Here is a 57,671-nt window from a genome sequence, read left to right as displayed (position 1 = left end):
AACGACTCTATCTCAAAAGCCATAGATACTAGTGGGTCTGTTAGTAAGTAAGAAAGAAATATCGCTAACGAGATCCACATCAACGTCTTATCTTTACTAACAATTGAGGAACGACTGACCATATTAAATAAAAAAGTCATCAAAAAACCCCACATAATTAATGTGGCTAGATATGTGCCTAATGTTTGCTGAATAGTTATTATTAAATTACTAATATTCATAATTAGATTAAGACCACAACTAGAAATTAAATCGACGGTAGGGAATAGGTGAAACGTAAAAATATTTATGAATAGCTTTTTGTTATCTAGTATCCAAGGTTACTTTTTCTTTGCTTTTTAAATAAGTAGTTCTTAATTTTACCAACAAATAAAAAGTCTTTATTAGTAATTAAGGCAACAATCATTAAAAAATCTACAACATTGACACCAATAGAATAAAAGGTCCAAAACCACCAAACCTCTCGATTCCAAAGTACAATTAAATCAATATGAATGAGCGCGTACAAAACGCTATTAATAATTAACCCAACGTAAATATACTTAGCAGCAATAGAAGTTTTTGATAAGAATCGATGTGAAACAACTATAAAAATAAGAGTGACAAGATCATACACAAACCATTCTATGTATAAATTTGTATTTGAGCTTTCAAGTTCAATGAAATGGTTGCTGCTAAAGTATGAAACAGCCATGAAGAAAGAAGTTATTACCAAAGACTTATCTTGATTAAGCTCACTTACATAGAAAAACAAATTAAGTAAGAACGCCATCAGCATTCCCAAAACTATAATCGTGTCGAAATGTAAACCGAGCGAGCTTAAATCAAAATACATCTAACTTATTTTTCCAAAAATTATGTCTCTTTTTTATCTGGGAAAACTAGGCCGCCGCCACCACGTTGGATCTCAGCACCACCAGATAAAGCCAAGGCTTCACTTGATAAAGTTACTGTATCAGATTGCAGGGTTTTATTACTAGTAGTTTGTTCCAAAGCAGGCTTTGTTTGTTGCATTTGGCTGTATGCTTGCATTTGCAACTGGCTATTGTTTGAAATTTGCATGAGTTAATTCCTTTAAGTTAATTGTTTTTTCAGTACAGCTTACAATAGCTTGCAAGCTGAGTTAAGCGTTCTCATTTTTTTGACGCTTTTTTATACTTTAACGCGACATTGTCGCCGCGTCGATAATAAAAGCAATTAACGATCCAACTTTTCTAAAAGTGATCTTTTTTGATCATAAAAGTTAATAAACCAAAATTTCAGGCATAAAAAAACGCACAGGGGTAACCGTGCGTTTTTCTTATCCAGGGAAATTAAGCCAGGTGTTTACACGGGATCACCGCGCTATTACTTGGCTTTAAAATATATTCCATCGCTACTTCATCGCAATTATCTTTGCGAAGACAAAGCTCGCAATCTTTGATCACTTTTTCTGGCAAACTATCTTTACTACAAAAGATAAAGCCTTGGCTTGCAAAGAATTCTGGCACCCGCGTCAGAACAATTACGCGACTAAGCGCCAAGCTTTTAGCTTTTTTAAGCAAATGTTCAACAAGTCGACGCCCCTGCCCAGCAATACGTGATTCAGGGCTCACACCAAGCGAACGAATTTCAGCAAGACCTGTATCGTAAATATATAGCGAGGCACAGCCAGCCACTTGGTTTTCAACTTCAGTGACAGCAAACTCATTAATTGAGTGAATCATATCGCTCTTAGCCCGTGGTAGATTTTCACCTACCGTTGCCCAATGCTGAATTAGCTTAGCAATAGACTCAACATCATTTAAGGTTGCGTCACGTACCGCTATTTGCTGTTTTTTTTTGCGTATTTAATGGCACTCGTTACTTGCTCGATAGAGGTGCCACCCTGTGCTTGTCTTGCTTTAATGCAGGCGTCTATTTCTAATACAGCATATACATCTGACTCGAAAATGCTATGCACAGACTTAAATTGCTCTAAACTTAAATCTTCTAAGTTATTCCCTTGTGCAATAGCCATTTGCACGAGCGTACCAACAATATGATGACCTTCTCTAAATGGAATACCTTTAGCCACTAAATAGTCAGCAAGTTCAGTCGCATTTGAGTGACCACCTTTTGCTGCTGCTAATGTTTTATCAGCATTAACTTTGATGCCTTTGATACACGCCTGTGCCATATGAATACATGCCAACCAGGTCGGCATTGCATCAAATAAGCCTTCTTTGTCCTCTTGCATATCTTTGTTATAAGCAAGTGGTAGCGCTTTAAGTGTCATCATCATGGCACTGAATGCACCAAAAACACGGCCTGTTTTACCACGGATTAACTCAAGAGCATCTGGGTTTTTCTTCTGCGGCATAAGTGAAGAGCCTGATGTTACCCCATCAGAAAGCTCAATAAAGCCTGCTTCACCAGAGTTATAGAAAATTAAGTCTTCTGCCATACGCGATAAGTGAATCATTGAAATTGATGCGCAGCTTAGTAGCTCAACCACAAAGTCACGATCAGATACTGCATCAAGGCTATTACGTGTTGCACCGGTAAAACCTAACCCTTCAGCAAGAATTTGCCTATCAATTGGGTACGCCGTTCCAGCTAAAGCACCACTACCAAGAGGGCAATAATTCATACGATTTTTAGCATCGGTTAAACGGCTTTCATCACGTTCAAGCATTTCAACATAGGCCATGCACCAGTGGCTAAATAATACAGGTTGTGCACGCTGTAGGTGTGTGTAACCTGGTAAGATAGTGCCTAGTTCACGCTCAGCCAAGGCAATAAACTCACCTTTCAGCTCTGCGATTGCTTCAAGAATATGCTCAGCTGTATCACGACACCATAAGCGGAAATCGGTCGCGACTTGGTCATTACGACTACGACCTGTATGTAACTTTTTAGCTAGGTCGCCCACTTTATCAATTAGCGCAGACTCAACATAAGAATGAATGTCTTCATGCCCTGCGACAGCTACTGCTTGTGGATTTGCTTTAACCTCATCTAGCAGCTTATTAAGTGCTGCAACTAGGTCATCGTATTCTTGCTGATTAAGTACGTTAACTTGTTTTAACGCTCCAGCCCAAGCAACTGAACCAATAATGTCTTGCTCTGCAAGTTGATAATCAAAAGGAAGTGAATCGTTGAATTGTTTAAACGCTTCATCTGGACCCGTAGAAAAACGTCCGCCCCATAGTGCCATTGAACTGTCTCCAAATTCGGCTATTGCCCTGCCGTGCAGGGCAATAATTAAATTACTTTTTCGTTAGTGCTGAGATTCTGCTTGATAGCGAGAATAAACGAATGAAGCCTTCTGCATGTGATTGGTCATATACATCATCTTCACCGAAGGTTGCGAAATCTTCACTGTATAAGCTATTCGGTGATTTTTTCTGTACCGCAGTTACTTGGCCTTTATAAAGCTTAAGCACCACTTCACCGGTTGCTAACTTAGACAGTGATTCAGCACCAGCTAGAATCGAGTCTTTTAATGGTGTAAACCAACGACCGTCGTAGACTAAGTGAGAGAACTCACCACCAAGTACTTCTTTCCACTTACGGCTTGATTTGTCTAATACTAGCTCGTCAATCGCTTGAAGAGCAGCCATGATCACTGTGCCCCCTGGTGTTTCATAACAGCCACGAGACTTCATACCGACTAAACGGTTTTCTACAATATCAACACGACCTACACCATGTGGCGCAGCAATGTCGTTTAATTTAACTAAGCAGTCATATGGTTTAAGTGACTCGCCATTTACAGCAACCACTTCACCTTCAACAACATTTAATGTCACATATTCTGCTTCATTAGGCGCTTGCTCAGGTGAGTTTGTCCAAGTCCATACTTGCTCACTTGGTTGACACCATGGATCTTCAAGCTCTCCACCTTCGTGAGAAATGTGCCATGCGTTAGCATCACGACTATAGATTTTTGTCGCAGATGCAGAGCACGGAATATTACGCTCTGCTAAGTAATCAAGTAATGATTCACGACTTGATAAGTCCCACTCACGCCATGGTGCAATGACTTTTAGATCTGGTGCAAGGGCAGCGAAACATGATTCAAAACGTACCTGATCATTACCTTTACCTGTACAACCATGCGAAAGCGCATCAGCACCTACTTTACGGGCAATTTCAACCTGTGCTTTAGCAATAATCGGACGTGCCATAGACGTACCTAGTAAATAAGTGCCTTCGTAAATAGAACCCGTTTTTAATGTTGGGTAAATATAATCACTTACCATTTCGTCTTTTAAGTCAACGATGTGGCACTCTGAGGCACCCGAAGCAATTGCTTTTTCTTCAACGCCTTCAAGCTCTTCAGCACCTTGGCCTACATCAGCAACAAACGCGATTACTTCACAGCCGTAGTTTTCTTTTAACCATGGCACAATTGCCGATGTATCAAGACCACCAGAATAGGCTAATACGACTTTTTTAATTGAACTCATTGGTGTTCCTTAAACAAAATTTGGATTTAATAATGTGACAAGTAGAGCATTTTGCGCGTGCATACGATTCTCTGCTTGTTGAATAATTTTTGATGCTGGGCCATCCATTACCTCAGAGGTAATTTCAAACTCACGATGCGCTGGCTGACAATGCAGTACAGTTTGCGCACCCGTTTTCTCTAATAGGGCTTGATTGAGCTGATAAGGCATATATTTAGCTTTCACCTGCTCAAGCGGTGTTTTATCACCCATTGAAACCCAGGTATCAGCATAGACTGCATTTGCTCCGACTGCCGCCTCAATTCTGTCACTGACCATTACCGAAGCACCATTCATCGCTGCAATTTGCTCTGCTTGCTTAAGAATTTGTGAATCCGGTGAGCTACCTTTAGGACAAACAGCTACAAAATCAGTGCCTAACGTGGCAGCTAATAACATGAGAGAGTGTGTTACGTTGTTACCTTCACCTAAGTAAGCAAGCTTAAGCTTACTTACGTCGCCATGTACTTCTTGTAGCGTCAAAAAGTCTGCAAGTGCTTGGCATGGGTGATATAAATCACATAAGCTATTCACTACAGGCACAGATGAATACTCAGCAAGCGTAGTCAATGTTTTGTGTGCATACACGCGAGCAACAATGCCATCAGCCCAAGCTGACATATTGAGAGCAAAGTCTTTAACCGATTCACGACCACCCATAGCACCGTTTTGTGAATCTAGATAAACCGCGTGACCACCCAGTTTATTAATACCTATATCAAATGATAAACGTGTACGTAAACTTGGCTTTTCAAAAAGTGTAACGACAGATTTGCCTGCTAATGCTTGGCTAAAGTCTGCTGGATTTGCTTTAATTTTTTGCGCTAAATTAAGTAATTTAAGAGCGCCCTTTTGATCTAATTCAAGACCGTTTAAGAAATTTTTTAACATGAAATACCTATGGTGTAATTTTTGTTCCTACATGCTCGCCTTTTAATAAGGCGACTAAATTTTCTGGCTTTAGCCAGCTGGAGATATACACACCACGTCGTAAATGTTGGGCAGCAAGAAGGCTGGTCTTTACTTTGACCTCCATCCCGCCCTGAATAACTCCTTCAAGGATTAGTGTTTCGATTTGCTGCGTATTAAGGTGATGTAGTGGCTGCTTATTTGCATCAAGCACAGCTTCTACGTCAGTCATAAAAATAAGTTCTGCATCGAGTTCTTTAGCAATAGCCGCCGCGGCTTCATCCGCATTGACGTTGTACCATTGACCATCTTCGCCAAAGCCAATAGAGCTCACCAGTGGTAAACGACCTTGCCCAAGTAAGCTTGGCAATACGCTGTCACAACTACCTGAACACTGGCCAACTTGCGCCAATACTTTAAGTTTTTCAGATACCAGTACACCCGCTTCATAAAGGCTTAAACCCACAGGTTTGTGGCCAGCGCTGATTGCTTGACTCATCAATTGTTTATTGGCACAACCTGCCAGGGCGCCAACAATATAAGGCATTTGCTCATTTGGGCTAATACGTAAGCCTTGATGTTTTGCTGTTACAAAGCCTGCGTCTTTAAGCCAAGCATCAACCAAGGCTCCACCACCATGCACAATGACAAAGTTATCTTGTTGCTCAGTGGCTAAAACATCAAAAAGAGCTTTTGCAGCATCAGCGCTATTTAGCACAGCACCACCGACTTTAATGATCCAAGTTTTCATTACAGCGCTCCTACTAAACCAGTGTGGTGAGGTTCACCCATAGCTAAATTAATACACTGTAATGCTTGCCCAGCCGCGCCTTTTAATAGGTTATCAATTGCTGACATAACAATGAGTTGTTCACCTTTTTGTTGCCATGCAATATCAACAAATGGTTGTTTAGCCACGCCTTTAATACTCGGAACTTTATTTCCAAGTAAACGGATTAAAGGCTCATTAGCTAACACTTGATATGCTGCATCCACTTGCTCTGCTGTCACACCTGGCTTTAATTGCACATAAATAGTTTCTAAAATTCCACGGGGGAAATTACCTAAATGAGGGGTGAATAACACAGGGTGACCAAGGTGCTGCTCAATCTCAGGTGTGTGTCTGTGATTAAATAAACCATAAGGGGCAAGTGATACTTCACAAAAATGCGTATTAACACTGGCTTTTCTACCTGCGCCAGTAACTCCAGACACAGCATTAACAATAATGGCTTGCTCAGCTAATAAACCAGCTTCTTTAAGTGGTTTTAAAGAATTGAGTGCTGCTGTTGGGTAACAACCTGCTACAGCAACAAGCTTTGCTGTACTTATAGCATCGCTATTCCATTCAGCTAAGCCATAAGCCGCTTGCTCTAAAAGCTCAGGGTGTTCATGTGCGAAACCGTAATAAGTTAGGTAATCCTCATTCCCAGCTAAACGGAAACCACCAGACAGGTCGAATACTTTTTTACCCATGGCTAAAAATTGTGGTGCAAGGTCAACGCTTACCTTGTGATCTGTACATAGACATACATAGTCCGCATTACTTTCGATATCCTTATACGCTTGGGCAGTCAGAGGCTGTAGTGGATACTCTAACAATCCAAGGTGCTCTGGATATAAATCGCTTAATAATTTGCCTTTATCTAAGCTTCCTTCAGATACATAACATGCTTTCAGGGTCAGTTTTGGGTGCTTAGCAACTAAACTTGCTAGCTCTGCGCCGCTATAACCACTTGCGCCAATAATCACTACATTCATTGCTTACTTTTACCTATTCAATCTATTTATCGATACGCCTAAAAATACTCGCTCAAATGCGAATAAAAACACTGTCTAAAGTAATGAAATCAGGTTATCGTCGTTTCGTGTTCATCGTAAAGCTTTACTAATATTTATGCTTAAAAAGTGAATTGATATTCATCATAAATACTTTTATATTGTTATGCAATTAGATTGAATAATTATTTTTGGATTTTTTTATGTCGCTACCCTCTTTTTTATCTATGTATCAGCAGCTAATTGCTGCTCCTTCAATTAGCGCGATTGAAGATTCTTTGTGCATGAGCAATAAAGGGGTTATTACCTTGCTCGCACAGTGGTGCGAAAGCCTTGGGTTTACATGTGAAATCACAGAGCTTGAAAACGGTAAAGGGCGTTACAACTTATTAGCTAGACGTGGTGAAGGAGACGGCGGTTTAATGCTTGCCGGCCATACTGACACTGTACCATTTGATGATAGTCGTTGGAATTATGATCCGTTCAAACTCAGCGAAGATAACAATAAACTTTATGGTTTAGGTAGTATTGATATGAAAGGCTTTTTTTCTTTCGTACTGCAAGCTATTAGCGAACTTGATGCAAGCAAGCAAACTGAGCCTCTATTAATTCTAGCCACAGCCGACGAAGAAACTACAATGGCGGGTGCACAGCAAATCTGCCGTCACCCGAACTTAAAACCTGCACGCTGTATTATTGGTGAGCCAACAGATATGACTCCGGTATTTACACATAAAGGTCATATGAGTACAGCTATTCGCGTAATTGGTCGCTCGGGCCATAGCTCAGATCCTGAACGAGGTTTGAACGCCATCGAAGTCATGCATAAAATGATTACAAAATTGTTAATCATAAAAGAAGAATTAAAGAATAAATATTCAGTAGAACACTTTGAAATTCCGTACCCTACTTTGAACCTTGGCCATATTCATGGCGGTGATAATGCCAACCGCATTTGCGGCTGCTGTGAAATGCATATTGATATGCGACCGTTACCCGGTTTAAGTGTACAAGAACTACAAGCGATTTTGCTTAGTGCCGCAGAGGAAATTAATACTCAATACCCCAACGCAGTGAGTGTTATCGATATGCATGAACCAATCCCTGCGTTTAGCGGAAGTACAGATACTGCACTTGTGAAACTGGCCGAAAAAGTCTCCGGTCAGCCAGCTGTCGCTGTAAACTATTGTACAGAAGCCCCTTTTATTCAACAACTTGGCTGCGAAACAATTGTCATGGGGCCAGGCTCAATTAACCAAGCTCACCAACCAGATGAGTTTTTAGCGATGGAAAAAATCAAACCTTCGCAAGCGATTATCAGTAACATGATCAAAGCTAGCTGCTTTAACGACTAATTAAAAAAGGAGCATCATGCTCCTTTTTTATCACTAACTCATATATTTACTTAAGTACTTTTTAAATACTGGGTCAGTTTTCGCTAGCTCTTTTTGCTCCGCTAAAATATCTTTTAGAATAGCTTTTGAGGTTAATGGATTGGCTAATACGACACGAAAAACTACGGTGGGTTGATGGTCATATTTTGCTGGTGTTAAACGAGTACGAGATACAAAAGAGCGTCCAGCTTCACGCTGGCGCTTTTGCATACTTGCAGTGAAGCGATTCAACGAAGCGTAAATATCTAATTTAGTTTCTTCGTTAGCACCTTTGAGCTTAGCTTGAATTTCTTTTGGAACGTAACGATATGTTAATAGGCACAGCTCAGGTTCAGAGATTAACTCAAAATCTTCATCTTGTTTGATCATTTCGGCAAAAGTGCGCGCTTTAACAATACTACGGTCAATCAACATCTCGTAGCCTTTACGGCCAATAACACGTAAGCAAGCATGCACTAACATTGCCATACCTGGGCGGCTTCCCTCTAATGTATGACTACCTAAATCTTTAGAGCCTTTACGAAGAATATATTCAGCATGATGCTCAATAGCATCTGTCGCAGCGGGGTCTTTAAATAACACAAGACCCGCGCCCATTGGCACATACATTTGTTTATGCGCATCAATAGTAATTGAGTCAGCACGTTCAATACCGCTTAAAAGATGGCGATAGTTTGAAGAAAGTAAGGTTGACCCACCCCATGCGGCGTCCACATGAAAATGACAGCCAAGCTCTTCGCTTAAATCAGCCATTTCATTTAGCGGGTCTATGCTGCCAGTTTCTGTCGTCCCAGCAACACCAACGAGTGCCATTACCTTTATACCAGACGCTTCCAGTTCATGGGCTTTTTTGCGCATAGCATCGACATCAACTTTATTATTTTCGCCTGTCGCAATTGCGACAATGTTATCGCGACCAATACCTAGCAAATCAACAGTCTTGCCTAATGAATAGTGACCTCGCTCAGAAACCAGTACCGCTAAGCCTTTGTAACCATAGTGCAGCATCCCAGCGATTAATCCCTGTGCTGCAATACCTTTATAATCGCCATCGGCTTTCAATAAGCGGTTGCGAGCAATCCATAACGCAGTAATGTTAGCTACGGTTCCGCCTGAGCAAAATGCGCCTAAAGAGGTTTTTGCACTGTGCATCCACTTGCTATAAAAACTCTCAGCTTCGCCATAAGCAAGGTGATGCATCATCCCTAAGACTTGTCTTTCAAGTGGGGTGAATGCCTTTGAGGTTTCAATTTTTACTAAATTTTGGTTAAGACCTACCATTAACTTAGAAAGCGGTAATACAAAATGCGGTAACGCTGAGGTCATATGACCAATGAAGCTTGGTGCAGCCGTATGAACAGAATGAGCAACTAACTGCTCCATAATGTCTTGAGCATAATCAGAAACAAAAGTTGGCTCTTCTGGAATAGTGGCCGTTTGAAAGTCTTTTTCAATTTCGTGCAAAGGCTTTTCAATTGCAGCTATGTTCTCATTCAAGAACCCAGCTAAATTACTAGAAATTTCAGATTCGATTTTACTTAATGTCGAGTCTGGTGCTTCTGGCACCGTAAAAATACGAATCAAGCTTTCTTTAGAGGCGACGGCACAACGCTTTTGATCCATCCTAATACCCATAATTAGCAGCTAAAAATGCACCCGATGATGGAACACCTAAGAGAGCACTTTTGCGGCACTGTTTCTACGAAATTGGCTAACTTTACTGGAATATCACGAAAATGTCTCGTATAAAGCAAAAAAGCCCTAATTTCGATGACAAAAAAGTGAACCGTTAATGAAATTTACGGTTATTTTCTACTATCAGACAAATGTTTTTTTAGTATAATCAAGTGATAACTGCTAAGGGAACGTCTATGCCCAAAGGATTGCAAAAAACCAGTTGGCTACTATATGGCTTCGCCGCATTTTTTATTAGCTTATTTGGCTATATCTATTACACCTATGAAACTTCGCGTAGCGAGATCATGGCGAATATCGATAGTAAATTGTTCAATGCCGCGGTCAGTGTCAGACATATCCTCGGTGATGACTACCACAATATAGTCAATGCAGGTTTACCTATCTCCGCATCAATGTATAAAGAAAAAAGTCGTGCCCTTTCTGAATATGCAAAACAAATGCAACTTGCCTATGTTTACGCTATGGTACTTCGTGATGACAAAGTGTACTTTAGTGCATCTAGTTACACACAAAAAGATCAAAATAATGGTCGTGTTACACAATTTTTAGATGCCTATCCTGAAGCGACTGAACTTAACAAAGAGGCATTTTTTTCTACTGAGCCTGTATTCGAAATTTCAAAAGATCAATGGGGCTATTTTAAAAGTATCTTTGTGACTTTTGTCGATAATAATGGTCACACCTATATCACCGGGGCCGATATAACTATTAGCGATTTAAACCAGCAACTGCAGCAAAGTGTTTCACGAGCGATGATTACCGGCTGCTTTTTTTTCTTTATTGCAGCATTAATTGCAGGGCTCTACTTTTTACAGTTAAAACGCTCGCTCTCAACTGATGCGCGTACAGGTTTTGCAAATCATGTAGCACTTGAATACTACATAAAAAGAACCACCAAGCATCGCATGGAACTGGCAGTAATTGTTATTAACGAACTAGAAGATATTAGCAGTTTTTATGGCAGTGAAGTTAGCGACAAAGTGATGGCTAACTTGCTTGGCTATTTTCAATTAAGGATACCTAGCGAAGGAGTTGTCTATCGTTTAGCAACCAATAAAATTGCGTTATTGCAAACTCATAGTGATGAACGCAATATAGATGATGTAATTAATGCCTTTAACTATGCTATTCCAGCGTTAAAAGAGCCTTATATCTACGTGAGCTTGTATGCGGGAATTGCCACAGGTAATAAATCAATGCTTATAGAGAACGCCCACGTTGCATTACAGCAAGCAAAACTAAATAATCAACGTATTGTGCGTTATGAAAATATCTTTAAACAAGTTGAAGAGCAATTTAGAAATAACGTTACGCTTGCCAAAGAAGTGAAAGAAGCCTTCGATAACAATCGCATCGTGCCTTATTTTCAAGCAGTCTATGACAGCCAAAGGAAACATATTAATCATTACCAGTGCCTAGCCAGAATGGCCAGTGCTACAGGTCGTATCCATACACCTGATTACTTTATGATGGTGCTGAAACGCTCACGTATGGATGGTCTTTTAAGGCGTACTATGTTTACCCGATGCATTGAGCAGTTTAGAAAAACCAATGTGTGCTGGAGTATCAATATTACCGCACAAGATATTCTTGATCCAAGTTTAAGCGAGTTTTTAGAACTTCAGCTAAGGCGCTACCCGCAGCCCCACAATATTATTTTTCAGTTTTATGAGCGTGATGCCATTGCTTACTTTAGTGAAGTAAAAACCTTTATTAATATTCTAAAAAATAAAGGGGCTCAGGTTATTATCAATGAATTCGGCACGGGCTTTTCAAGCTTGCCACACATCAGAAAGCTCGAAATTGATGGTTTAAAACTTGATAAAGGGTTAGTGAGCCAAATTCATACTAATACAGATAACTATCTGTTTATTGAGAACTTGGTAAAATATGCTCAGCAACTAAAGTTAGATGTGATTGCTGAGCAAGTTGATAACGAGCAAATAGCACAGGCACTTGCTCGAGCAGGTGTTACTTTAATGCAAGGGAGCCACTTTGCACCGCCGACTCCTTACATTCATTAAAGATTAATCACTAAACGATGACTTTGTTGACCACTAGCCCAATATTTACGTTCAAACGGAGTAATTGCAGTATCGCTTTCATACTGCTGGACATCGCACTTATGCCCTGCAAGTTCAAGTGAGCGAGCAAACTCCTTTACGTAAATATCCCAGTTACTCCTAAGCTCTAAACGACCACCTAGTTTAATGATAAACGGGAAGATAGCAGCGCCGTGCCATCTTCTTTGCAAGTGTTTTGCTTTCGGCCATGGATTTGGATACAACAGGTAATGATGGCTTGGTTGCCAGTTTGCAGCGACCGCTAAACGCCAAAAGTCGTTTAAGTCAGCTTGCACTAAAATATACTGCCCTGCATCAGTTTGCTTATATTCGATATCATGTTTATCTAAACGATGTGATGATTTATCAATTCCAATCACTAACGCATCAGGGTGATGTTTTGCTAAGTTAGCGGTACTTTCACCAACACCACAACACGAGTCAAGAATGATAGGTCCGCTAAACGCTTGCACCTTTTCATTGACCTGATCAAAAGCCGCTTGCGTATGCTCTGCAATCGGCTTTTTAAATTCAGCACTTAAGTGCTTTAAAACTATTTCGTCTAGCTTTTCATGTAAGCCAGGTTGATTCGATACAATACTTCTCGAATTTGCATCCGTCATTAGTGTCTAAGCCCCACACCACGTTTAATAAGGGTTAATGCTAAAGTAAATAAACCCACAATAAATAAAGCAAGTACACCAAATGCTACCGATAAGTCGACATCCGACACACCTAAGAAGCCATATCTAAATGCATTTACCATGTAAATAATTGGGTTTACTTGCGATACACCTTGCCAAAATTCTGGCAACAGGCTGATAGAGTAAAACACCCCACCTAGATAGGTCAGCGGCGTTAAAATGAAGGTCGGGATAATACTAATATCATCGAAGCTATTAGCATAAATTGCGTTAATAAGTCCGCCTAACGCAAACACAGCCGACGTTAAAATAACCGTAGCCATAATCACAAAAATATTATGAATTTGAATATCAACAAATAGCAAAGAGACACAGCTAACAATTAAACCAACCAGCATGCCACGCGTCATACCACCACCCATGTAGCCTAGTACGATAATGTAATTCGGCACTGGCGCAACTAATAGCTCTTCAATGCTTTTTTGGAATTTAGTAGAATAAAAACTCGAGGCAACATTTGAGTACGAATTGGTGATCACCGACATCATTATCAGACCCGGTACAATAAACTCCATATAAGTAAAGCCACCCATATCCCCAATACGAGAACCGATCAGATTACCAAAAATCACAAAATACAGGCTCATCGTGATTGCAGGCGGAACTAAGGTTTGCACCCAAATACGTAAAAAGCGAATACACTCTTTGATCCAAATACTTTTTAGCGCTACTCCATATTTAAACATTATTCGCCTCGCCCTTGTTCTAATAGTCCTACAAACAACTCTTCTAAACGGTTTGCTTTATTTCGCATACTAAGCACTGTGTTACCTTGCTCACTCAGTGCACTAAATACATGGTTTAAGCCCTGAGACTTCGCCACTTCAACTTCTAAAGTGTGGTCATCAGTCAGTGTATATTTGTAACCTGCAATGCTAATTGGCTGCACAGGCTGCTTTAAGTCAAGTACAAAGGTTTCTTTATCAAGCTTGGCAAGTAAGGCTTTAATGGTGGTGTTTTCAACAATCACGCCGCTGTCGATAATCGCGATGTTTCTACATAACAGCTCAGCTTCTTCTAGATAGTGGGTAGTCAAGATGATGGTGACACCTTGCTTATTAATCTCGCGAAGAAAATCCCACATAGAGCGGCGTAGCTCAATATCAACACCTGCTGTTGGTTCATCTAAAATAAGTAATTTAGGTTCATGCATCAGTGCACGAGCAATCATTAAACGGCGTTTCATACCACCTGAAAGGGTGCGCGCTTGCTTATCTTTTTTCTCAAATAAACCTAGCTGCTTTAAGTACTTTTCAGCTCGCTCATGGGCCAGCTTTCTTGGTACACCGTAATAACCTGCTTGGTTAACCAAAATTTGGTTAAGTGTTTCAAATTGACTAAAGTTAAACTCTTGCGGCACTAAGCCAAGTTCAGACTTAGCGGCTTCCAAATCTGTATCAATGTCGTGACCAAACACCTGTACACGACCGGCACTTTTGTTCACTAAAGATGAGATAACACCAATGGTGGTTGATTTACCGGCACCGTTTGGGCCAAGTAAGGCAAAGAAATCACCTTGCTGAACTTGTAAATCAATACCTTTTACAGCTTCAACACCATTTTTATAAACCTTTTTTAGGCCTTCAATATTTAATGCGATCGTTTTTTCGCTCACTGTTTGCCCTCTCCATAACCCCAACGCTTCGTCAAAGTATGTTCAATGTTTAAATGATCTAAAATTCGCGCCACCATAAAATCGACCAAATCTGAAATCTGCTCAGGTTGGTGATAAAAACCAGGTGCCGCCGGCATAATCGTTACGCCTAGTCGCGCTAGCTTCAACATATTTTCAAGATGAATTTCGCTAAATGGTGTTTCGCGCGGGACTAAAATTAGCTGACCACGCTCTTTAATAACTACATCTGCCGCACGTTCAAGTAAGTTATCTGATGCTCCCACTGCAATTGCAGAGACAGACCCTGCGCTACAAGGGCAAACCACCATTTTTTTCGGCGCTGCTGAGCCAGACGCAACAGGACTAAACCAATTATCTTTGCCAAATACTTTAAGTTGCTCAGGGGCTGCATTAAAAAGCGTGCTGAGTTGTTCTGTCGCTTTCTCTTCGTTACCCGAAAGTTTGATATTTGACTCTGTATCAAGCACTACTCGTGCTGCACTTGAGATCAGTACATATACCTGAAACTGCTGTTCAAGTAATACTTCTAACAACCTTAAGCCATAGGGAGCACCTGAAGCACCACTAAAAGCTAATGTTATTTTATCTTTAAATTGCATACAGTTAAGCTCCTGATACTGATTAGTTTTGTTCAAGTGCTGTGATTAAACGCTGATGAATACCTTCAAAACCACCATTACTCATAATTAACACATGTTGTGAAGGCGCGATACTAGCGATGACTTGAGCAATTATATCCTCAGTGCTTGAGCTACAATGCATCCCAGCTTTATCTGCGTATTCTTTTAGCGACCAGCTTAAATTTTCTGGCTCAAATAAATACACTTCATCGGCCGCTTTCAGTGAATCAATCAAGGTTTGTTGATGCACGCCCATTTTCATGGTGTTTGAGCGAGGCTCTAAAATAGCAATGATCTTCTCTGTGCCCACTTTTGCACGAAGCCCTGCTAAGGTTGTTTCAATTGCCGTTGGGTGATGGGCAAAATCGTCGTACACTTTAATCGAGTTGATGTCAGCTTTGAGCTCCATGCGGCGCTTAGGAGAAATGAACTCAGCTAGGCCTGCAATGCTGACAGATACGGCAATGCCTACATGCCTTGCAGCTGCTATCGCCATAATGGCATTTTTCACATTGTGCTCACCCATGGCTTGCCAGCTGACAACGCCTTGAACTTGTGAATTTAATAACACTTCAAATTCACTACCATCTGCTTTAAGTAAACGGTAATCCCAATCGCCAAAGAGTGTTTCACTCTCGCTCCAAAGGCCTCGTTCAATCACATCTTGTAGAGCTTCGTCTTGGCTAGGCCAAATAACTTTGCCACTACTAGGTAGTGTACGCATCAAGTGGTGAAATTGTTTTTTAATCGCGTTTAAATCTTCAAAAATATCAGCATGATCAAATTCGAGATTATTTAGAATTAATGTGCGCGGTAAGTAGTGCACAAACTTACTACGTTTATCGAAAAAAGCAGTGTCGTATTCGTCGGCTTCAATAACAAAAAATGGCGTTTCGCCCACACGAGCAGACACACCAAAGTTTTGAACGATACCACCAATCAAAAATCCCGGCTTCATTCCCGCATATTCTAATAACCATGCCAGCATACTGGCTGTGGTTGTTTTGCCATGGGTACCCGCTACGGCTAAGACCCAGGAGTTTTGCAATAAATTATGTTTTAACCATTCAGGACCTGACGTGTAAGGCAAGCCTTTATCAAGCACGTATTCAACACAAGGGTTGCCACGGCTCATAGCATTACCAATTACTACCATATCGGGCGCGGGATCTAGTTGGCTAATGTCATAACCTTGGGTTAGGGTGATACCTAGCTCTTCTAATTGTGTACTCATCGGCGGGTACACATTTTGATCAGAGCCTGTCACGGTATGACCTAACGATTTAGCGATTGCGGCAATACCACCCATAAAGGTGCCACAAATTCCAAGAATATGAATATGCATCTACTGTCCTGAGCAAAATGAATGAGAGTTAAAATAAAGCGTTATAATGCCAAATATAAGCTTTACTTACCATTACTACACGGCAATAGACTTTTGCCAAATAGCCAACATAAAAAACACCTCAATTTGAGGTGTTTTTTAATTGAAGTGAGCGCCTATTTTACAGCATTAAGAATGCAAACAAACCAACGCCTAATAGTAAGCGGTAGATAACAAATGGCATCATGCCCATGCGCTCAATTACTTTTAAGAAAAAGAAAATACATGCATACGCTGATACAAATGATAATGCAGCGCCTAATAAAATAGCATGCCAATCAATCGCTTCACCCGCTGTTGCCAATTGATACACATAATATGAACCTGCAGCTGCAATAACCGGAATCGACATTAAAAACGAGAAACGCGCAGCACTTTGCTTGTTAAGACCCAGCATTAAACCCACTGTAATGGTAATACCAGAACGCGATGTCCCCGGAAATACCATCGCTAGCACTTGCGAAAAACCCAGTAATAACGCACTAAAAAAGTTTACTTGGTAAATATTCTTAACTTGTTTTGCTTTAGCATCGGCATACCAAAGCAGTAAACCAAATACGATAGTCGAGGTTGCAATAACCCAGGCATTACGTGAGTAGCTTTCTACAAAGTCTTTAAATAGGTAACCGATTAATAATGCAGGAATAGTCGCAACAATAATCCACCAACCTAAACGGCTGTCATCAGTCGCGCCTTGTGATCCAAACGATTTAAACCAAGCGCCAAGAATATCCACTACTTCTTTACGAAAATACAGTACCACGGCACCTAAAGTACCAACGTGAACCGCCACATCAAATGCTAAGCCTTGGTCGTGCCAGCCTAAAACTTGTGAGGGTAAAATTAAATGTGCTGAGCTCGAAATAGGTAAAAACTCAGTTAATCCTTGAATTAAGGCTAGAACAATTATCTCAATAATACTCATGGGTTAGAAAACTCCACCTTCCATAGTTTTTGTTGCGGATTGTTATAATTATTCCATAGTTCAGCTAAAGTTAGCTTAGCTACGGGATGAAAAAAGTTAGGGGCTACTTCAGCTAATGGCTGTAGTACAAACGCATTTTTGGTAATTTCGTCACGAGGTAACTGCGCAGGCGAGTCGCAGATAATGTCATCATAAAACAATAAATCTAGATCTAAAGTGCGCGGGCTAAATTTTTTATCCTCGCGGGTGCGACCGTTATCAAGTTCAATCTTCTTCAGAAGTTTACACAGTTCGGTTAATGGCATATCTGTTTGAGCAGCAATCACAGAGTTATAAAAATTGTTCCCTGCAAAGCCAACTGCCTCACTCTCATAAACTGACGAGTGTTTATAGTCAGGAAAGTAAGGCTTTAGGGCAATAAGCGCCTGTCTCAGGTAGTGCTCTTTATTAACATTAGAGCCAAGACTTATAAAAATTTGCGCCATAATCAGTTAGCCTTACGACGGGTGATTTCGACTCCCACCGTTTTAGCTTGTGGTACCGCAGCCGGCTTACTCACACGAATAGTCACTTGACTGGTCGCAAACTCACTAAGGATCATTGCAGCCAATTGCTCAACTAAGGTCTCAAGTAACTCAACAGGCTTTGCCGTAGTATGCTCAATAACTCGCTCGCTCACTTTGGCATAATCAAGTGCTAAATTTATATCATCCGTCGCCGCAGCGGCTGAAATATCACATAACATTTCGATATCAAAATACAGGCTTTGTTTACTTTCTTTTTCAAAATCATACACGCCAATGATGGTGTCTACATGTAGTTGTGATATATATACCTTGTCCATTGATACTCCAAGTGACATAAATATTTTAAAACAATACTCATCCTAAACGCTTATTGATTTCAATAATGCGCTATATAAGCTGTCATACTGTTTTAATATATAAAAATTACCCCTACAATAACGGATAGATGCATTGCAATATGGTGCGTACATTCTACTCGATGAGAGCGGCAGATGGTTTTGCCGCCAATGATAGCCCAAAAGTGCAGATTAAAAAATAAGGAAGCGCGTGTTAGAAGTTTTAATGTTAGTTTTAGCTTACATACTGGGATCGGTCTCTTCCGCTATCCTTGTATCACGGCTGTTTAAACTACCAGACCCACGCAGTCATGGATCGAATAACCCTGGTGCAACAAATGTTTATCGCCTAGGCGGAAAAGTCCCCGCAGTTTTAGTTCTTGTCTTTGATATTTTAAAAGGGACGATCCCAGTTTGGGGTGCCTACTTTTTAAAAATAGATCCTCTAATGTTAGGTCTAATTGGGGTAGCAGCCTGTCTAGGGCATATGTACCCACTGTTTTTTAGTTTTAAAGGCGGTAAAGCGGTTGCAACTGCCTTTGGTACTTTATTACCTATTGGTTTATCGCTAGGTGGGATGTTAATTGCAACCTGGATCTTAATTGTTGCTATCACGCGTTACTCATCACTTGCGGCACTGGTAACAGTTTCATTAGCGCCTCTTTATACTTGGTGGATAAAGCCCTTGTATACTTTGCCTGTTACCTTTCTAACCGTACTGATAATTTTCCGCCACAGAGCAAATATTACTCGCTTGATGGCTGGGGAAGAACCTAAAATAGGGGCTAAGAAAAAAGCCCCTGAACAAGAGTAGTGCTATAAATTAAAGCGCTTCGAGTGAATCAATAGGCCAGCGTGGCTTAGTTTTCATATCGAGGCTCGCGAATTGACCTGCTTTCAAACGCTGCATACCTGCATAAGCAATCATTGCACCGTTATCTGTACAAAACTCTGTGCGCGGGTAATACACTCGCCCTTTCATACCTTGCATAACTCGTTCTAGTTGAGCACGTAATTGCACGTTAGCACTCACGCCACCAGCAATAACTAAACGTTTGATACCTGTTTGTTTTAAAGCTCGTTTACATTTAATAATTAGGGTATCAATAACAGCTGTTTGAAATGCATGGGCAATATCTGCTTTAGTTTGCTCATCGTCATCGCTATCACGAATAGCGAGCGACGCTGCTGTTTTTAAACCACTAAAACTAAAATCTAAGCCAGGTTTATCGGTCATCGGACGCGGGAACACAAAACGCTCTGGTGTGCCTTGCTCAGCAAGCTTTGCTAAACGTGGACCACCTGGATAATCAAGGCCTAACAACTTCGCTGTTTTATCGAATGCTTCACCTGCAGCGTCATCAACTGACTCACCTAATACTTCATACTCACCAATACCAGATACTTTAACCATCATGGTATGACCACCAGACACTAAAAGCGCGATAAACGGAAACTCTGGTTTGTCTTCTTCTAGCATTGGCGCAAGTAGGTGGCCTTCCATATGATGCACAGCGACTGCTGGAATATTCCAGCCATAGGCCAGTGAGCGACCAATTGAGGTTCCCACCAAGAGTGCACCAACAAGTCCGGGCCCTGCGGTGTAAGCAATACCATCTAAGTCTTCTGGACCACAGCCAGCTTGCGCAAATGCCGCATCAATTAAAGGTAAAGTTTTACGTACGTGATCGCGTGAAGCTAGTTCAGGGACCACGCCGCCGTAATCGGCATGCACTTTTACTTGGCTATACAGTTGATGTGCTAATAAGCCTTGTTCATCATCATAAATGGCAATACCCGTTTCATCACATGATGATTCAATACCTAAAATTCGCATCAATTACTCCGCCAAGAAAAAACAAATGCGCATTTTACAGTGAAAATACGCATTACTGAATATTAAATTGCAATACCAATGTTGGTTTGGCCATCAGAAACCGCTAGTTGTTTAAGCTCTTTTACGTTCTCTGAAGTAATTCGGCCCATTTGCTCTACAAAATCAATAAGCTCTGCAAGCACATCAATTTCATATTGCATTAAAGGGTGTTCACGGACAGCTTTGTTGTCTGCCACTTCACCATCTACTGTTAGTTGGTACTCAATAAAGCGAGCCACTGAAGCCTGTGAAATTTTACTAATATTCAAAAACTCTTGTTCATCTTTAGCTATTAAACCGTGCAGCATACCAAGCAGAGCTGTAGCAGTATCAATTGCCGGATAAGCCCCAAACATATCAAAGTCAGTGAGCTCTGGCACATTCGGTTCTATTTTTTCAATTTGCTTTTCAAGGCTGATTTTACTTTTTGGCAGTAATATTTTTTCCCAGCAGACACTAAGTGCGCTTCGAAAAACCGCTGCATCACCAAACCCTGTTGCTTCACTAAATAAGCTGTAATTAGGCAGCATACGCTCAAGTAAAGCTCCACCTAACACTGCTTTTTGCAAATAGTTTAATTCTCTAATACGTTGAAAATTATTCGCTTTCGTCATTCTTTACAGTCCCACAAGACCAACATATTTCAAATGTTGCTCCGTTAAGCTCAAGACACTTAGGGCATACCCAGTCAGGAGCCGATTGTTTTAATTGTCGGTAGTTTAGCAATATTTCTTGCGCCTGGCGCTCTTTTAATGCGTAAACAAGTATATCAACCCCCGTTTGTTCAAATGGGATCTCCCCAAGCGCTCCTTGTAAAAGCTCACCTTGTAATTGAGATTCTATCCCCTTACTTTGTAAAAGCCCTTTAATAATATTTGCTTCTAAGCCATTTTCAGCTTGAAATACTTTCACCCAAGAAAATGGGTCCGGCTTGTTTGGTTGATTTAAATTCTTGTTTTGCAAATCACTTCTCTTTTACTTTTTTATCTTTAAATCCTAAACTACGCTAGCAATTGACTTCGCTGCAACGCTTATTTCAAGGTAACCACATGACTTTAACAACACCGGGATTGTTATTCCCTGCAATTTCTTTACTGTTACTTGCTTATACCAACCGCTTTTTGGTGCTTGCTCAGCTTATTAGAGAACTCAATGCACGTGAAGGGGAAAGTATCCGCCCACTGGTTGTTGCACAAATTACCAACTTAAGAAAACGTATCAAACTCATTCGGGTGATGCAGGTCTATGGCGTTGCCTCTTTTCTCATGTGTACTTTATCGATGTTTGCATTATTTATAGAGTTTAATACCACTGGAATCATTTTATTTGGGAGCAGCCTCGCTTGCTTAGCCTTGTCTCTTCTAACCTCTTTGTATGAGATCCACATTTCCTGCCACGCTATCGAAATCGAATTGAAGAATATCGAAAAAAAACCAGTTTCAGATAAGGCAGAGTAAATTTCTGCCTCTATACTTATTGTATGAGATACAACAATAAGTGGTGTTTTTGTGGATGATTTCTTATTTTCTGAAGAACAGTTAGAAGAAAATAATGTAGAAACTGAAGAACCTGAATACTGGCATATTCTTGTTGTTGATGATGAAGAAGATATTCACCAAGTTACGAAACTAGTATTAGCTGGGTTCAGTTTTGAAAATAAAGGTCTGCGCTTTTATGACGCCTATTCTGCGGCCGAAGCAAAAGAGTTTTTAAAAAAAGATATTCCCTTTTCTGTTGCCCTAGTTGATGTGGTAATGGAAACCAACCATGCTGGTCTTGAGCTTATTCAATTCATTCGCGATGAAATAGAAAACCACGATATTCGTTTAATACTGCGCACAGGCCAGCCCGGTGAAGCCCCTGAAGAAGCCATTATCCGCGATTACGACATCAACGATTACAAAAATAAAACAGAGCTCACCGCGATTAAAATTAAAACCCTGCTCTACTCAGCCTTAAGGGCACATCGTGATATTCAAATTATTGACCGCCATAAGCATGGTCTTGAACAAATAATTAATGCTTCAGCAAATTTTTTAAAATGTGACAGTGTTCATGAGTTCGCCTCAACAATTTTAAGCCATGTCACTAACGTGATGGGAATTAATGATGCGCAAATCTATTGTGCTGCGGCTGTTAACTTACAATCGTCTCCAGCAAAAGATTTCCAGCTTCTTGCTGCCTCAGGCGTAGGTCCTACACCACAGCAAAATACCATTCCAGATGAGGTAAAAAACTTATTTATAGATGCACATGAGCGTAAGTCATCACTAAAAACAAGCAATGATTACATTGGTTACTTTCCTACCAAAGCTGGCCTAGAAACCATGCTTTATGTACATAAAGGTAGTAAGTTGCAAGCAACAGAGCATCAACTGTTAGAGTTTTATGCCAATAATATCGCGCTTGCTTACGATAATTTAAAACTCAGAGAAATGGTAAAAGAATCACAAAAAGAATTGTCGTACATTCTCGGTGAGGCTGTAGAAAAACGCTCTAAAGAAACTGGTTCCCACGTTAAACGTGTTGCCTTATATAGTGAACTGCTTGCTCAGCTTTCAGAACTAAACCCATTTCAATGCGAAATCATTAAACTTGCCTCACCTTTACATGACATAGGTAAGATCAGCATTCCCGATAACATTTTAAACAAGCCTGGTAAACTCACTGATGATGAGTGGGAAGTAATGAAAACCCATGCAGAAATCGGCTACGAAATATTAAAAAATTCAAGTAACGAGATATTGACATGTGGTGCTTTAATTTCCTACCAGCATCATGAAAAGTGGGATGGTTCAGGATATCCGCAAGGTTTAATAGCAGACGATATCAATATAGTTGGCCGTATCACCGCCCTAGCAGATGTATTTGACGCGCTTTGCAGCGACCGTTGTTATAAGAAAGCATGGCCATTGGATGAGGCTTTAACGCTTATAAAAGATCAACGCGGGAAACATTTTGATCCAATTCTTGTCGACTTATTACTTGAAAATTTACCACTTTTCTTAGAGATTAAAGATCGTTACCCTGATTAGATGTAACTTTTCTGTAAAACACTTCCCAAAAAAGGTACAATAATTTACTATGCCTTCCGTGAAGTATAATAATACCGCCTATATGTAAAAAGGCTTACTTATAACAAGGGACTATTAAAGTGAGATTTGAACAACTTGAACAATTTGTGGCACTAGGCGTGCTGAGGCATTTTCGCCAAGCTGCAGAAAAAACCCAAATCAGCACTTCAGCGTTAACTCGCAGTATTCAGACGCTTGAAGATGAAATTGGCTATGAGCTAGTTACCCGCTCTACACGCTCAGTTAAGCTAACCAAAGAAGGTGAACTTTTCCTTGAGTACGCTAAACAAACCCTCGACAACCTTGAAGAGACCAAAAAACGTTTATTCGAATCTTTAAACGGTTGCACTAACGAAAAATTAGTTATCGGTTATACCAATAAAGCTAGCACGGTTGTTCCTGTTTCTTGCGGCCAATTTTTAGCGCAGTATCCACATGTAAAAATCGAGATGCAGTTACAAGAACAAAGCGAGCTTGTACGTAAACTGCAGTTAGGTGAAATTGATATCAGCGTATGCTCGCAAGCAATGAACAGCATTGGCAGCGATATTCATTTACCCGATCAACTCATTATTTTTGTGGCTAAGAACCACCCACTTGCCAATAAAAGCGATATCAGTAAACGCGACTTTGCTGACTACCCAATGTACAGCTGCTTTTCTCAATCAAAACAGGTTCAATCTATGCTGAATGATGCAATTGAATCTTTTGATAAAACATCAAGTATAAAAGTAGGTAGCATTGAGCAAGTAATGGATGGCCTTAAAAAGTCAAACCACATCGCAATAGCCAGTATTGAACACACAAGTATTGTCTCTTCAGACCCAGATTTACTGTTATTGAAAACCAATAAAGGTATCGCACACGAGCAGCTGGTGATCCAAACTAACCAACAAATCAATGAAAATTCTCATGTTAGTCATTTACTTGACCTCATTGAAAAAACGGCGTTAGCAAGCCAAAGCTAAAAGCTATTTTATATGCTGTTAGCCTGTAATGAATCAGGCTAGCCCCCCCCCTTTTTTTTATTGCATAAAAAGCGTGCATCGCACATTTTTTCATATACACTTACTCACCTTTTTTTGATTGTGCATATGAATGACCGCACCACTAATTTCCGACTCTTATTTAGATGCCATCGAACAGGCTGGCTATGCTGTTGTTGAAAACGCCATTGATGAAAACCTAATCGCTGATTTAATTGCTGATTGCTATCGAATTAACCCACATTTTCATACTGCTGGTATTGGCCGTTTAACCGACCAACAAATAGATAAAACCGTGCGAAAAGATAAAACTTTTTGGTTCGATAGTTCAAGCCAAGCACAAATTACCTATCTGGCGACCATGGAAGCGATAAAAACACAGTTAAACCGTAGCTTTTATTTAGGGTTATTCGACTATGAATGCCACTATGCAAAGTATCAGCAAGGTGACTTTTATAAAAAGCATTTTGATGCTTTCAAAGGCCGTTCGAATCGAATTTTCACAACGGTTTGTTACTTGAACACGCCAGAATCAGGTGGTGAATTGGTAATTTACAAGCCAAAAAGTAAAGACATTGAAATTGTCATAAAGCCTCAAGCTGGTTTGCTGGTTATGTTTGAAAGTGAGCGCTTTATGCATGAAGTATTACCGGCACACGATGTTCGCTATTCCATTGCTGGTTGGTTCAGGAAAAATGCCTCAATCAGCGGTATTATCGACCCACCAAGGTAATTAAAATGGCAGTGGCAAGGATGCTGCTAAACCAATAAAAACCACCAACCCCACATAGTGGTTATTCAAAAATGCTTTAAAGCAAGGGTCTCTCTCTCGATTATGAATAAGCGTTTGTTGATAGAGTAAAAAACCAATCGCTGCAATTAACCCTAGCCAATAAGGCAAAGCAAGGTTGTTACTCTTACCAATGTAAGCAAGAATCATAATAAACAAAACATTGAGTAAAAAGATGATATGTCTGTCATAGCTGGCAAACAATATTGCCGTTGATTTAACACCAATTTTTAAATCATCATCTCTATCAACCATGGCATACATGGTGTCATAAGCCACAGTCCATACAAGATTAGCTGTAAATAATAACCAAGCTTCTAATGGTACAGAGCCAATTGATGCCATATAGGCCATTGGAATAGCCCAGCTGAATGCAGCACCAAGCACAACTTGCGGTAATTGGGTGTAACGCTTCATAAATGGATAACAAAACGCCAGAGCTAAAGCACCAAACGACAGTAAAATGGTTGGCAATCCGAGTGTTAACACTAAACCAAACGCTACCAAGATAAGCAATACAAACAAGCTCAAAGCTTCACCACTTGATACCAAACCTGCTGCCAGCGGTCGCTGGGCTGTGCGCTTAACTGAGCCATCTATTTTACGATCGGCAAAGTCATTAATTACACAGCCGGCACTGCGCATCACAAAGACACCCAAACTAAATACCACAAAATTTAATAAGCTCGGCGTGCCAAGCTCAGCAAGCCACAGCGCCCAATAAGTTGGCCACAACAATAGTAAAGTGCCAATTGGCTTATCGGTACGCATTAACTGTTTATAGTAAGGTATATGTGCGACCTTAAGTGCAGCTAGCTTCATAGGTAAATATACGCTCCAGGTAAGAATACTTCAGCCACGAGAAAATGAGCATTAGATAAGCTAAATACACTGCGTCTTCCCCACAATGGTTGTGAAGAGTAGCCGATTTCAGCTGTTAAAGCTTGAATAGCGTGCTGCTGTGAAAACTCAGCAACTTCGATTTCAGTTCGCGATAAGCTTGGGTCTTGAAAAATAACATCGCCAAGCGGTCTTGTTCCCATACTTAGCAACTGTTGCTTTTTTAATGTATCATCCGCTGGCAACCAGCTTTGAGCATAAACCATTGGTTTACCATCACACAGAAGTAAAACTTCACGGTTTAATGCCTGACTTAAAGAAGTATTTAATAACGCTTGTTGCTCGCAGGTTAAGTCAAAAGGTGCTTCGTTTAAAACTTCAACTGAAAAAGCCTGACAATGACTTTTAAGCTTAGCCGTTAATGACCCGGCTTCAAGCAGCCAACCTTGCTGTTGTTGCGTCAAATCTGGAAATGCTGAAGCAGGCTGCCAATTTGCAGCTAGTGAAACTGGGAATGTGATCACAACGACTCATTATTTAAAAAAAACATGCAAATGATATCATCGCTGCACGTTTCGAAAAAGTCATGATTTAATCTCAAGCAAGGTTAAAAAACACAGAACAGCCTGTATCTTAGGTGAATTTGGGTATAGACTAAAAGTCATTGAAAGGGTGGAATATTCTTAACTATGAAAAAGTCATTGTTATCAATTTACTTGATAAGCATGCTGCTTGTTAGTGCAATAACAAGTTGCTCTGTGCGGGCTGAATCAAATGTTGGCTACTTTGGTTTTGAGCCTGACATCATCACCAACTACATAGGCCAAGGTAATAAAAAGCTTGGATATGTACGTATTACGGTGGATCTGATGCTTAATGATATGTCAGATATTGCTGTGGTAGAACACCACACTCCGCTATTGCGTGATGCGATTGTTGAAATACTCTCTAAAGAGCCAGAAGAAAATATTAAATCGCTTACCGGCCGCGAAGAAATCAGAAAGCGCTGTACCGAGAAGCTAAAATCACTACTAAAACAAGAAACAGGACAAGAGATTGTCCGAGAAGTGTTATTTACTAAGTATTTATATCATTAATTGTAAAATGGCGGCATTAGCCGCCATTTTTATATCAATCCGCTTAATTAAGTAGTCTATTTTGAGGCAATAAAACCTCGTTGATAACAAGGCAAAAATTTCGTTATTTAGTTGTTCTAAATGAGAAATTTTTAACGCAGTTAGCGACAGGTTTAATCCCTCAAAATGATTAAGTATTATTGCGGGTTGGTATTATTTACGCGATAGCAGCTTGTCAGACACGGCGTAAGCCATTCCAGCTAATAACCCCGCCAAATGTGCCCAATTAGCCATACTCACGGGCAACAATTCAACAAAGCCTAAAATAAGCCAAACCAGCATAAAACCGACGATGCTATTACTTACTAATGACGGCTCTGATGGCCTCATTACGCTGTAAATCCAACAAAAACCCAGTAAGCCATAAACAACGCCACTTAAACCACCAAAGTTCGGCCCTACAACTAAAAACTGTGCCCAGTTACTAATGAATGCAGTAACTAAAAATAAACCAACTAAAGTTAACTTACCGCTACGTTTTTCTATATCGTTACCCAGTGTCATCCACCAGATCAAATTAAAAATAAGATGGATAGCGCTAAAATGCACAATGGCAGGTGTAAACCAAGTTAGGGGCTGTGCAGGATTAAACTGCAACATACTATAAATAGTTTCAAAACCACCTAATAAGAAGGCTACAAATATAACAATCGACACTAATGTAACAGTACGATTTAGCCAACTTAATGCTTTAAAGCGAGCTTTTAAGTTAAGTGACTGACCTTGATATAATAGTGGCGATTGAGTGCTTCCTACCTGCCATGAAGCTTGCTGGTATTTTTCGTCATGTGGATTAGCAGCAAACTCCTGCCAAAGTGGTTGAGCTTGATGAAAGTGCTCTGGGGCAACACAAATAATCACGGTTTGACCATCTTGTGAGCGCAACTCGCCATGTAACCCCTTACTTTTGATGTAATCTATAAAGCCTTGTGCGGCGCGAGGATTATTTATGCTGCCCAACTCAATCATCGTTCAATATGCTCCGGAAGTTGTGTCTGCCAAGCAGTAAAACCACCATCCATACTGTAAACGTCTTCAAACCCCTGCTCTACTAAGTAGCTCGCAGCACCTTGAGAGCTCACACCATGATAACAAACGATGATAATTGGCTGATCAAACTCTTTATGCATCATAAAATCACTGATGTTGGCATTTGATAAATGCTCAGCGCCTGGAATATGCCCAGTTTGAAATGAGTTAGGATCGCGAATATCAGCAATCACAACATATTCTTTATCTAACAGGGCAAAAGTTTCGCTCACTGAAATATGTTTATACGACATAGTACTCTCTAAACTAAAAAGGCGGCCAAAGCCGCCTTATCAAACAACTTGGTATCAATCCCAGTTAAGGATCACTTTACCTGATTGGCCTGAAATCATTGTATCAAAGCCAGCTTGGAAGTCATCCACAGAGAACTGGTGAGTGATAATTGGCTTCAGATCAAGACCTGATTGGATTAAGCTCGCCATCTTGTACCAAGTTTCAAACATTTCACGGCCGTAAATACCTTTAATGATTAGACCTTTGAAAATAACTTGGTTCCAATCAACCGCCATATCTGAAGGTGGAATACCTAGCATAGCGATTTTACCACCGTGATTCATGTTGTTTAACATGCTGTTAAATGCAACTGGCACACCCGACATTTCAAGGCCAATATCAAAACCTTCTGTCATTCCTAGCTCTTTCATAACATCTTCAAGGTTATCAGTAGCCACGTTTACAGCACGGGTAGCACCCATTTTACGCGCTAAATCTAGGCGGTATTCATTTACATCAGTGATAACCACATGACGCGCACCAACATGTTTAGCAACAGCTGCAGCCATGATGCCAATTGGGCCTGCACCTGTGATTAATACGTCTTCACCCACTAAATCAAACGACAGCGCAGTGTGTACAGCATTACCGAATGGGTCAAAGATAGATGCTAACTCATCAGAAATGTTATCTGGAATTTTAAATGCGTTGAAAGCTGGGATCACAAGGTATTCAGCAAATGCGCCTTCGCGGTTAACACCCACACCAGTAGTGTTACGACATAAATGTACGCGTCCGGCACGACAGTTACGACAGTGACCACATGTGATATGTCCTTCACCAGAAACACGGTCACCTACTTGGAAACCACGTACCTCCTGGCCCATATCAACCACTTCACCTACATATTCGTGGCCAACAACCATTGGCGTAGGAATTGTATTTTGTGCCCACTCATCCCATTTATAAATATGGACATCAGTTCCACAAATTGCTGTTTTGCGGATTTTAATAAGCAGATCGTTATGGCCAACTTCAGGCTTTGGCGCATCAGTCATCCAGATCCCTGGTTCTGCTTTTAATTTAGATAATGCTTTCATGATTCACACTCAATTAAACAAAACCGAAGCAATAGCTTCGGTTTAAGAAATAAAATTAGATAACACCCATTTCTTTACCAATACGGGTAAAGGCAGCAATAGCGGTATCTAATTGCTCTTTTGTATGCGCCGCAGAAATTTGCGTACGGATACGTGCTTGGCCTTTAGGTACTACAGGGAATGAGAAACCTGTTACGTAAATACCTTCAGCAAGTAATTTGTCAGCCATGGCTGAGGCAACTTTAGCATCGCCTAACATAACAGGGATAATGGCATGGTCTTTACCTGCACAAGTAAATCCTGCAGCTTCCATTTGTTCGCGGAAATATTTTGCGTTATCCCATAGTTTTGCGCGTAACTCGCCACCATTGCTAAGCATTTCAAGTACTTTAATTGATGCTGTAACAATTGATGGTGCAAGTGAATTTGAGAAAAGATAAGGACGAGAACGTTGACGTAACCACTCTACAATCTCTTTTTTACCTGATGTGTAACCGCCCGATGCGCCACCAAGTGCTTTACCGAGCGTACCTGTAATGATATCAACGCGGTCTAGTACACCACAGTACTCAGGCGTACCTTTACCATTTTCACCAACAAAACCAACAGCGTGTGAGTCATCAACCATTACTAATGCATCATATTTATCTGCAAGGTCACAAACCGCTTCAAGATTACAAATAACACCGTCCATTGAGAAAACGCCGTCAGTTGCGATTAGTTTTGTTTTAGCACCCGCTTCATCAGCAGCAATAAGTTGCTTTTCAAGGTCGCTCATGTCGTTATTTGCGTAGCGGAAACGTTTTGCTTTACAAAGGCGCACACCATCAATAATCGAAGCATGGTTTAGAGCGTCAGAGATAATTGCATCATCTGGGCCTAAGATTGTTTCGAATAAACCTGCGTTTGCATCAAAACATGATGAGTAAAGAATAGTATCTTCTGTTTCTAAGAACTCAGAGATCTTTTGCTCTAAGGTTTTATGAATATCTTGAGTACCACAAATAAAGCGTACAGAAGCAACACCAAAACCGTGGTCGTCAAGGCCTTGTTGAGCTGCTTTAATTAACTCTGGGCTATTTGCTAAGCCAAGGTAATTATTAGCACAAAAGTTAATGACCTTATCACCAGAAGCAACCTCAATTTGAGCCTGTTGCTGTGACGTGATAACACGCTCGCTTTTGTATAAGCCTTCAGCTTTCACTTCATCAATTTGCTGCTGCAACTGATTAAAAAACGCAGATGCTCTCATCTGTAATCTCCACATATTCTTGTACCTAACCAGGAATGATTAGCATGACTTTAAATTTTGCGCCTATTGTAAAAGCTTAGGCGAACAATTGCACTGTTTGCAGTTCGTCGCACACCTTGAGGCGTGCGAAATAAAACTGGTCTTACCTGCTAAGATTGTAAAATCAAAGTAGGTAAATCAGCTAAAGACTCACATACAATATCGGCATGTTGCTCTGTTGATTCTGCATAACTTTGCCCTGAACGAACTAAAACACGCGTAGCGATATTGGCTCTCTCAGCGGCAATAAGGTCGCCAAGCTTATCACCCACCATTATACTTTGTGATGGGTCGATTTGATGTTCTTTGATAGCTTGTAAAAGCATACCCGGAGCAGGCTTTCGACAGTTACATTCTTGCAAATAGGCAGGTTCCGCTTTGGTTGGGTGATGCGGGCAAAAATACACATCAAGAATAGCAACGCCATGACGTAAAAATTCACCTTTCATCCACTCAGTGAGCTTAGAAAAATCTTGTTCTGAATAATAACCGCGACCAATACCCGACTGGTTAGTAACTATCACAATTTTATAACCCGCATCCGCAAAGGCTTTGCACGCCTCAAATACACCGGGTACAAATTCAAATTCTTGTGGTTTGTATACATAACCATGATCAATATTGACCACACCATCTCGGTCTAAAAATAAAACGTTGCTCATTACAGTTGCTCTTTGTGTATCACATAGTCAAACATCGAAATTACCTTTTCGACACTTATTTGCGCCATTAAATCAGCCCCTTTAACGCGTACTCCCCAAGGTAGCTCTTGCGCCGTTTTGCCAGTTTGTTCAAGTAAATTTTGGTGATAAACCTCAACAACATAATCTTGATACAAATAAGGTCCTGTGCGTTTTGGGTTTGAATGGGCATACAAACCTATAACAGGTGTTCCTACCGTTACAGCCATATGCGCAGGCCCAGTATCAGGAGCTAACACTAACGCCGCACGTTTCAAAACACATAGCAGTTCTTTTAGTTGGGTTTTCCCTACTAAGTTAAGCACAGGAGCAGAACTATGTGCGATAATTTGATCTGCTAGTTCGTTCTCTAAAGGCGTTGGACCGCCGGTGATAACCACCGAAAAGCCTTGTTGATAAGCATGTTCAGCAAGTGCAGCATAACGTTCGGGTAACCAGTTACGCTCTTTTTTACTTGCCGCAGGTGAGATAACAAAAATACGCCCGGTTAAACGCTCTTCACCTAATAGCGCATCGGCTGCTTGTTGGTGCTGCTCGGTAATTGGCATTTGCCATTGAGGTTTGTAATCAGGCGTACCAATAGCTTGAGCAAAGCCTTTAAAGCCTTCTAATACATGAGCCTCTGATTGCGGGGCAATACGTTTATTAATAAACAAGCTATGTAACTCTTTTGAACGAGCCCAATCAAACCCCACTTTGACTTTTGCTGGAATACAACGGGCTGCTAAATTCGCTCTTAGTGCTACTTGCATATGTAATAGCACATCAAATTTACGACCTTTGAAAGTCTCTTTTAGTTGCTGATAAGCCTGTTTACCCTGCTTTTTATCGAATACAACAAACTCAACACCAGGTAAATCGGCCAATAACATAGCCTCAACTTTACCTATCACCCAGGTAATTTTTGCCTTCGGGTGTGCCTTTTGAATTGCTTGCACTGCTGATACGGCATGACATACATCACCAATAGCCGAAAGCCTTAAAATACAAATATCTGAATAGGAGGTTGATTGAGTCACGTGCGCCCTTAGCTACAGCAAATAATATGCGATCTTAAATTAACTTGATGCTAATGCAAGCACTTATGCGAAAAGCTAAAAATACGGTAAGATAGGGCTAATTTTATTTAATCTTGAAGTTGTTATGTTCGAAACTCAGCATCTACAAAACACCACACTTTTGTGTCACCCAGCCTATAAAGATGAGCTCACGCAACAGTGGTTTGATGCCAGTTATTGGCAACAACAAGAGAAAATAGTCGGAGCTAAAAAAGGCCGCGCAACAGCGTGGTTTTTTAAGCATCAACAGCTTACAGGTGTTCTGCGCCACTATTGGCGTGGTGGTTTAGTAGGTAAGTTGCTGAGCGACCAGTATTTATATTTTGGTTTAGAGCAAACCCGTGTCTATAAAGAATTCGCGCTGATGATGCGTTTGCGTGAGCTTGGTCTAAATGTGCCACCCCCTATTGCGGCAAAAATTACCACCAGTGGCTTTATCTATCGCGGCGATATCATCACCGAGGCGGTGACAGGGGCTAAAAGTGTGTTAGATATTTTAATCAGTCGCTCTCTCAGCCAACCTGAACTCAAAGCGATTGCTGTGACTCTCAGCGAGTTTCATAATCACGGGGTATATCACGCAGACTTAAACATCAATAACATCTTATTCGATGATACAGGAAAGGTGTTTATCATCGACTTTGACCGGGGCGAAATAAAACAGCCGCACGCCAGTTGGCAAAAAGAAAACATTAAACGCCTTGCCCGTTCATTTGCAAAAGAGCAAGGCCGTAACGAAGTGATGCATTGGCATCAAAGTGATTGGCAATCACTGCTGTGTGAATACCAAGCTTTGCTGAAATAGTTATCGATTTTGGGCCAATGCTAAATAATTATCAGCAACTTGTGTTGCTGATATTTTTGATAGTATTTCTGCATCAACAACCTCTGGCTTATCGTTTAAAACAGACTCAATAGCATGAGTTAAAGCCTCGGGGTTATTTGTAGGAACTAAATACTTGGCTAAACTACCAGTTAAGATTTCTTTTGGTCCATGAGTACAGTCGGTGCTTACAACTGGCGTACCCAGTATGAGCGCCTCAATGAGAACAGTAGGTAATCCTTCATAATCGGAACTCAGTACCAAAGCGTCAGCGCCTTTAATCCAAGCATATGGATTTTGCTGAAAGCCTGGCAAAATAAGCCTATCTTCAATACCATGTTGGCGACCAAGTTTGGCGGCTTTATTAACTTTATTACATAATAAAACAAGCTTATGGGATGTATTTAAATTTGCAAATGCTGAAAATAAAACATCATGCCTTTTTTGTTTTGCTAAACGACCAACGTGAATAATATAGGGCTCACGTGGTAATCCTAACTCAGTTTCACTCGCTTTTTTGACTATGCTTTGAATATTAAACGGGTTAAAAATTGTTGTGATACTTTGGGGAGTAATCAACTTTTGCTGCTTAATTTCACTTTCAATACCTTCAGAAACACAAATTAAATTTTGTCCTGACAAGCGCTTTTTACTTTTCAGTAAATAATGATAAGCAAATGGTCCAAGTTTCTTTTGTCTATCTAACTCAGCCGTAATTGAGTTATGAATGACATAGAAAACGTGTTTAATAGTACTGCAAATTAGCAAATTATTACTACGATCTAAATTTGATAAAACGAGATCAAATTCCCCGTTTTTAGATTGGTATTGTGCAAACCAATTTTCGATACGTTGTACACTTTTTTTTAGTTGCCAGAACCTATCAACTTTTTTTGCTTTATGGTCAAACAAACACTCAACATTTAGCTGTGATGGTAAGGTATATTCAATCGAGTTCGCTAAACTAAGAATGACAACTTCATGCTGTTGAGCCAAAAGCTCGCCAGCCAGCGTCAGCATAACTTTCTCAGCCCCACCGCCAACCAAAGAATCAATAACTATGGCAACCTTCATTTAGAAATCCCAAACAATAACTCAGACACCCCTTGCAGCATTTCTTTTTTGGCATTATGCGGTTTTATTTTCCCCAAAACGTTTTTAGTTGCTTGATACGTTGCTGGTACCAATAATTGCTTAACAGCATCACTCAAACTGGCTAACGTTGGATCTGCAGCTAAGGTTAAGTTACTGTCTACACAGTTTTGCAAACGTTTCGGTTGGTCTTTTGAAATTGCTGCAGCAACCGTCGGGACTTTAAGTGAAATAGCTTGTAATAAACTGTCCCCTGCTGATAACACTGCAAATTTAGCATTTGCTAATACACCAACAAATTCACTTGCATGTAAACTTTTTAAAATGATCAGGTTATCATCTTTCGGTAGTTCATTTGGGTAGTTAGAACCAAAAACAACGATACCTTTCAAGCCTGTTTCAGTAGCTATTTTCTTGGCTGCTTGATAAAAAACATCAGCAAATAGCTGTGTTTTTTCACCGTGCCCACCTGAGCCAGCATTGACTAAAAAGTAAGCTTCATTAGTAAGATTTAATTGAGCTAACAATTGATACGTATCAGTACTTGATGACTGAGAGAAAAAAGGACCCACATTTACCGGAGGTGACAATGGGAAAAGCTTGAGCTTTAATCGCTCACTGAAGCTTATTTTTTCAATACAATAATCAGGTTGGGCAACCCAATGTCTATCTATTAAATTTAAACGATTTAGCTTTAAGCCTTTCGCTCTTTTTTTATTATGCTGTGAAATAAACACCACTTTAGCCCCTGCACGCTTTGCTGTTTTCATTTGGGCGGCTCTACCTGCACAATCAAAAACCACCAAGTTAGGCTTAAATGCTTCAATTAATTGATTAACTTTGCGCGTTTCCTTTGTCGCTGATTGCTCTATGAGTGTTGTATCAAATGGGCAATCAAGGGCGTAATTTGTATGTTTATTTAATAAAAAGTGGATGTCTAAACGATCGGGAAAACACTCATCTAAATAATGAGCAAATGATAACGAACGCATGTATTCACCTATTCCTTCAGATGATGACACGGGGATAAATAAAAGGCGTTTTTTTTCCATTACACTTTAAATTATAAAATTTGCCAGATTATACATCAAATTGAGTTCCTTTTACGATACCTAGACGAATTGCTCGTTGTGAATTATTTACTGCAATCATCATGTAGGGTTGATAGACTTCTAGTCCCAAAAAACAAACCGAGAATTAAGCATTGCCTAAAAAAACACTTTTATTACTCGCTCTCGCTAGCGCATTTAGCCTACCTCTAGCTGCTGAACCTTGGGTTAAACCAGACGATTATGGCTTACGAGCCGACATTCAATTATTAGCGGATTCAGGAGTGATTAAAGCTCCTGTAACTACATACCCGCTAATGTGGAATAGCTTTATTGATGAACTAAATAACACCACACTAGAGCAATTACCTAGTTTTGTTCAAGATGCTTTACTTCGTGTAAAGCACAGATATAAAGCCGAAAATACCGAACAGAACAATTTCCATACCGAAGTTTTTCTATCAACAGATACATTACCAGCCACGAGTTTTGGCGCCACCAACACACAAAAATCAGAAGCGACCGTCGCTTATAGTTATTTAGGTGAAAGTTTAGCTGGTAAACTAGCAGTTAATTATCGTTCTGATGGTCGAAAATGCTACTTAGAGGGCATGGACCAATCAGACATAGCTGAAGATCATCAAGCGCTTACTGATTGTGATGATATTACTTTTGACCATAGTTACCTTGCCTATAAAATTGGCAATTGGGTCTTTCGTGCAGGTGCAGTTGAACAATTCTGGGGACCTGGTGTTGACAACAGTTTAATTCTCACAGCGAATAGTAAACCTTTACAAGCTTTCAGCATTAGTCGTGAAAAAGCCACCGCTTTTGAATCAGCTTGGTTGAGTTGGATTGGCCCTTGGAGCTTAACAACTCAAATGGCTAAGCTTGAATCAACCCGAGCTGTCCCCGACGCGCTACTTTGGAGTAGCCGAGTGAACTTTCGCCCAATTCAACAACTTGAGGTAGCTCTGAGCTGGTCTGCACAATGGGGGGGGGATGGTGAGCCCCAATCTATCTCTGAATTTTTTGATATGGTTACAGGTAAAAGTACTTGTCCTGATGGTTCGCAAGACTGTACTGAAGCTGAAAAGTCAAAATTAGGCAACCAACTGGCAGGTATTGATTTACGCTGGTCAGATACTCTCTATTCATACCCGTACGCTATTTATGTAAGTACGATTGGCGAAGACGCTAGTAGCTACTTTAAACCCGCAGACAGAGCGTATTTAGCAGGTGTAGAGACAACAATTCCATTTTCAGATCAAAATATCAAAGTAAACATTGAATACATTGATACTGTGGTTTCATGCTCTGGTGATGAATCTGTGCCTGGCGCTGTGATCTCCTATAACTGCTATTACGAGCATGGTAAATACAATTCTGGTTATCGCTATCAAGGGAGAACGATTGGTTCTACATTTGATAACGACACAGAATCTCTGGTACTCACAGTGCTTGGGCAACATAGGAATGGTAACGATTGGCAAGTTAAACTGCGTCAGGTTGATTACAACAACGACAATGTAGATCTTTACCCTAGCAACCCAGATTTAGGACATACAATCACTAAAAATGCCATTGATAGCACACAATTAGAGCTGCGCTACAGAATGTTAGCATTACAAGGAAGAATCTCTTTCGGTGCTCTGGCTGCTAAAAATAAATCATTGGGGGAATCAGACACTGAAACCTCCGCATTTATGAAATATGAAATGAACTTTTAGAATCAAAAAAGCCAACAAATGTTGGCTTTTTTATTAACTTTTAATTTTGCTAATTACATTTGATGTTGAGCAACCATTAAGAAACTCAAGTACTTCGACTTTTCCGCCATGGCGTAAAACATGATCGGCACCGGCAATTTGATCGACAGTGTAATCGCCGCCTTTTACTAGTACATCAGGGCTAATTTGCTCAATAAGCTTAGCTGGCGTGTCATTTTCTTCAATGCTGCCAAATGGAATAACCCAGTCAACTGACGCCAGTGCACTTAATACCATGGCACGTTCATCCAATGGATTAATCGGTCTTTCTGGACCTTTTAAGCGAGTGATTGATTCATCATTATTTAAGCCAACAACAAGCCTATCACCACGCGCTTTAGCCTGAGCAAGGTAACGCACATGACCAGCGTGAAGAATATCAAAGCAACCATTAGTGAAAACTATTTTTTCACCATTTTGCTTAGCAAACTCAATATGCTGAAGCACATCTTCAAACGGCGTTTGGTAATGCTCGCCAGTTTGCTGTAAATATTGACCAAGCTTACGGCTTAGCTCTTCTGGCGATACGGTTGCGGCACCCAGTTTACCCACCGCAATTCCGGCAGCAAGGTTGGCAATTTCAACCGCATCTTTTGCTGCCATACCCGCACCAAGCATCACGGCAAGCGTCGCGATTACGGTATCGCCGGCGCCAGTAACATCGCTGACTTCAAGCTGCTGGGCCGCAAAATCATGTTTTTCTGCTTGGCTGATTAACGACATACCCTGCTCTGAGCGAGTTAACAACATAGCAGCGATGCCCGCTTCAGTAATTAGCTTACGTGCGCTGTCAGTCAAGTTTTGCTCAGAGTCCGTCAAACCACCAGCAAGCTTAAACTCGTTTAAGTTAGGGGTTATGTAATCAGCACCACGATATAAGCTTAAATCAGATGATTTAGGGTCGATAAGTACCGTTTTACCTGCTTTCTTTGCAACCTGAATCATTTGTTGAATTAAGCTCAAAGAGCCTTTGTTGTAATCAGAAAACAACACAAAATCGTAGTCATCTAAAACCAGCTCTAAACGGTTTAATAACAATTGGCTGTGTTGCTCAGTAAAGCTCTCTTCAAGGTCTAATCGAACAACTTGCTGATGACGGCTGATTACTCGCATTTTGGAAATAGTTGGTAAATCGCAAACACTCACTAATTGCGAATCAATTTTCTCTGAACTTAAAATTGTTTCGAGGATTTGCCCACTTTCATCTTCACCAACTAATCCTAGTAGGCCCACTCTACCATCTAAACGAGCAATATTTTTTGCTACGTTTGCTGCACCACCAGCTTTGTCTTCAAATTTACTGACTTTAACAACAGGTACTGGGGCTTCAGGCGAAATACGTCCTGAATCGCCATGCCAATATCTATCTAGCATGACATCACCAACGACCAAAATACGTGCCTTTGAAAGGTTTTTTAGTAACGCTAAATCCATTACTTTTGCTCCGCTACAACCATATCGATGGCTTCGCATAGCCAATGTCCGATGAACATATGCGCCTCTTGGATACGCGCTGTTTCATCATTTTTAATGATAATAGGTAGCTTAGCGATATCTTTTACTTTACCGCCATCTCGGCCTGTTAATGCGACTGTAAAGGCGCCGATTTCATTTGCCGCTGCCAGTGCTAGATTGATGTTAGGGCTAGTGCCAGATGTGGTTAAGCCAATCACCAAATCTTCAGGCTTACATAACGCCTGCACTTGGCGCTCAAATACAGTATCAAAGTGATAGTCGTTACTGTGAGCGGTTAAAATTGAGGTGTCTGTTGTTAATGCGATAGAAGCCAGCGGACCGCGCTCCAATTTGTAACGTACGACAAACTCAGCAGCTAAATGCTGTGCATCAGCCGCACTACCGCCATTACCAAACCAAATTACCTTACCACCTGCTTGCAAAGCGCTGTGACATACTTCAAGTAATTGCATCACTTCTGGGTGATATGTATCCATCGTTTCAAATAACATTTGATGGCGGTTCAAACTTTCTAAGTAGCTTGCTGCTACAGAATCTAATTCAGGCATGAATATCCCTCTTTGGAACAAACTTTGGCAGGAGTAATAATGTTATTATTCCACAGATTTATTTCTTTGTGTTCAGTTTATCGTACTTTTATGAATATCGACTGGATAATTACAGTTATATGTAGACTAACTATTGGCAACAGCTCGATTAGCGTTAAACTACCCTAAAACTCTATATATTAAAAATTATGGCGCGCATTTTATACTCTTTACTTTTATACCTACTAAGTCCACTGGTTATTTTTTACCTGTATGTTTTACGTGGCAAAAAGAATAAGGGTTACCGTGAGCATTTTGCTGAGCGCTTTGGTTTTTCGAATTTGTCGCATCACGATGTTGTTTTCCATTGTGCCTCTGTAGGGGAAGTGCTAGCAGCAACGCCGCTTATCAAGGCCGTTCAATCAGAAAATCCAGTGCTTACTATTTTAGTAACCTGTAATACCCCTACAGGCCGCGAACAAATAAAAAATAACTTTAAAGACTCTGTTAGCAGCTGTTATTTACCGATTGATTTTTTCTTTGCTACGCGTCGATTTTTAAAACTTATCAAGCCAAAGGTACTGTGTATTTTAGAAACTGAACTTTGGCCTAACCTTATGGCTCAAAGCAACAACACCGGCACAAAAGTTCTTGTGTTAAATGCCAGACTTTCAGCCAAATCACAGCAAGGCTACCAAAAGGTAATACCTTTAACTAAAGTGATCATGCAGTCAATTAGCGACCTTGCCAGTCATAATCAAGATGATGCCAAACGTTTTATTGAGCTTGGTTTAAAGCCTGAAAAGGCACGCGTATTTGGCTCAATTAAATTTGATATTACGCCAACAAATGAGCAATTAAATAAAGTCGCAGCACTTAAAAACAAATATAACAACGAGCGATTTATCTGGGTTGCAGGCTCCACTCACCCTGTTGAACATGAGCTTATTTTAAGTGCTCATGAAAAGCTGTTAAAAGCCTTACCCAATGCTCTTTTGATTATTGCTCCGCGTCACCCAGAGCAATTTGATAAAGTCGCAGAGATATTAAAAAGCTCAACGATGAACTTTAGTCGTCGTAGTGAAGATAACTATGACAACCAACAAGTTGTGCTAGCTGATACTTTAGGCGAGTTACAATGCTTATATGGTGTGGCAAACATCAGTTATGTTGGCGGAAGTTTAATAGAGCGAGGCGGCCATAATCCATTAGAGTCAGCTGCGTTTTCTGTTGGGGTATTAGCAGGTCCTCATACCTATAACTTTGACCATATTTATCCTGAGCTGATTAGTGCTCAAGGAGCTAAAACCGTTACCGATGAAAATCACCTTGCTGACACACTTATCGCTTTGAGTACTGATGTACAAAAGACGATTAAGCTCGGTCAGCAAGCTCAGAAATGCGTTGCTAACAATCAAGGCGCTATCAGTAAAACGGTTAATTTAATTGAGCATTACTTAGAAAAGTAAGATAGAGAAATAGAATAGAGAAAGAATGTGACTGCAAAACAAGCGATGAATCGCCCAGAAAAACAAATGCGCGAATGGGTATCAAGCGTAATCGTAAAATACAATTTCTGCCCCTTTGCCCGTAAAGAAGTTGAAAGTAATTGCATTCATTATCAAATCAGTCAGTCTATTACACTTGATGATGCAGTAATGGATATGCTTGAGCAGTGTAGCGAGTTAGATCAGCAAGCACAGCGCGAAACAACCCTTTTGATGTTTGAACAAGGCTTTAAGGACTTTGAAGAGTTCTTAGATTTAGTCGATTTAGCCAATGCGCTTTTAGCTGCGCAAGGTTATGAAGGTAAATATCAAATAGCCAACTTTCACCCTGACTATGTCTTTGCTGACAGTGATGACAGCGATGCTGCAAATTATACCAACCGTGCACCTTACCCGACACTGCATTTGATTCGTGAAGCCAGTATGAGCGAAGCGTTAGATAACTACAATGAACCAGAGTCTATTCCGGAGCAAAATATTAAACTTGCAAGGCGCAAAGGCATCGACTTTTGGCAGCAATTGTTACAAAACTGCATCGATAAACGCTAATGTTTGTCAATCGTGTAAATGTAAAAAAGCCAGCAGTGCTGGCTTTTTCTGTTTTGTACTGATTCGTTTAATAAAGTGAGTTATTTTTTTACCCACTGACCGTTCACTTCAATGTAGTGACCCGGCTTAGTTTTCTCGATAGTTTTAGCAGCTGCAAGTGCTTCAACTTGCGCTAAAGAGAGGTTGTTCTTTTTCGCCAGTTTTAAATATTGCTCTTTGCGCTTTGCATTTATTTCTTCAACCACCGCTTTTGCTTCACTGTTATTAACCACTAAACCTAAATAGCCTGAGCTGTTTTCACCCACTAGCCCTTGGCTCTTTGCATCATCAAGGCTGATAGCCCATACAGAGAAAGATAAACAAACAGCACTGATCATGGTGATCACATTTAGTTTTTTAAGTTGTAATTTACGCATGTTTGCTCCTTAGAATAATTCACTATCATCACTGAATAAGGTATCAAGTTCTTTATCCACTTTTACGCGGATCTCATGATCAACTTTTACATTTAAGTTGATTGTAATCGGCTCTTTTGCTGCCACCTCTACACGGTGAGTACAGGCACTCAGCATGCCTACAGCCGTCAGCATTACTAACCACTTAGCCATCATTGCTTCCTTTTTTTGCATACTCTTTCTCAACTCTTTGAGTAATTTCATCACTTAAACGCAGTGCCCTAAGTAAAGTAAATACATTCTCTTCATGATTATAATTAAAGTTCACCGCTTGTTGCTGCGCTTCATTATAACCCTCTAAATTGACACCTAAATGTAACCAACCATCTGGTTTGAGATTAACACTACTACGTAGTTTTTTAATATCTAAATTTTCAAGTAAACTCAGCGTTGTGCTCAGTTCCTGCTGCTGTGCCTTTACAGCTTCAAAACCTGCATTATTGGTGATCAGTAATTTACCGTCACCTTGATTAACCAGCTGCCCTTGCTTTACTTCTACCCCCTGCTTGCTTATTACAACAGGTAAGGTGCCCGCTAAGCGGCCACTTAAACTAATTCCAGACTCAGCATCAAGGGTGACCAGTTTGCTGGCATCAATATTTTCAAACTTAACAGTCGCGGTTTGGTTATCACTCAGTGGACAGTAGCTATTCACCACAAATTCCCCCCCCATAACCTGACCTGTTAGATTAGCTGCGCAAGGCTGGTTAGCCGTTACCTGCAACTGACCCTGTATATTTTTCACCACTGCACCTGCACGCAGTTCATTAAGTGTAAATTTAGTCGCTGCAATATTAAGCTGCCCTGAATTAAACTTCCCGTTTAGATCCACAGCAAAATCGTTCGCGAGGTAATCGTTGTAAAGCGCACTGAATTTATCTATGTGCAAACTACCCTGTGCTTGTTGAAGATTTACATCACCTTTAATAATGCCCGAAACAACCCCATCAGTGACGGTAGCAAGGGGCTCAAACTGATAAATTATAGGGTTAAGCTTAGCAATTGTCTGCTCTGGTATCACGAGTTCAAATGGGTGCGCAACCTCAGACATATGGTGGCTAATTAGCACTTCAAAGCCATCTGCAAACACATGATGCGTTGCCTGTAAGGCGCGACTTTGTAGTGCCTTTGTAACGACGGACAACTTATTTAAGGTAAGCTCCGGAGTTGTTAATTTGGCGGCAGAGGTTTTGGCATCAATATCAACAAATAACTCCCCCACACTGAGATCTGTACTAAGAGTAAGCTCATTGCTGATTTTTGCTGCATTCATATCATCATAAGTTAATGATTTAACTTTGCTATTAGCGTTAATAACTAGGTGCCGCTGGGCATTATGCTCAGCGTCAATAGTGCTAGTAAAGTCAGCTATCGTTGCATCCGATATAAGCGCGTTTTTAACACTTACATTTGCATTCAGTTTAGCTGTAGGGCTAGTAAATAAGTCATCGATATTTAGCATTCCTTTAGCCTGAATCCCGTCAGCCTGTAAATCTAAAAATGCTGGTAATGAATTCAATGACAGCTGAAAACCTGATTTAACAGTTCCATCATTTAAATGAGCATCAAGCTTAAATTCACTTATATCTTCACTATTAAAATGAATGCCAACTTGGCTTTTAAGTGATGTGAGCGGGTTCTGTAAAGAAAGTGACGTATTACTTACTTTTATCTCGCTTTGCCCCTCATTTGCTTGCAGCTTAACTATAGGGACTGATAGCAACTCACCATCAACACTTAACGGTTCTGCAATTTGCAACTGCCAAGCAAGCGGCAGCTGCGCTCTAATAAATGATTGGTACTGTTGGTTTGCGATAGAGATAAAACAATCTTGGTGTGCACTAAATTGATTCCGTAAAGCTGATAAATCCGCGTTTAGATGCTGTTGATTTAGTTGGTACTTTGCACTCAGGCTCCCTTCAGTAGCAAAACTTAAGTCACACTGCTCTAAAGCGTGCTGATAATTTACATTTACCACGCTTTTAATAGCAACCGTAATACCATCAAAATTAACCTGTGACTGAGTAGTAAAATGGCTGTTTTTGGGCAGTTTGATGAATCGTTCAAGCACTTTCTCATCAAGGGTGAGATTGGCTTTCACTTCATAATTTGATATTTCAACGTCTGCACTGATATCACGTGAAATCGTAAAATGATTTAAGCGTTTTTCCCGTATCGCCAACCTAACAGGATTGTCGGTAAACGGTGAGACTACATCAAGCTGCTGAATGCTAATTAGCGGTCTTTGCTCTGGTAATACTAAAGCGAGCTTTTTGAATTCTGTTTGTGAAGAGTCAGATTGTTTACTTACCTGATTGCTAAGAGTGAGATTAGCGCGAGAAACTGTTACCTGCTGCTTATTAGCAATAATACCAGCCAACTCAATTTGCTGTCCTTGGTAGGTTAAACATAATTTCTCGATATTTAAATCAAGCTTGCTGGTTAATGACCAATCAATACAATGAAGCGCAACGCCATTTTTACTGAGCATAGGTGTTAAGTACCACGATGTCAGTGGCAATCTGAACAGATACGCCAAAAGCACCATGCTTAGCACGATACCTAGCAACCCTACGCTTATCCGTTTAAAACTCAAAAAACTCTCCTTGCTTCTCGCTTCTCGCTTCTCGCTTCTCGCTTCTCGCTTCTCGCTTCTCGCTTCTCGCTTCTCAGATTATTATAAACAAAAAGGCCACACATGATAGTGCAGCCTTTTTAGTTTAAACGGTTTGTATGAACCTAGCTTGTATAGCTAGGCACATAGCTAACTTCTAGCCAACGTTTTTGCGTGCGTTGCGGAACATACGCATCCACGGGCTATCTTCACGCCATTCATCTGGGTGCCATGAGTTAGCAACCGAACGGAATACACGCTCTGGGTGCGGCATCATAACCGTTGCACGACCATCTGTAGAAGTAATACCTGTGATACCCTCTGGTGAACCGTTCGGGTTAGCTGGGTATTGCGTAGTTGGGTTACCGTAGTTATCAACAAACTTCACTGCCACAGTACCTGACTCAAGCGCTGCTTTAACTGCATCAGCGTTTGCGAACTCAGCATGGCCTTCACCGTGAGAAACAGCGATAGGCATACGTGAACCTGCCATACCATTAAAGAATACTGATGGGTTTTCTTGCACTTCTACAAGGCTAAAGCGAGCTTCAAAGCGCTCTGACTTATTCGTCACGAAACGTGGCCAGTGCTCAGTACCTGGGATCAATTCTTTCAATGTTGAAAGCATTTGACAGCCATTACACACACCTAAGCTGAATGTATCTTCGCGGTGGAAGAAGCTTTGGAACTGCTCACGAGCCATCTCATTAAATAAGATTGACTTAGCCCAGCCTTCACCTGCACCTAGAACGTCACCGTAAGAGAAGCCACCACATGCCACTAAGCCTTTAAATTGCTCAAGTGTTAAACGACCTTCAAGGATGTCGCTCATGTGAACGTCAACCGCAGCAAATCCAGCACGATTAAATGCAGCAGCCATTTCTAAGTGAGAGTTAACACCTTGCTCACGAAGTATCGCCATTTTCGGCTTCGCACCTGTAGCAATGTAAGGCGCTGCAACATCTTCGTTTAGGTCAAAGTTTAGTTTTACGTTAAGACCTGGGTCTTTTGCATCAAACTTAGCATCAAACTCTTGCTTAGCACATTCTGGGTTGTCACGACGTGCTTGCATTTGGTAAGTTGTTTCAGCCCAAATAGTACGAAGCTCAGTACGCGTGTGGTTAAGTACTACATCATCACCACGAGTGAATACCACGCGGTCATCAGCGTTTAATGTACCAATTTCATGACTGATAGCAGCTAGACCGTGGTCGGCAAGAACCGCTTTAACTGCGTCTAAATCGTCATTAGCTACTTGAATCACTGCACCTAACTCTTCATTATAAAGCGCTTCGATGTCTGAACCTGTTAAGCCTGCAAGGTCAACAGTTACACCCGTGTGGCCAGCAAATGCCATTTCAGCAACCGTAGTGAATAAGCCACCGTCTGAACGGTCATGGTAAGCAAGTAACTTATTATCAGCTACAAGTGCTTGCATTGCGTCATAGAAACCTTTTAATAATGCTGGGTTATCAACATCAGGTGTCACATCACCTAGTTGCTTATAAACCTGTGCAAGGCTTGATGCACCCATACGGTTTTGACCAGCACCTAAATCAACTAATAATAGTGATGAGTCACCTTTATCAGTGCGTAGTTGTGGGGTCACTGTTTTACGAACATCTTCAACACGACCAAATGCAGTGATGATCAGCGATAATGGTGCAGTAACAGATTTTTGTTCACCGTCTTCATCCCATTGAGTTTTCATAGACATTGAGTCTTTACCCACAGGGATTGTTAAACCAAGTGCAGGACAAAGCTCTTCACCTACAGCTTTAACTGCTTCATAAAGACCCGCATCTTCGCCAGGGTGACCAGCTGCAGCCATCCAGTTTGCAGATAGCTTGATATTTTCAAGGCCACCGATGTTAGCACAAGCGATGTTAGTTAGAGACTCAGCCACAGCTAAGCGAGCAGAGGCACCGTAGTTTAAAAGTGCAGCTGGTGTACGTTCACCTAATGACATTGCTTCACCGTGGTAAGTATCAAACGCAGCAGCGGTTACCGCACAGTTTGCGACTGGCACCTGCCAAGGACCTACCATTTGGTCACGAGCAACTAAACCCGTTACCGTACGGTCACCAATAGTGATTAAGAATGTTTTCTCAGCAATCGTTGGTAAGCGTAATAAACGCTGTGCAGCATCAGCAGCATCAATGTGAGCAATGTCTAATGGTTGCGATTGTGCTTTTTTCGATTCAACTTCGCGGTGCATTTTTGGTGCTTTACCAAGTAATACATCAAGCGGAAGATCTACAGGACTGTTACCGAAGTGGCTATCTTCAACCGTTAAGTGACGCTCTTCTGTTGCTTCACCAATAACAGCGTATTCTGCACGCTCACGTTTACAGATTGCTTCAAAGCGCGCGAAGTCTTCTGCCGCAACTGCTAATACGTAACGCTCTTGAGATTCGTTACACCAAATTTCGTGTGGTGCCATACCCGGCTCATCGTTTGGAATGTCACGAAGTTGGAATTTACCACCACGACCACCGTCGTCTACAAGCTCAGGGAATGCGTTTGAAAGACCACCTGCACCCACATCGTGGATGAAAGCGATTGGGTTTGCATCACCTAGCTGCCAACATTTGTCGATAACTTCCTGACAACGACGTTCCATTTCTGGGTTTTCACGCTGTACCGATGCAAAGTCTAAATCTTCGTTTGATTGACCAGATGTCATACTAGACGCAGCACCACCACCAAGACCGATGTTCATTGCCGGACCACCTAGTGCAATTAGCTTAGCACCTACAGGGATTTCACCTTTTTGAACATGTTCAGAACGAATGTTACCTAAACCACCTGCAAGCATGATTGGCTTGTGGTAACCACGTACTTCTTCACCGTTATGGCTTGATACTTTCTCTTCGTATGTACGGAAGTAACCAAGTAAGTTAGGACGACCAAATTCGTTATTGAATGCCGCACCACCTAATGGACCTTCTGTCATAATATCAAGTGCATTAACGATACGACCAGGCTTACCGAAGTCAGTTTCCCAAGGTTGCTCGTAGCCAGGAATACGTAGGTTAGATACCGTGAAACCAACTAAACCAGCTTTAGGCTTAGAACCACGGCCTGTAGCACCTTCATCACGAATTTCACCACCAGAACCAGTCGATGCACCTGAGAATGGCGCAATCGCAGTTGGGTGGTTATGAGTTTCAACTTTCATCAAGATTTCGATGTTTTCTTGATGGTACGCGTACTCACCCTCAAGATTAGGGAAGAAACGACCCGCTACCGAACCTTTCATTACCGCTGCGTTATCTTTATATGCCGATAACACGTTTTCAGGGTTCTGCTCGTAAGTATTTTTGATCATTTTGAACAAAGATTTTGGCTGCTCGATGCCATCAATTGTCCAATCAGCGTTAAAGATTTTGTGACGACAATGCTCAGAGTTTGCTTGTGCAAACATGAATAATTCGATGTCGTTCGGGTTACGCCCTAACTTTTGGAAGTTTTCTACTAAGTAATCGATTTCGTCATCTGCAAGCGCAAAACCTTGCTCAACGTTTGCTTTAGCAAGTGCTTCACGGCCACCACCTAAAATGTCAACTGATGACATTGGACGCGGGTCATCGTGGCGGAATAATTTAGCTGCATCAGCCATATCTGCGTGAGTTGCTTCAGTCATACGATCATGTAACAACGCTGCAACTTCAGCTGTTTGATCAGCTGATAGATTACCTTCAACGTAGTATGCAATACCACGCTCAACACGGTGAACTTGGCTTAAGCCACAGTTATGTGCGATGTCAGTTGCTTTTGATGCCCAAGGCGAGATAGTACCTGGACGCGGCGTTACAAGAATTAACGTGCCTGCTGGCGTGTGCTCAGCAATCGTTGGACCATAAGTAAGCAGTTTTTCCAGCTTTGTTTGCTCATCAGCTGAAAGTTCAGCAGTGAGATCTGCAAAATGCATGAACTCAGCATAAACGTCAGTAACTGGAAGTTGTGCCTGTTGGCAACGCGCTAAAATTTTCTGAACTCTAAAATCGGAAAGTGCTGGTGCACCACGAAGGATCAACATAGGTATTTTCATCCGGGGTTAGGGATTGAACGATATTTTAGGCGCATATTATAGTGCAAATAACGTCTAGATTTAACTCAAAATTACGCTTTTATTTAAATAATCTCGATAACCGCTATTATGGTCACATCAATTAACTATCTTAGTACTCATTATTTTTCTGCAGGTTCTTGTTCTGTATGACTTATCTATCTTCCCCCGGTTACGATTATTAATTTTTAAATAGATATATAAAACTATTCGCCAAGTGACGTGGCTTTGAAGTTTTGTTATAACGGTAACGTAATGGTTTAAGGGGCATTTACAATCTATGCAAAAGTTACTCGCTATTTTTAGTTTAGTGCTCATGTTATGTGCGTGCGATATGCAACAGCAACCCTCGCAACTCGCTCATATCAAGGCACAGAACAAAATTAGAGTCGGCACTTTAGCTGGTGCGAGTAATTACTATCAAGCACCGCAAGGTGTGCAAGGCTTTGAATATGAACTCGCTCAAGAGTTTGCTGACTATGTTGGTGTTGAGCTTGAAATGGTGCCCTTTTTTAATCTATCCGATATGTTCGCACGCTTAGAAAGTGGCGATTTAGATATAATAGCTTCAGGTCTTACATATAATACGATTCGAGCTGAACATTATCGCTTCGGCCCGACCTATCGCACAATTAGCCAAAAGCTGGTCTATAAACAAGGCCGTACTCGTCCTCGTGAGTTTTCAGATTTAACCGGTAACCTAACTGTTCTAGCAAAAAGCAGCCATTCGTTGGCGCTACAACAATTAAAACAGCTGAATCCAGAGCTCAGCTGGAACGAAACAGAAGACATGGATGAAGAAGAGCTTCTGCAAGCTGTTATCGACGGTGAAATTGATTATACCCTAGCTGATTCACACACCTTGTCGTTGTTTCGCCGCTACCACCCAAATTTAAGCATAGGTTTCTCGGTTACGCGTAATGACCCTATCGCTTGGCTACTAAGAAAAGATGGTGACGATTCTTTATATGCCTTGATGGTGCCATTTTTTGGTGACGTAAAACAAAGCAACCAGCTTTATGTTCTAGAAGAAAAATACTTCGGCCATGTTCGCCAGTTTAATTATGTGAACACCCTAGCTTATATCGAAGCAATAAAAGAGACCTTACCTAAATACCAACCTTGGTTTGAGCAATACGCTGGCAACATAGATTGGCGATTACTGGCAGCCTTGAGTTATCAAGAATCAATGTGGAACCCAAGAGCTAAGTCACCAACGGGTGTGCGTGGTATTATGATGCTCACTCAAGCAACTGCAAAACAGGTCGGCGTAACTAATCGATTAGAACCAGAGCAAAATATTAAAGGCGGTGCAGAGTACCTTGCCAAAGTGATCTCTTGGATCCCTGAACGCATCCCACAGCCTGACAGAACTTGGTTTGCCTTAGCCTCTTACAATGTTGGCTGGGGACACGTAAACGACGCTCGTATCATCACTGAGCAAGAAGGTGCAAGCCCTGACAAATGGGCTGATGTTAAAAAGCGCTTACCTCTTTTAATTAAAAAGCGTTACTATCGTAAAACCAAATATGGTTATGCGCGGGGCGATGTCGCTGTGCAATATGTTGATAATATTCGTCGTTATTACGATGCGTTAGTTTGGCTTGACGAAAATGATGCTATTGCTAATCCCGAGAGCGAGCAACAAACAGCTGAAGAAGCAAAACCTGCAACAGAGGCAAGCGAAATAAAACCAAGCGACAACACTCAACAAACTAACTCAGAGCAGCAGAAGTCAGAAAACAACTAACTTCAAGCACCGAAATCTGTTTACTTGTCATCAAATGATCATTATCTTCCTGTAGAGATCAATATAATGCTTTACTCTCACTTAAGGAGCACACATGTTAAAAAGAAGACGCAAGACACATAAGTTCAAGCGAAATGTTATTTACTCAACGGCTACACGTCGTCGTATCATGCTACGCAATACACACAAAAAAGTTATCTGGCGTCGCCGCCTATTTGCGATGCAGTTAATGGAAGCACAAGTTCCTGCAACGCCGGTTGTCTAACTAGGCGTTGCGAGCAGCCAGCTTTGCCGCCTTTTTCTCTTCTCTACGACGCTTAAAAAACTTAGAAATCACCGCTCCACACTGCTCACTCATAACATCACTAGTTACTTCAACTTGATGATTAAGCCTAGGTTCTTGTAGAAGATTCATAATTGAGCCTGCCGATCCTGTTTTTGCATCCTTAGCGCCAAATACAAGTCGCTTAATACGGCTATGAACCAAAAGGCCTGCGCACATCGAACAAGGTTCTAAAGTTACATACAGAGTGCAATCTATTAGGCGATAGTTGTTAAGTACTTTTCCTGCTTCACGGATTGCCATCATTTCTGCATGAGCTGATGGATCGTTATCAATAATTGAGCGGTTATAGCCATAAGAGATCTGTTGATTGTCTTTTACGAGTACTGCACCAACTGGAATTTCATTAATCGCAGCCGCTTCATTGGCGTAGCTCAATGCTTTCTCCATCCAATACTCGTCGCTAAATTGTTCGCTCATATATCACACAAATCTTGTAAAACTGTGAGTAATTATACCTAGTTAGTGAAAAATGTCGGCAATAAATGCTGCTACAATTAAAAATTAACGCAAAATTTAGTGGCTTTTTCATGGCTCAATGGACCCATATTGCGCTATAATCTCGCGCTTTTTTTATTTAGCTTACAACACGGGTAGCAAATGAAATTTCCTGGACGCCGCAGGCATAAACATTATTTTCCGGTGGAAGCCAAAGATCCACTGACGAATCAACTTAACTCAACCGACCGACTACAACGTAGTTATATTACGGGTATCGACCAAATTGTGGTGGATATTGAAGCGAAAGTTGATCAAGCTTTCCTAGATGAATTTCAATTGCGCCGTGGCATGTCGCAAGTGATCGAAAACGATATTACCAATGCGTTATACGACAGACTGAAACTCGATAACATGATCGATTATGAGTTTGCCGGTGGTACGGTAGGTAACACCATGCACAACTATTCAACACTTGCTGACGACCGCTCAGTGTTGTTAGGAGTAATGAGTGAAAATATCAAAATCGGCAGCTATGCATACCGTTTTTTATGTAACACCTCTAGCCGCGTTGATCTTGACTATCTTCAGCCTGTAGATGGCCCAATTGGTCGCTGTTTTACCTTAATTGACGAGACAGGTGAACGCACCTTCGCAATTAGTGCAGGGCTTATGAATCACCTTCGCCCTGAATCAATCGATCAAGCTCTTATTGAAAATTCATCAGCATTAGTGATCAGCGCATATCTGATGCGTACTCAAGGTGATGAAACCATGACAGAAGCCACTATGCAGGCAGTAAAATATGCCAATGATGCAGGTGTTCCTGTGGTTTTAACCCTTGGTACTAAGTTCTTAATTGAACAAGATCCAGCTTGGTGGGCTGATTTTGTTAAAGAACATGTTGATATTCTTGCTATGAACGAAGAAGAAGGTCTTGCTATTACAGGTTTTGAGGATCCGCTTCTGGCTGCCGACAAAGCGCTAGACTGGACTGATTTAGTTATTTGTACTGCCGGCGAAAAAGGCTTATTTATGGCAGGTTACGTAGACGATTCATTCAAGCGTGAAACAGAATACCCATTATTACCAGGTGCAATTGCTGATTTTAACCGTTATGAATTTTCGCGCGCAATGCGTAAAGAGGACTGCCAAAACCCTATCCGTGCATACAGCCACACAGCACCATTTATGGGCGGCCCTGATAGTATTAAAAACACTAATGGCGCAGGCGATTGCGCTCTTGCTGCGGTCCTACATGACTTATCAGCCAATGTTTACCACAAACTAAATGTGGCAAACTCAGCGAAACATCAACAACCTGCAATAACTTACTCATCACTTGCACAAATCAGTAAATACGCTAACCGTGCGAGTTATGAAGTACTGGTTCAGCACTCACCACGTTTATCTCGTGGCTTACCAGAACGTGAAGATTGTTTAGAGCAAGTTTACTGGGATCAGTAACCGCAACTAAAAAATAGAAATATCCAGTTTCTGGGATAAACGCTCAAGAGCCGCTATCCCAGCAACTGAATTCCCATATGAGTTAAGTCTTGGCGCCCAAACAGCCACTGTAAATTGATTCGGTAACACAGCTAAAATAGTGCCCGAAACCCCAGATTTACCCGGCATACCCACACGGTAGCCAAAATCCCCCGCAGCATCGTATAAACCACTAGTAAACAGTAACGAGTTTAACTGCTTGTTTTGTCTAGCACTAAGTACTTCTTGCCCATTAGCATCTTTACCTTGGTTCGCTAAGTAGCTGTAAGCTTTTGCTAATTCTACGCAGTTCAGCTCTATGGCACAGAAGTTAAAGTAAGCCCATAAAACATCATCAACTTCATTATTAAAGTTGCCAAATGACTTCATTAGATGCGCCATCGCGGCATTGCGGTGACGAAACTCATATTCAGAATTAGCCACTTTCTTATCAATAACAACCTGAGCATTACCTGATAACTGGCGAAATGATTCAAGCATAGAGTGCATCGGTGCAGATAAACGACTGTATAAAGCGTCACAGGTGACAATAGCACCGGCGTTAATAAATGGGTTGCGTGGTATGCCCTGCTCAAACTCAAGCTGTGTGAGTGAGTTAAAAGCAGTGCCTGAAGGTTCTTTTCCGACTCGCTGCCATAATTCATCGCCATAACGCTGAAGCGCTAAGGTTAAGGTCATTACTTTTGAGACAGATTGAATCGTGAAACGCGCACTGCAGTCACCAGCGCAATAAGTTTGCCCATCCACGGTATGAATTGCAATTGCGAATTGGTTTGGTTCAACCTCTGCTAGCGCAGGAATATAATCAGCAACCTTACCTTGGCTCAGTAATGGCTGAACTTCTTTTGTTATTTCATCTAATACGTGTTGATAATCAATCTGTGACATACCGCGTCCTTTAAAACAAAAAGCCCCGCATTTGCGAGGCTTTGTAGTCTACTAAAGATGGTTTGCTATAGCGATTGCTATTAGCTCATAGCTGATTGCAGTTTTTTCATCGCTGTTTTTTCTAGCTGGCGAACACGCTCTGCTGAAACATTGTATTTCTCAGCAAGTTCTTGCAGTGTTGCTTTATCGTCAGCTAACCAACGCGCACTTACGATGTCTTGTGAACGCTCATCAAGCGTTTTTAACGCACTGAATAAGCGTGCATGAGACTGTTCTTGCCATTGCTGCTCTTCGATATCATCAGCAAGATCTGCACTGCCATCAGTTAAATATTGTACTGGCGAGTATGTGCTTGTCGGTGCGTCGTCATTGTCATCGCCCGTTAAGTCAAAGCCCATATCTTGGCCACTCATACGTGATTCCATCTCACGTACTTCTTTTTCACTTACACCTAGCTCATTAGCAACTGTGCTAACTTCAGCTTGGTTAAACCAACCTAAACGCTTTTTATTTTTACGTAGGTTGAAGAATAATTTACGTTGCGCTTTTGTTGTAGCAACTTTCACGATACGCCAGTTTTTCAGTACGTACTCATGAATTTCGGCTTTGATCCAATGTACTGCGAATGAGACTAAGCGGACACCTACACTTGGGTCGAAACGTTTTACCGCTTTCATCAGACCTATGTTACCTTCCTGAATTAAATCAGCTTGCGGTAAGCCATAACCTGAATAGCTTTTCGCAATATGAGCAACAAAGCGCAGGTGCGACATAATGAGTTGCTTCGCAGCTTCAAGATCACCTTCTTCCTGAAGACGAGTCGCCAACTGCTTTTCTTTCTCTGCATCAAGCATAGGAATAGTGCTAACCGCTTGAAGGTAGCCGTCCATACTTGCGCTCTGTTGACCTGCAGTAAGTGCCATTGCGTATAAATCTTTACTCATTTTTCACCTCAGTGATAAACATTTGAAACCATCTTAGCACTCTTTAAGCGAGAGTGCTAACTTCAATTAAAAACTTTTTTAAAGTTCAAATCAAGTGGTTTTTGTATCTATTTTTAGTCTACGCTAACACGCTGAATAAGCGATGAATTCTAGCTTGGAGTGATATTTTTAAAAATTTACGCGAATACTATTTATCGCTAAAAACGAAGTGTAACAACGAATTGTTACACTTTATCGGGTTCAATTTCTTTTATGTAGCGGTTAACTGATAGGTAAGAACCAACAAATCCTAACCCTGTTGCAAGGGCAACCAAAATGCCAAACTCTTTCAGTGTTAAGCCAATTAAGTCAAAGTTGGTTTCATATACGCCAGCAACATCACTCACCGCAGCGCCAAGCCACCACATCATTAAAGCAACGCAAATAAAAGAGAACAAACCACCAATAATGCCGTACCAAATACCCGTCCATAAAAATGGCGCATGAATAAAGGTATTTGTCGCCCCTACTAACTTCATCACTTGAATTTCATCTTTCTTATCCATGATCGATAAACGGACCGTATTACCAATGATCAGGGTAACGGAGGTTAATAATAGTAGAGCGATGGTAATCACGCTTTCTTTTAATAAACTTAAAAGTGCGTTTAAGCGTTCAAGCCAAGCAATATCGAGCTTACCAAAGTCAACTTCTCTTTCTGCTTCCAGCTTTTGTAATAATTGCTTTGCCGTATTAGGCTGACGGTATCGTGCTGTGGGTGTGACAATAACAACATCAGGTAACGGGTTAGCATCTAAATACTCAAGTGCTTGACCAAATCCTGATACTTGTTTGAATTCAGTGAGGGCATCGCCTTTTGATATAAACTCCACTTTATCTACTTCAGGGTAGAGTGCTAAACGCTTAACTAAAGTCTGCGTTTGTTGTTCAGTCATGGTTTCTTTTACGAACAACGAAATCTCTGCAGCATCTTCAAAGCCACTGCTTACTTGAGAGACATTTTTAACTACTAAATAAAGTGTCGCAGGGAGCGTTAAGCTTAAACCTAATACCGCAATGGTCATCAATGAAGCAAGAGGCGTTCGCCACATTTCACCTAGGCTGTGCACTCCTTGACGAATAAGGTTAATAAAGAAGAAATAAGGCGCAGCTAAAAATGACTTTTTCTGACGTTCGTTTTGGCTATTACGACTTTTAAATAATAAACTCATAGCGTCCCCTCAGCTAAAGGGTCCTCAATCATGCGACCATCTTTCAGCGTTAGACTGCGATAACGCATACGCGCAATTAAGCCGATATCGTGAGTTGCAATGAGCACAGTTGTACCATGATTATTAAAGTCTTCAAATAAACGTAATATGTCCATTGAAAGCTCAGGATCTAAGTTACCTGTTGGCTCATCGGCTAGTAAAATAGGTGGTGAATTTACGATAGCTCGGGCAATACCAACCCGCTGCTGCTCACCACCCGATAACGTTGCAGGATTACACTTTGCTTTATCAAGTAACCCAACTTTATCAAGCGCACCATGAACACGCTTAGCTATTTGCTTATGGTGTGTACCTTCTATGATTAAAGGCAAAGCAACATTATCAAACACTGAGTAACGTTCTAGCAAACGATGATTCTGGAAGATGATACCTATATCGCGACGAACATAAGGGATCTGACGGGATTTAACTGCATTTAAATCAACACCATTAATAAGCACCTGCCCCGCCGATGGACGCTCCATCAAGCTAATGAGCTTCAATAAGGTACTTTTACCTGCACCACTGTGCCCTGTTAAAAAGGCCAATTCGCCAGGTTTAATATGAAAGCTGACTTTTTCAAGGGCACGATGGCCACCTGGATATGTTTTACTGACTTGCTGAAAATTTATCATTTTAGTTATCAATCATCTTGCAGCGAAAAAAGGGAGCAAGCTCCCTCTAATTAATTATGCGTCATCCTCGTCTTGGCTAAATAGCGCATCAATAAAGTCACTACTATTAAAGGTACGTAAATCATCAATACCTTCACCAACACCAATGTAACGAATTGGGATGTTAAATTTATCTGCAACGGCGAAAATCACACCGCCTTTTGCGGTACCATCTAATTTAGATAAAGTGATACCTGTTAAACCAACACATTCATTAAATAGTTTAACTTGGCTAATTGCATTTTGACCCGTACCAGCATCGATAGTTAGCATCACTTCATGCGGTGCATCTGGGTCAATTTTCTTCATTACACGAGCTATTTTCTCAAGCTCCTGCATTAAGTTGTCTTTATTTTGCAAGCGACCTGCTGTATCAGCGATTAACACATCAACATTACGCGCTTTTGCTGCCTGAAAAGCATCAAAAACTACTGAAGCACTGTCTGCACCTGTATGTTGAGCAATAACAGGTATGCTATTACGTTCTCCCCAAACTTGAAGCTGCTCAACCGCTGCAGCACGGAAAGTGTCACCTGCAGCAAGCATCACCGACTTACCTTCACTTTGGAATTGCTTAGCTAATTTACCAATTGTAGTGGTTTTACCAACACCATTTACACCCACCATTAAGATAACAAATGGTTTTTTATCACCACTTACAACCAGCGGTTGCTCCGCAGTTTTGAGCATGCTTGCCATTTCTTGCTTCATTAGCTCGTATAAAGCATCACCATCTTTTAACTGCTTACGATCCGCTGCATCTGTTAGGTTATCAATCAACTTCATAGTTGTATCAACACCTAAGTCCGCTGTCAGTAACTGTGTCTCTAGCTCTTCGAATAACTCATCGTCTATTTTCTTACCACTAAAGATAGAGGCAAATCCTGAGCCGATATTAACGCGAGTTTTTAATAAGCCCTTTTTAAGGCGCGCGAAGAAGCCTTCTTTCTTCGGTTTTTCAGCGGCTTGAGCTGCTTTTTCTTGCTCTAAACGTTCAGCTTGTGCTTTTTCTGCAGCAATGCGCTCTTGTTCTACACGTTCCGCTTCCGCCTTTTCTGCCGCAATACGTTCTTGCTCTAAACGTTCAGCTTGTGCTTTCTCTGCCGCGATGCGTTCTTGTTCTACACGTTCAGCTTCTGCTTTTTCTGCAGCAATGCGTTCTTGCTCTAAACGCTCAGCATCGCGCCTTTCTGCAGCAATGCGTTCTTGTTCTAAACGTTCAGCTTCTGCTTTTTCTGCAGCAATGCGTTCTTGCTCTAAACGCTCAGCTTCTGCATTTTCTGCCGCAATACGTTCTTGCTCTAAACGTTCAGCTTGTGCTTTCTCTGCCGCGATGCGTTCTTGTTCTACACGTTCAGCTTCTGCTTTTTCTGCAGCAATGCG

Annotated in this window: 55 protein-coding genes and 1 pseudogene; 15 read left to right on the top strand and 41 right to left on the bottom strand. The window is 41.0% G+C overall.

Annotation, left to right across the window (positions count from 1 at the left end; translation table 11 throughout):
- Positions 1 to 307 precede the first annotated feature (307 nt).
- The 7 genes and pseudogenes from HCZ11_RS12250 to argC all read right to left on the bottom strand — a co-directional run bounded on the left by HCZ11_RS12250 (position 308) and on the right by argC (position 7,142).
- Positions 308 to 772 carry a hypothetical protein gene (locus HCZ11_RS12250; protein ID WP_167658535.1) on the bottom strand — a complete coding sequence of 155 codons (465 nt, stop codon included), beginning with the start codon at positions 770 to 772 and terminating at the stop codon, positions 308 to 310.
- Positions 773 to 855: 83 nt separating this feature from the next.
- Entirely contained in the window at positions 856 to 1,062 is a 207-nt protein-coding gene (locus HCZ11_RS12245; RefSeq protein ID WP_119852416.1) for a hypothetical protein, read from the bottom strand.
- A gap of 251 nt (positions 1,063 to 1,313) precedes the next feature.
- A pseudogene (gene argH, locus HCZ11_RS12240) lies at positions 1,314 to 3,178 on the bottom strand (argininosuccinate lyase).
- A 52-nt stretch (positions 3,179 to 3,230) separates the two neighbouring features.
- Complete coding sequence (locus HCZ11_RS12235; protein ID WP_130050658.1) at positions 3,231 to 4,433, bottom strand: argininosuccinate synthase; 1,203 nt, start codon at positions 4,431 to 4,433, stop codon at positions 3,231 to 3,233.
- 9 nt (positions 4,434 to 4,442) lie between these two features.
- Complete coding sequence (locus tag HCZ11_RS12230) at positions 4,443 to 5,363, bottom strand: ornithine carbamoyltransferase (RefSeq protein ID WP_130050657.1); 921 nt, start codon at positions 5,361 to 5,363, stop codon at positions 4,443 to 4,445.
- A 7-nt stretch (positions 5,364 to 5,370) separates the two neighbouring features.
- Positions 5,371 to 6,132, bottom strand: coding sequence for an acetylglutamate kinase (gene argB, locus HCZ11_RS12225; protein ID WP_130050656.1), 762 nt, complete (start codon positions 6,130 to 6,132; stop codon positions 5,371 to 5,373).
- Positions 6,132 to 7,142, bottom strand: a complete 1,011-nt coding sequence (gene argC / locus HCZ11_RS12220) for an N-acetyl-gamma-glutamyl-phosphate reductase (RefSeq protein WP_167658534.1) — start codon at positions 7,140 to 7,142, stop codon at positions 6,132 to 6,134. Before argC ends, argB begins: the two co-directional genes overlap by 1 nt.
- Positions 7,143 to 7,363: 221 nt before the next feature.
- Here argC and argE point away from each other — a divergent pair, with 221 nt between their 5' ends.
- Positions 7,364 to 8,515, top strand: a complete 1,152-nt coding sequence (argE, locus tag HCZ11_RS12215; RefSeq protein ID WP_167658533.1) for an acetylornithine deacetylase — start codon at positions 7,364 to 7,366, stop codon at positions 8,513 to 8,515.
- Positions 8,516 to 8,548: 33 nt separating this feature from the next.
- Here the strand turns inward: argE and panP are convergent, their stop codons facing one another.
- Entirely contained in the window at positions 8,549 to 10,177 is a 1,629-nt protein-coding gene (gene panP, locus HCZ11_RS12210) for a pyridoxal-dependent aspartate 1-decarboxylase PanP (RefSeq protein ID WP_130050653.1), read from the bottom strand.
- Positions 10,178 to 10,425: 248 nt separating this feature from the next.
- Between panP and HCZ11_RS12205 the strand changes: the two genes are divergently transcribed.
- On the top strand, positions 10,426 to 12,276 hold the full coding sequence (locus HCZ11_RS12205; protein WP_167658532.1) for a GGDEF domain-containing protein: 1,851 nt from the start codon (positions 10,426 to 10,428) through the stop codon (positions 12,274 to 12,276).
- On the opposite strand, the gene HCZ11_RS12200 is transcribed toward HCZ11_RS12205, so the two are convergent.
- From HCZ11_RS12200 to folB, 8 genes are all read right to left on the bottom strand, one after another.
- A complete protein-coding gene (locus HCZ11_RS12200; protein WP_130050651.1) occupies positions 12,273 to 12,938 on the bottom strand; it encodes a tRNA (guanosine(46)-N(7))-methyltransferase TrmB in 666 nt (221 codons plus the stop codon). The genes HCZ11_RS12205 and HCZ11_RS12200 overlap by 4 nt on opposite strands.
- Positions 12,938 to 13,705 (bottom strand): ABC transporter permease, encoded by a 768-nt coding sequence (locus HCZ11_RS12195; RefSeq protein WP_130050650.1) that lies wholly within the window; start codon positions 13,703 to 13,705, stop codon positions 12,938 to 12,940. Before HCZ11_RS12195 ends, HCZ11_RS12200 begins: the two co-directional genes overlap by 1 nt.
- The gene (locus HCZ11_RS12190; protein ID WP_130050649.1) at positions 13,705 to 14,634 is read right to left on the bottom strand and encodes an ABC transporter ATP-binding protein; all 930 of its coding nucleotides are present in this window, start codon (positions 14,632 to 14,634) and stop codon (positions 13,705 to 13,707) included. Before HCZ11_RS12190 ends, HCZ11_RS12195 begins: the two co-directional genes overlap by 1 nt.
- Positions 14,631 to 15,254, bottom strand: coding sequence for a flavin prenyltransferase UbiX (locus HCZ11_RS12185; RefSeq protein ID WP_167658531.1), 624 nt, complete (start codon positions 15,252 to 15,254; stop codon positions 14,631 to 14,633). The genes HCZ11_RS12190 and HCZ11_RS12185 overlap by 4 nt, the downstream gene beginning before the upstream one ends.
- 22 nt (positions 15,255 to 15,276) lie before the next feature.
- A complete protein-coding gene (gene mpl, locus HCZ11_RS12180; RefSeq protein WP_130050647.1) occupies positions 15,277 to 16,620 on the bottom strand; it encodes a UDP-N-acetylmuramate:L-alanyl-gamma-D-glutamyl-meso-diaminopimelate ligase in 1,344 nt (447 codons plus the stop codon).
- A gap of 160 nt (positions 16,621 to 16,780) precedes the next feature.
- On the bottom strand, positions 16,781 to 17,584 hold the full coding sequence (locus HCZ11_RS12175) for an undecaprenyl-diphosphate phosphatase (RefSeq protein WP_130050646.1): 804 nt from the start codon (positions 17,582 to 17,584) through the stop codon (positions 16,781 to 16,783).
- Positions 17,581 to 18,069: a 2-amino-4-hydroxy-6-hydroxymethyldihydropteridine diphosphokinase gene (gene folK / locus HCZ11_RS12170; RefSeq protein WP_167658530.1), complete on the bottom strand. Its 489-nt coding sequence runs from the start codon at positions 18,067 to 18,069 to the stop codon at positions 17,581 to 17,583. The genes HCZ11_RS12175 and folK overlap by 4 nt, the downstream gene beginning before the upstream one ends.
- Positions 18,070 to 18,071: 2 nt before the next feature.
- Complete coding sequence (gene folB / locus HCZ11_RS12165; protein WP_167658529.1) at positions 18,072 to 18,428, bottom strand: dihydroneopterin aldolase; 357 nt, start codon at positions 18,426 to 18,428, stop codon at positions 18,072 to 18,074.
- A gap of 229 nt (positions 18,429 to 18,657) precedes the next feature.
- Here folB and plsY point away from each other — a divergent pair, with 229 nt between their 5' ends.
- Positions 18,658 to 19,260: a glycerol-3-phosphate 1-O-acyltransferase PlsY gene (gene plsY, locus HCZ11_RS12160; protein WP_130050643.1), complete on the top strand. Its 603-nt coding sequence runs from the start codon at positions 18,658 to 18,660 to the stop codon at positions 19,258 to 19,260.
- Between the two features lie 9 nt (positions 19,261 to 19,269).
- Here plsY and tsaD read toward each other — a convergent pair whose 3' ends face one another.
- The 3 genes from tsaD to HCZ11_RS12145 form a co-directional block, all read right to left on the bottom strand.
- The gene (gene tsaD, locus HCZ11_RS12155; RefSeq protein WP_054560954.1) at positions 19,270 to 20,283 is read right to left on the bottom strand and encodes a tRNA (adenosine(37)-N6)-threonylcarbamoyltransferase complex transferase subunit TsaD; all 1,014 of its coding nucleotides are present in this window, start codon (positions 20,281 to 20,283) and stop codon (positions 19,270 to 19,272) included.
- A gap of 62 nt (positions 20,284 to 20,345) precedes the next feature.
- Complete coding sequence (locus tag HCZ11_RS12150) at positions 20,346 to 20,936, bottom strand: YjaG family protein (RefSeq protein WP_130050642.1); 591 nt, start codon at positions 20,934 to 20,936, stop codon at positions 20,346 to 20,348.
- On the bottom strand, positions 20,920 to 21,285 hold the full coding sequence (locus HCZ11_RS12145) for a DUF2007 domain-containing protein (RefSeq protein ID WP_130050641.1): 366 nt from the start codon (positions 21,283 to 21,285) through the stop codon (positions 20,920 to 20,922). Before HCZ11_RS12145 ends, HCZ11_RS12150 begins: the two co-directional genes overlap by 17 nt.
- A gap of 86 nt (positions 21,286 to 21,371) precedes the next feature.
- Here HCZ11_RS12145 and HCZ11_RS12140 point away from each other — a divergent pair, with 86 nt between their 5' ends.
- The 4 genes from HCZ11_RS12140 to HCZ11_RS12125 all read left to right on the top strand — a co-directional run bounded on the left by HCZ11_RS12140 (position 21,372) and on the right by HCZ11_RS12125 (position 25,115).
- Positions 21,372 to 21,779: a DUF2721 domain-containing protein gene (locus HCZ11_RS12140; protein ID WP_130050640.1), complete on the top strand. Its 408-nt coding sequence runs from the start codon at positions 21,372 to 21,374 to the stop codon at positions 21,777 to 21,779.
- Positions 21,780 to 21,830: 51 nt separating this feature from the next.
- A complete protein-coding gene (locus HCZ11_RS12135) occupies positions 21,831 to 23,357 on the top strand; it encodes a response regulator (RefSeq protein WP_167658528.1) in 1,527 nt (508 codons plus the stop codon).
- Between the two features lie 119 nt (positions 23,358 to 23,476).
- Positions 23,477 to 24,364, top strand: coding sequence for a LysR family transcriptional regulator (locus HCZ11_RS12130; RefSeq protein WP_130050638.1), 888 nt, complete (start codon positions 23,477 to 23,479; stop codon positions 24,362 to 24,364).
- Positions 24,365 to 24,494: 130 nt separating this feature from the next.
- On the top strand, positions 24,495 to 25,115 hold the full coding sequence (locus HCZ11_RS12125) for a 2OG-Fe(II) oxygenase (protein ID WP_130050637.1): 621 nt from the start codon (positions 24,495 to 24,497) through the stop codon (positions 25,113 to 25,115).
- Here HCZ11_RS12125 and ubiA read toward each other — a convergent pair whose 3' ends face one another.
- Both ubiA and HCZ11_RS12115 read right to left on the bottom strand, forming a co-directional pair.
- A complete protein-coding gene (ubiA, locus tag HCZ11_RS12120; protein WP_167658527.1) occupies positions 25,116 to 25,994 on the bottom strand; it encodes a 4-hydroxybenzoate octaprenyltransferase in 879 nt (292 codons plus the stop codon).
- Positions 25,991 to 26,536 carry a chorismate lyase gene (locus HCZ11_RS12115; protein WP_130050635.1) on the bottom strand — a complete coding sequence of 182 codons (546 nt, stop codon included), beginning with the start codon at positions 26,534 to 26,536 and terminating at the stop codon, positions 25,991 to 25,993. The genes ubiA and HCZ11_RS12115 overlap by 4 nt, the downstream gene beginning before the upstream one ends.
- A gap of 165 nt (positions 26,537 to 26,701) precedes the next feature.
- On the opposite strand from HCZ11_RS12115, the gene HCZ11_RS12110 reads away from it, so the two are divergent.
- Positions 26,702 to 27,109, top strand: a complete 408-nt coding sequence (locus tag HCZ11_RS12110) for a flagellar basal body-associated protein FliL (protein ID WP_130050634.1) — start codon at positions 26,702 to 26,704, stop codon at positions 27,107 to 27,109.
- 192 nt (positions 27,110 to 27,301) lie between these two features.
- Here HCZ11_RS12110 and glpG read toward each other — a convergent pair whose 3' ends face one another.
- The 6 genes from glpG to HCZ11_RS12080 all read right to left on the bottom strand — a co-directional run bounded on the left by glpG (position 27,302) and on the right by HCZ11_RS12080 (position 32,522).
- Positions 27,302 to 28,117, bottom strand: coding sequence for a rhomboid family intramembrane serine protease GlpG (gene glpG, locus HCZ11_RS12105; protein WP_130050633.1), 816 nt, complete (start codon positions 28,115 to 28,117; stop codon positions 27,302 to 27,304).
- Positions 28,114 to 28,431: a thiosulfate sulfurtransferase GlpE gene (gene glpE / locus HCZ11_RS12100; RefSeq protein ID WP_167658526.1), complete on the bottom strand. Its 318-nt coding sequence runs from the start codon at positions 28,429 to 28,431 to the stop codon at positions 28,114 to 28,116. The genes glpG and glpE overlap by 4 nt, the downstream gene beginning before the upstream one ends.
- A gap of 54 nt (positions 28,432 to 28,485) precedes the next feature.
- On the bottom strand, positions 28,486 to 29,511 hold the full coding sequence (gene tdh / locus HCZ11_RS12095; RefSeq protein ID WP_130050631.1) for an L-threonine 3-dehydrogenase: 1,026 nt from the start codon (positions 29,509 to 29,511) through the stop codon (positions 28,486 to 28,488).
- Positions 29,512 to 29,566: 55 nt separating this feature from the next.
- Positions 29,567 to 30,763, bottom strand: coding sequence for a glycine C-acetyltransferase (locus HCZ11_RS12090; protein WP_054560964.1), 1,197 nt, complete (start codon positions 30,761 to 30,763; stop codon positions 29,567 to 29,569).
- Between the two features lie 149 nt (positions 30,764 to 30,912).
- The gene (gmhB, locus tag HCZ11_RS12085) at positions 30,913 to 31,464 is read right to left on the bottom strand and encodes a D-glycero-beta-D-manno-heptose 1,7-bisphosphate 7-phosphatase (RefSeq protein WP_130050630.1); all 552 of its coding nucleotides are present in this window, start codon (positions 31,462 to 31,464) and stop codon (positions 30,913 to 30,915) included.
- Positions 31,464 to 32,522: a glycosyltransferase family 9 protein gene (locus HCZ11_RS12080; protein WP_130050629.1), complete on the bottom strand. Its 1,059-nt coding sequence runs from the start codon at positions 32,520 to 32,522 to the stop codon at positions 31,464 to 31,466. The genes gmhB and HCZ11_RS12080 overlap by 1 nt, the downstream gene beginning before the upstream one ends.
- 124 nt (positions 32,523 to 32,646) lie before the next feature.
- Here HCZ11_RS12080 and HCZ11_RS12075 point away from each other — a divergent pair, with 124 nt between their 5' ends.
- On the top strand, positions 32,647 to 33,366 hold the full coding sequence (locus tag HCZ11_RS12075; RefSeq protein WP_167658525.1) for a 3-deoxy-D-manno-octulosonic acid kinase: 720 nt from the start codon (positions 32,647 to 32,649) through the stop codon (positions 33,364 to 33,366).
- Here the strand turns inward: HCZ11_RS12075 and HCZ11_RS12070 are convergent, their stop codons facing one another.
- Positions 33,367 to 34,458 carry a glycosyltransferase gene (locus HCZ11_RS12070; RefSeq protein ID WP_167658524.1) on the bottom strand — a complete coding sequence of 364 codons (1,092 nt, stop codon included), beginning with the start codon at positions 34,456 to 34,458 and terminating at the stop codon, positions 33,367 to 33,369.
- Positions 34,455 to 35,468, bottom strand: coding sequence for a glycosyltransferase family 1 protein (locus tag HCZ11_RS12065; protein WP_254869143.1), 1,014 nt, complete (start codon positions 35,466 to 35,468; stop codon positions 34,455 to 34,457). Before HCZ11_RS12065 ends, HCZ11_RS12070 begins: the two co-directional genes overlap by 4 nt.
- Before the next feature lie 212 nt (positions 35,469 to 35,680).
- Here HCZ11_RS12065 and HCZ11_RS12060 point away from each other — a divergent pair, with 212 nt between their 5' ends.
- Positions 35,681 to 37,255, top strand: a complete 1,575-nt coding sequence (locus tag HCZ11_RS12060; RefSeq protein ID WP_167658522.1) for a capsule assembly Wzi family protein — start codon at positions 35,681 to 35,683, stop codon at positions 37,253 to 37,255.
- A 33-nt stretch (positions 37,256 to 37,288) separates the two neighbouring features.
- Here the strand turns inward: HCZ11_RS12060 and hldE are convergent, their stop codons facing one another.
- Together hldE and HCZ11_RS12050 are read right to left on the bottom strand one after the other, a co-directional pair.
- Positions 37,289 to 38,728 (bottom strand): bifunctional D-glycero-beta-D-manno-heptose-7-phosphate kinase/D-glycero-beta-D-manno-heptose 1-phosphate adenylyltransferase HldE, encoded by a 1,440-nt coding sequence (gene hldE, locus HCZ11_RS12055; RefSeq protein ID WP_167658521.1) that lies wholly within the window; start codon positions 38,726 to 38,728, stop codon positions 37,289 to 37,291.
- Positions 38,728 to 39,318 carry an SIS domain-containing protein gene (locus HCZ11_RS12050; RefSeq protein WP_058585836.1) on the bottom strand — a complete coding sequence of 197 codons (591 nt, stop codon included), beginning with the start codon at positions 39,316 to 39,318 and terminating at the stop codon, positions 38,728 to 38,730. Before HCZ11_RS12050 ends, hldE begins: the two co-directional genes overlap by 1 nt.
- Before the next feature lie 188 nt (positions 39,319 to 39,506).
- Here HCZ11_RS12050 and waaA point away from each other — a divergent pair, with 188 nt between their 5' ends.
- Positions 39,507 to 40,766 carry a lipid IV(A) 3-deoxy-D-manno-octulosonic acid transferase gene (waaA, locus tag HCZ11_RS12045; RefSeq protein WP_167658520.1) on the top strand — a complete coding sequence of 420 codons (1,260 nt, stop codon included), beginning with the start codon at positions 39,507 to 39,509 and terminating at the stop codon, positions 40,764 to 40,766.
- A 45-nt stretch (positions 40,767 to 40,811) separates the two neighbouring features.
- Positions 40,812 to 41,354, top strand: a complete 543-nt coding sequence (locus tag HCZ11_RS12040) for a DUF1415 domain-containing protein (protein ID WP_167658572.1) — start codon at positions 40,812 to 40,814, stop codon at positions 41,352 to 41,354.
- Between the two features lie 80 nt (positions 41,355 to 41,434).
- Here the strand turns inward: HCZ11_RS12040 and HCZ11_RS12035 are convergent, their stop codons facing one another.
- The 4 genes from HCZ11_RS12035 to purL form a co-directional block, all read right to left on the bottom strand.
- Entirely contained in the window at positions 41,435 to 41,770 is a 336-nt protein-coding gene (locus HCZ11_RS12035; protein WP_130050624.1) for a YdbL family protein, read from the bottom strand.
- A 9-nt stretch (positions 41,771 to 41,779) separates the two neighbouring features.
- Entirely contained in the window at positions 41,780 to 41,962 is a 183-nt protein-coding gene (locus tag HCZ11_RS12030; protein WP_054551055.1) for a YnbE family lipoprotein, read from the bottom strand.
- Positions 41,955 to 44,405: a YdbH domain-containing protein gene (locus HCZ11_RS12025; protein ID WP_167658519.1), complete on the bottom strand. Its 2,451-nt coding sequence runs from the start codon at positions 44,403 to 44,405 to the stop codon at positions 41,955 to 41,957. The genes HCZ11_RS12030 and HCZ11_RS12025 overlap by 8 nt, the downstream gene beginning before the upstream one ends.
- Before the next feature lie 175 nt (positions 44,406 to 44,580).
- The gene (purL, locus tag HCZ11_RS12020) at positions 44,581 to 48,465 is read right to left on the bottom strand and encodes a phosphoribosylformylglycinamidine synthase (protein WP_167658518.1); all 3,885 of its coding nucleotides are present in this window, start codon (positions 48,463 to 48,465) and stop codon (positions 44,581 to 44,583) included.
- 310 nt (positions 48,466 to 48,775) lie between these two features.
- On the opposite strand from purL, the gene mltF reads away from it, so the two are divergent.
- Both mltF and HCZ11_RS12010 read left to right on the top strand, forming a co-directional pair.
- Positions 48,776 to 50,245: a membrane-bound lytic murein transglycosylase MltF gene (gene mltF / locus HCZ11_RS12015; RefSeq protein WP_130050621.1), complete on the top strand. Its 1,470-nt coding sequence runs from the start codon at positions 48,776 to 48,778 to the stop codon at positions 50,243 to 50,245.
- 94 nt (positions 50,246 to 50,339) lie between these two features.
- A complete protein-coding gene (locus HCZ11_RS12010) occupies positions 50,340 to 50,510 on the top strand; it encodes a hypothetical protein (protein ID WP_167658517.1) in 171 nt (56 codons plus the stop codon).
- Here the strand turns inward: HCZ11_RS12010 and tadA are convergent, their stop codons facing one another.
- Positions 50,511 to 51,008 carry a tRNA adenosine(34) deaminase TadA gene (gene tadA, locus HCZ11_RS12005; RefSeq protein WP_130050620.1) on the bottom strand — a complete coding sequence of 166 codons (498 nt, stop codon included), beginning with the start codon at positions 51,006 to 51,008 and terminating at the stop codon, positions 50,511 to 50,513.
- Between the two features lie 180 nt (positions 51,009 to 51,188).
- Here tadA and HCZ11_RS12000 point away from each other — a divergent pair, with 180 nt between their 5' ends.
- On the top strand, positions 51,189 to 52,493 hold the full coding sequence (locus tag HCZ11_RS12000; protein WP_130050619.1) for an inosine/guanosine kinase: 1,305 nt from the start codon (positions 51,189 to 51,191) through the stop codon (positions 52,491 to 52,493).
- 6 nt (positions 52,494 to 52,499) lie between these two features.
- On the opposite strand, the gene glsB is transcribed toward HCZ11_RS12000, so the two are convergent.
- From glsB to ftsY, 5 genes are all read right to left on the bottom strand, one after another.
- Entirely contained in the window at positions 52,500 to 53,420 is a 921-nt protein-coding gene (gene glsB, locus HCZ11_RS11995; RefSeq protein ID WP_167658516.1) for a glutaminase B, read from the bottom strand.
- Between the two features lie 80 nt (positions 53,421 to 53,500).
- On the bottom strand, positions 53,501 to 54,364 hold the full coding sequence (gene rpoH / locus HCZ11_RS11990; RefSeq protein ID WP_054551048.1) for an RNA polymerase sigma factor RpoH: 864 nt from the start codon (positions 54,362 to 54,364) through the stop codon (positions 53,501 to 53,503).
- Positions 54,365 to 54,588: 224 nt separating this feature from the next.
- Entirely contained in the window at positions 54,589 to 55,575 is a 987-nt protein-coding gene (gene ftsX, locus HCZ11_RS11985; RefSeq protein ID WP_167658515.1) for a permease-like cell division protein FtsX, read from the bottom strand.
- On the bottom strand, positions 55,572 to 56,249 hold the full coding sequence (gene ftsE, locus HCZ11_RS11980; RefSeq protein WP_130050616.1) for a cell division ATP-binding protein FtsE: 678 nt from the start codon (positions 56,247 to 56,249) through the stop codon (positions 55,572 to 55,574). Before ftsE ends, ftsX begins: the two co-directional genes overlap by 4 nt.
- A gap of 54 nt (positions 56,250 to 56,303) precedes the next feature.
- A partial coding sequence (ftsY, locus tag HCZ11_RS11975; RefSeq protein WP_167658514.1) for a signal recognition particle-docking protein FtsY occupies positions 56,304 to 57,671 on the bottom strand: 1,368 nt, incomplete at its 5' end.

The sequence above is a fragment of the Pseudoalteromonas sp. HF66 genome (assembly GCF_011806445.1).
In the GTDB taxonomy this organism is placed as follows: domain Bacteria; phylum Pseudomonadota; class Gammaproteobacteria; order Enterobacterales; family Alteromonadaceae; genus Pseudoalteromonas; species Pseudoalteromonas apostichopi.
The sequence above is the reverse complement of the archived record's forward strand: the minus strand, read 5'-3'. Positions and strand labels throughout refer to the sequence as shown.

What these genes read in the sequence shown, in the direction of transcription:
- waaA (WP_167658520.1), top strand. Translation starts at nt 39,507, where the DNA reads ATGGCGCGCATTTTATACTCTTTACTTTTATACCTACTAAGTCCACTG.
- HCZ11_RS12250 (WP_167658535.1), bottom strand. Translation starts at nt 772, where the DNA reads ATGGCGTTCTTACTTAATTTGTTTTTCTATGTAAGTGAGCTTAATCAA.
- tsaD (WP_054560954.1), bottom strand. Translation starts at nt 20,283, where the DNA reads ATGCGAATTTTAGGTATTGAATCATCATGTGATGAAACGGGTATTGCC.
- HCZ11_RS12175 (WP_130050646.1), bottom strand. Translation starts at nt 17,584, where the DNA reads ATGAGTATTATTGAGATAATTGTTCTAGCCTTAATTCAAGGATTAACT.
- purL (WP_167658518.1), bottom strand. Translation starts at nt 48,465, where the DNA reads ATGTTGATCCTTCGTGGTGCACCAGCACTTTCCGATTTTAGAGTTCAG.
- HCZ11_RS12195 (WP_130050650.1), bottom strand. Translation starts at nt 13,705, where the DNA reads ATGTTTAAATATGGAGTAGCGCTAAAAAGTATTTGGATCAAAGAGTGT.
- ftsX (WP_167658515.1), bottom strand. Translation starts at nt 55,575, where the DNA reads ATGAGTTTATTATTTAAAAGTCGTAATAGCCAAAACGAACGTCAGAAA.
- glpE (WP_167658526.1), bottom strand. Translation starts at nt 28,431, where the DNA reads ATGTCGTATAAACATATTTCAGTGAGCGAAACTTTTGCCCTGTTAGAT.
- gmhB (WP_130050630.1), bottom strand. Translation starts at nt 31,464, where the DNA reads ATGAGCAACGTTTTATTTTTAGACCGAGATGGTGTGGTCAATATTGAT.
- glsB (WP_167658516.1), bottom strand. Translation starts at nt 53,420, where the DNA reads ATGTCACAGATTGATTATCAACACGTATTAGATGAAATAACAAAAGAA.
- HCZ11_RS12230 (WP_130050657.1), bottom strand. Translation starts at nt 5,363, where the DNA reads ATGTTAAAAAATTTCTTAAACGGTCTTGAATTAGATCAAAAGGGCGCT.
- glpG (WP_130050633.1), bottom strand. Translation starts at nt 28,117, where the DNA reads ATGATTGAGTTGGGCAGCATAAATAATCCTCGCGCCGCACAAGGCTTT.
- HCZ11_RS12000 (WP_130050619.1), top strand. Translation starts at nt 51,189, where the DNA reads ATGAAATTTCCTGGACGCCGCAGGCATAAACATTATTTTCCGGTGGAA.
- HCZ11_RS12185 (WP_167658531.1), bottom strand. Translation starts at nt 15,254, where the DNA reads ATGCAATTTAAAGATAAAATAACATTAGCTTTTAGTGGTGCTTCAGGT.
- argE (WP_167658533.1), top strand. Translation starts at nt 7,364, where the DNA reads ATGTCGCTACCCTCTTTTTTATCTATGTATCAGCAGCTAATTGCTGCT.
- HCZ11_RS12090 (WP_054560964.1), bottom strand. Translation starts at nt 30,763, where the DNA reads ATGAGAGCATCTGCGTTTTTTAATCAGTTGCAGCAGCAAATTGATGAA.
- HCZ11_RS12075 (WP_167658525.1), top strand. Translation starts at nt 32,647, where the DNA reads ATGTTCGAAACTCAGCATCTACAAAACACCACACTTTTGTGTCACCCA.
- folB (WP_167658529.1), bottom strand. Translation starts at nt 18,428, where the DNA reads ATGGACAAGGTATATATATCACAACTACATGTAGACACCATCATTGGC.
- HCZ11_RS12125 (WP_130050637.1), top strand. Translation starts at nt 24,495, where the DNA reads ATGACCGCACCACTAATTTCCGACTCTTATTTAGATGCCATCGAACAG.
- argB (WP_130050656.1), bottom strand. Translation starts at nt 6,132, where the DNA reads ATGAAAACTTGGATCATTAAAGTCGGTGGTGCTGTGCTAAATAGCGCT.
- mltF (WP_130050621.1), top strand. Translation starts at nt 48,776, where the DNA reads ATGCAAAAGTTACTCGCTATTTTTAGTTTAGTGCTCATGTTATGTGCG.
- folK (WP_167658530.1), bottom strand. Translation starts at nt 18,069, where the DNA reads ATGGCGCAAATTTTTATAAGTCTTGGCTCTAATGTTAATAAAGAGCAC.
- HCZ11_RS12010 (WP_167658517.1), top strand. Translation starts at nt 50,340, where the DNA reads ATGTTAAAAAGAAGACGCAAGACACATAAGTTCAAGCGAAATGTTATT.
- tdh (WP_130050631.1), bottom strand. Translation starts at nt 29,511, where the DNA reads ATGAAAGCATTATCTAAATTAAAAGCAGAACCAGGGATCTGGATGACT.
- panP (WP_130050653.1), bottom strand. Translation starts at nt 10,177, where the DNA reads ATGGATCAAAAGCGTTGTGCCGTCGCCTCTAAAGAAAGCTTGATTCGT.
- HCZ11_RS12070 (WP_167658524.1), bottom strand. Translation starts at nt 34,458, where the DNA reads ATGAAGGTTGCCATAGTTATTGATTCTTTGGTTGGCGGTGGGGCTGAG.
- HCZ11_RS12110 (WP_130050634.1), top strand. Translation starts at nt 26,702, where the DNA reads ATGAAAAAGTCATTGTTATCAATTTACTTGATAAGCATGCTGCTTGTT.
- rpoH (WP_054551048.1), bottom strand. Translation starts at nt 54,364, where the DNA reads ATGAGTAAAGATTTATACGCAATGGCACTTACTGCAGGTCAACAGAGC.
- HCZ11_RS12235 (WP_130050658.1), bottom strand. Translation starts at nt 4,433, where the DNA reads ATGAGTTCAATTAAAAAAGTCGTATTAGCCTATTCTGGTGGTCTTGAT.
- HCZ11_RS12040 (WP_167658572.1), top strand. Translation starts at nt 40,812, where the DNA reads ATGAATCGCCCAGAAAAACAAATGCGCGAATGGGTATCAAGCGTAATC.
- ubiA (WP_167658527.1), bottom strand. Translation starts at nt 25,994, where the DNA reads ATGAAGCTAGCTGCACTTAAGGTCGCACATATACCTTACTATAAACAG.
- HCZ11_RS12030 (WP_054551055.1), bottom strand. Translation starts at nt 41,962, where the DNA reads ATGGCTAAGTGGTTAGTAATGCTGACGGCTGTAGGCATGCTGAGTGCC.
- HCZ11_RS12035 (WP_130050624.1), bottom strand. Translation starts at nt 41,770, where the DNA reads ATGCGTAAATTACAACTTAAAAAACTAAATGTGATCACCATGATCAGT.
- HCZ11_RS12065 (WP_254869143.1), bottom strand. Translation starts at nt 35,468, where the DNA reads ATGCGTTCGTTATCATTTGCTCATTATTTAGATGAGTGTTTTCCCGAT.
- HCZ11_RS12245 (WP_119852416.1), bottom strand. Translation starts at nt 1,062, where the DNA reads ATGCAAATTTCAAACAATAGCCAGTTGCAAATGCAAGCATACAGCCAA.
- mpl (WP_130050647.1), bottom strand. Translation starts at nt 16,620, where the DNA reads ATGCATATTCATATTCTTGGAATTTGTGGCACCTTTATGGGTGGTATT.
- HCZ11_RS12140 (WP_130050640.1), top strand. Translation starts at nt 21,372, where the DNA reads ATGACTTTAACAACACCGGGATTGTTATTCCCTGCAATTTCTTTACTG.
- HCZ11_RS12150 (WP_130050642.1), bottom strand. Translation starts at nt 20,936, where the DNA reads ATGACGAAAGCGAATAATTTTCAACGTATTAGAGAATTAAACTATTTG.
- tadA (WP_130050620.1), bottom strand. Translation starts at nt 51,008, where the DNA reads ATGAGCGAACAATTTAGCGACGAGTATTGGATGGAGAAAGCATTGAGC.
- HCZ11_RS12050 (WP_058585836.1), bottom strand. Translation starts at nt 39,318, where the DNA reads ATGCCTGAATTAGATTCTGTAGCAGCAAGCTACTTAGAAAGTTTGAAC.
- ftsE (WP_130050616.1), bottom strand. Translation starts at nt 56,249, where the DNA reads ATGATAAATTTTCAGCAAGTCAGTAAAACATATCCAGGTGGCCATCGT.
- argC (WP_167658534.1), bottom strand. Translation starts at nt 7,142, where the DNA reads ATGAATGTAGTGATTATTGGCGCAAGTGGTTATAGCGGCGCAGAGCTA.
- hldE (WP_167658521.1), bottom strand. Translation starts at nt 38,728, where the DNA reads ATGGATTTAGCGTTACTAAAAAACCTTTCAAAGGCACGTATTTTGGTC.
- HCZ11_RS12200 (WP_130050651.1), bottom strand. Translation starts at nt 12,938, where the DNA reads ATGACGGATGCAAATTCGAGAAGTATTGTATCGAATCAACCTGGCTTA.
- HCZ11_RS12205 (WP_167658532.1), top strand. Translation starts at nt 10,426, where the DNA reads ATGCCCAAAGGATTGCAAAAAACCAGTTGGCTACTATATGGCTTCGCC.